The 54,253-nt window shown below is 65.1% G+C and carries 60 protein-coding genes and 1 riboswitch (2 of these 61 running past the window's edge); of the genes, 39 read left to right on the top strand and 21 right to left on the bottom strand.

Annotation, left to right across the window (positions count from 1 at the left end):
- On the bottom strand, positions 1-495 hold the 5' portion of the coding sequence (locus tag DCM79_RS23290; RefSeq protein WP_257176530.1) for a sulfite exporter TauE/SafE family protein. The gene continues 285 nt to the left of window position 1, outside the view; 495 of the gene's 780 nt are visible here — the first part of the coding sequence; the start codon lies at positions 493-495; its stop codon lies beyond the left edge, outside the window.
- 206 nt (positions 496-701) lie between these two features.
- Here DCM79_RS23290 and DCM79_RS23285 point away from each other — a divergent pair, with 206 nt between their 5' ends.
- From DCM79_RS23285 to DCM79_RS23265, 5 genes are all read left to right on the top strand, one after another.
- On the top strand, positions 702-1,619 hold the full coding sequence (locus DCM79_RS23285; protein ID WP_257180827.1) for a LysR substrate-binding domain-containing protein: 918 nt from the start codon (positions 702-704) through the stop codon (positions 1,617-1,619).
- Positions 1,620-1,746: 127 nt separating this feature from the next.
- A complete protein-coding gene (locus DCM79_RS23280; protein WP_257176529.1) occupies positions 1,747-1,971 on the top strand; it encodes a hypothetical protein in 225 nt (74 codons plus the stop codon).
- Between the two features lie 56 nt (positions 1,972-2,027).
- Entirely contained in the window at positions 2,028-2,258 is a 231-nt protein-coding gene (locus DCM79_RS23275; RefSeq protein WP_257176528.1) for a hypothetical protein, read from the top strand.
- Between the two features lie 93 nt (positions 2,259-2,351).
- Positions 2,352-5,315, top strand: a complete 2,964-nt coding sequence (uvrB, locus tag DCM79_RS23270; RefSeq protein WP_257176527.1) for an excinuclease ABC subunit UvrB — start codon at positions 2,352-2,354, stop codon at positions 5,313-5,315.
- An 87-nt stretch (positions 5,316-5,402) separates the two neighbouring features.
- Positions 5,403-6,692 carry an HNH endonuclease gene (locus DCM79_RS23265; RefSeq protein WP_257176526.1) on the top strand — a complete coding sequence of 430 codons (1,290 nt, stop codon included), beginning with the start codon at positions 5,403-5,405 and terminating at the stop codon, positions 6,690-6,692.
- Positions 6,693-6,759: 67 nt separating this feature from the next.
- Here DCM79_RS23265 and DCM79_RS23260 read toward each other — a convergent pair whose 3' ends face one another.
- Positions 6,760-7,395, bottom strand: a complete 636-nt coding sequence (locus tag DCM79_RS23260; RefSeq protein WP_257176525.1) for an MT-A70 family methyltransferase — start codon at positions 7,393-7,395, stop codon at positions 6,760-6,762.
- Between the two features lie 134 nt (positions 7,396-7,529).
- On the opposite strand from DCM79_RS23260, the gene DCM79_RS23255 reads away from it, so the two are divergent.
- Positions 7,530-8,318, top strand: coding sequence for a BglII/BstYI family type II restriction endonuclease (locus DCM79_RS23255; RefSeq protein WP_257176524.1), 789 nt, complete (start codon positions 7,530-7,532; stop codon positions 8,316-8,318).
- Between the two features lie 787 nt (positions 8,319-9,105).
- Here the strand turns inward: DCM79_RS23255 and DCM79_RS23250 are convergent.
- Positions 9,106-9,492, bottom strand: coding sequence for a hypothetical protein (locus DCM79_RS23250; RefSeq protein ID WP_257176523.1), 387 nt, complete (start codon positions 9,490-9,492; stop codon positions 9,106-9,108).
- A gap of 377 nt (positions 9,493-9,869) precedes the next feature.
- Here DCM79_RS23250 and DCM79_RS23245 point away from each other — a divergent pair, with 377 nt between their 5' ends.
- From DCM79_RS23245 to DCM79_RS23225, 5 genes are all read left to right on the top strand, one after another.
- Positions 9,870-10,316 carry a nuclear transport factor 2 family protein gene (locus tag DCM79_RS23245; RefSeq protein WP_257176522.1) on the top strand — a complete coding sequence of 149 codons (447 nt, stop codon included), beginning with the start codon at positions 9,870-9,872 and terminating at the stop codon, positions 10,314-10,316.
- Between the two features lie 218 nt (positions 10,317-10,534).
- Positions 10,535-10,975 (top strand): nuclear transport factor 2 family protein, encoded by a 441-nt coding sequence (locus tag DCM79_RS23240; RefSeq protein ID WP_257176521.1) that lies wholly within the window; start codon positions 10,535-10,537, stop codon positions 10,973-10,975.
- A gap of 372 nt (positions 10,976-11,347) precedes the next feature.
- Positions 11,348-12,271, top strand: coding sequence for a hypothetical protein (locus DCM79_RS23235; RefSeq protein WP_257176520.1), 924 nt, complete (start codon positions 11,348-11,350; stop codon positions 12,269-12,271).
- Positions 12,272-12,614: 343 nt separating this feature from the next.
- On the top strand, positions 12,615-13,037 hold the full coding sequence (locus tag DCM79_RS23230; RefSeq protein ID WP_257176519.1) for a hypothetical protein: 423 nt from the start codon (positions 12,615-12,617) through the stop codon (positions 13,035-13,037).
- Positions 13,038-13,327: 290 nt separating this feature from the next.
- Positions 13,328-13,465, top strand: a complete 138-nt coding sequence (locus tag DCM79_RS23225; protein WP_007614812.1) for a hypothetical protein — start codon at positions 13,328-13,330, stop codon at positions 13,463-13,465.
- Between the two features lie 39 nt (positions 13,466-13,504).
- Here DCM79_RS23225 and DCM79_RS23220 read toward each other — a convergent pair whose 3' ends face one another.
- The 3 genes from DCM79_RS23220 to DCM79_RS23210 all read right to left on the bottom strand — a co-directional run bounded on the left by DCM79_RS23220 (position 13,505) and on the right by DCM79_RS23210 (position 14,779).
- On the bottom strand, positions 13,505-13,651 hold the full coding sequence (locus tag DCM79_RS23220; protein ID WP_257176518.1) for a hypothetical protein: 147 nt from the start codon (positions 13,649-13,651) through the stop codon (positions 13,505-13,507).
- 196 nt (positions 13,652-13,847) lie between these two features.
- Positions 13,848-14,327 (bottom strand): MaoC family dehydratase, encoded by a 480-nt coding sequence (locus DCM79_RS23215; RefSeq protein WP_257176517.1) that lies wholly within the window; start codon positions 14,325-14,327, stop codon positions 13,848-13,850.
- Positions 14,327-14,779, bottom strand: coding sequence for a MaoC family dehydratase (locus DCM79_RS23210; RefSeq protein WP_028134404.1), 453 nt, complete (start codon positions 14,777-14,779; stop codon positions 14,327-14,329). Before DCM79_RS23210 ends, DCM79_RS23215 begins: the two co-directional genes overlap by 1 nt.
- A 166-nt stretch (positions 14,780-14,945) precedes the next feature.
- Between DCM79_RS23210 and DCM79_RS23205 the strand changes: the two genes are divergently transcribed.
- Positions 14,946-15,242, top strand: coding sequence for a DUF4282 domain-containing protein (locus tag DCM79_RS23205; protein ID WP_126259079.1), 297 nt, complete (start codon positions 14,946-14,948; stop codon positions 15,240-15,242).
- A 127-nt stretch (positions 15,243-15,369) separates the two neighbouring features.
- Here the strand turns inward: DCM79_RS23205 and ychF are convergent, their stop codons facing one another.
- The 4 genes from ychF to DCM79_RS23185 form a co-directional block, all read right to left on the bottom strand.
- On the bottom strand, positions 15,370-16,467 hold the full coding sequence (gene ychF, locus DCM79_RS23200; protein ID WP_257176516.1) for a redox-regulated ATPase YchF: 1,098 nt from the start codon (positions 16,465-16,467) through the stop codon (positions 15,370-15,372).
- 142 nt (positions 16,468-16,609) lie between these two features.
- Complete coding sequence (gene pth / locus DCM79_RS23195) at positions 16,610-17,215, bottom strand: aminoacyl-tRNA hydrolase (RefSeq protein WP_257176515.1); 606 nt, start codon at positions 17,213-17,215, stop codon at positions 16,610-16,612.
- A 61-nt stretch (positions 17,216-17,276) separates the two neighbouring features.
- On the bottom strand, positions 17,277-17,993 hold the full coding sequence (locus DCM79_RS23190; protein ID WP_257176514.1) for a 50S ribosomal protein L25/general stress protein Ctc: 717 nt from the start codon (positions 17,991-17,993) through the stop codon (positions 17,277-17,279).
- Between the two features lie 256 nt (positions 17,994-18,249).
- On the bottom strand, positions 18,250-18,501 hold the full coding sequence (locus DCM79_RS23185) for an accessory factor UbiK family protein (protein ID WP_007596812.1): 252 nt from the start codon (positions 18,499-18,501) through the stop codon (positions 18,250-18,252).
- A 198-nt stretch (positions 18,502-18,699) separates the two neighbouring features.
- On the opposite strand from DCM79_RS23185, the gene lgt reads away from it, so the two are divergent.
- The 5 genes from lgt to DCM79_RS23160 all read left to right on the top strand — a co-directional run bounded on the left by lgt (position 18,700) and on the right by DCM79_RS23160 (position 23,399).
- Positions 18,700-19,545: a prolipoprotein diacylglyceryl transferase gene (gene lgt / locus DCM79_RS23180; RefSeq protein WP_257176513.1), complete on the top strand. Its 846-nt coding sequence runs from the start codon at positions 18,700-18,702 to the stop codon at positions 19,543-19,545.
- Positions 19,546-19,566: 21 nt separating this feature from the next.
- Complete coding sequence (locus DCM79_RS23175) at positions 19,567-20,682, top strand: class I SAM-dependent methyltransferase (protein WP_257176512.1); 1,116 nt, start codon at positions 19,567-19,569, stop codon at positions 20,680-20,682.
- Positions 20,682-21,449, top strand: coding sequence for a peptidoglycan editing factor PgeF (gene pgeF, locus DCM79_RS23170; RefSeq protein ID WP_257176511.1), 768 nt, complete (start codon positions 20,682-20,684; stop codon positions 21,447-21,449). The genes DCM79_RS23175 and pgeF overlap by 1 nt, the downstream gene beginning before the upstream one ends.
- A 189-nt stretch (positions 21,450-21,638) precedes the next feature.
- Positions 21,639-22,253, top strand: a complete 615-nt coding sequence (locus tag DCM79_RS23165) for a hypothetical protein (protein WP_257176510.1) — start codon at positions 21,639-21,641, stop codon at positions 22,251-22,253.
- Positions 22,254-22,445: 192 nt separating this feature from the next.
- On the top strand, positions 22,446-23,399 hold the full coding sequence (locus DCM79_RS23160; RefSeq protein WP_257176509.1) for a ribose-phosphate pyrophosphokinase: 954 nt from the start codon (positions 22,446-22,448) through the stop codon (positions 23,397-23,399).
- A gap of 119 nt (positions 23,400-23,518) precedes the next feature.
- On the opposite strand, the gene DCM79_RS23155 is transcribed toward DCM79_RS23160, so the two are convergent.
- Positions 23,519-24,079: a 6,7-dimethyl-8-ribityllumazine synthase gene (locus tag DCM79_RS23155; RefSeq protein ID WP_257176508.1), complete on the bottom strand. Its 561-nt coding sequence runs from the start codon at positions 24,077-24,079 to the stop codon at positions 23,519-23,521.
- Between the two features lie 77 nt (positions 24,080-24,156).
- Positions 24,157-24,315, bottom strand: a riboswitch (FMN riboswitch).
- Between the two features lie 461 nt (positions 24,316-24,776).
- Between DCM79_RS23155 and DCM79_RS23150 the strand changes: the two genes are divergently transcribed.
- Both DCM79_RS23150 and proC read left to right on the top strand, forming a co-directional pair.
- Positions 24,777-25,277 carry a YbjN domain-containing protein gene (locus DCM79_RS23150; RefSeq protein WP_257176507.1) on the top strand — a complete coding sequence of 167 codons (501 nt, stop codon included), beginning with the start codon at positions 24,777-24,779 and terminating at the stop codon, positions 25,275-25,277.
- Between the two features lie 187 nt (positions 25,278-25,464).
- Complete coding sequence (gene proC / locus DCM79_RS23145) at positions 25,465-26,289, top strand: pyrroline-5-carboxylate reductase (protein WP_257176506.1); 825 nt, start codon at positions 25,465-25,467, stop codon at positions 26,287-26,289.
- Positions 26,290-26,386: 97 nt separating this feature from the next.
- Here proC and DCM79_RS23140 read toward each other — a convergent pair whose 3' ends face one another.
- The 5 genes from DCM79_RS23140 to DCM79_RS23120 all read right to left on the bottom strand — a co-directional run bounded on the left by DCM79_RS23140 (position 26,387) and on the right by DCM79_RS23120 (position 30,603).
- Complete coding sequence (locus DCM79_RS23140) at positions 26,387-26,791, bottom strand: thioesterase family protein (protein WP_257176505.1); 405 nt, start codon at positions 26,789-26,791, stop codon at positions 26,387-26,389.
- An 87-nt stretch (positions 26,792-26,878) separates the two neighbouring features.
- Positions 26,879-27,127: a 4-oxalocrotonate tautomerase family protein gene (locus tag DCM79_RS23135; protein WP_257176504.1), complete on the bottom strand. Its 249-nt coding sequence runs from the start codon at positions 27,125-27,127 to the stop codon at positions 26,879-26,881.
- Positions 27,128-27,182: 55 nt separating this feature from the next.
- Positions 27,183-28,703, bottom strand: a complete 1,521-nt coding sequence (gene hisS / locus DCM79_RS23130; protein WP_257176503.1) for a histidine--tRNA ligase — start codon at positions 28,701-28,703, stop codon at positions 27,183-27,185.
- A 40-nt stretch (positions 28,704-28,743) separates the two neighbouring features.
- Positions 28,744-29,268, bottom strand: a complete 525-nt coding sequence (locus DCM79_RS23125; protein ID WP_257176502.1) for a YegJ family protein — start codon at positions 29,266-29,268, stop codon at positions 28,744-28,746.
- A 252-nt stretch (positions 29,269-29,520) separates the two neighbouring features.
- Entirely contained in the window at positions 29,521-30,603 is a 1,083-nt protein-coding gene (locus tag DCM79_RS23120) for a branched-chain amino acid aminotransferase (protein ID WP_257176500.1), read from the bottom strand.
- Between the two features lie 339 nt (positions 30,604-30,942).
- On the opposite strand from DCM79_RS23120, the gene DCM79_RS23115 reads away from it, so the two are divergent.
- From DCM79_RS23115 to DCM79_RS23105, 3 genes are read left to right on the top strand one after another with little or no spacing between them, the layout of a single operon-like run.
- Entirely contained in the window at positions 30,943-31,485 is a 543-nt protein-coding gene (locus tag DCM79_RS23115) for a MarR family winged helix-turn-helix transcriptional regulator (protein ID WP_028134385.1), read from the top strand.
- Positions 31,482-32,213, top strand: a complete 732-nt coding sequence (locus DCM79_RS23110; protein ID WP_257176499.1) for a response regulator — start codon at positions 31,482-31,484, stop codon at positions 32,211-32,213. The genes DCM79_RS23115 and DCM79_RS23110 overlap by 4 nt, the downstream gene beginning before the upstream one ends.
- A gap of 19 nt (positions 32,214-32,232) precedes the next feature.
- Positions 32,233-33,621: an ATP-binding protein gene (locus DCM79_RS23105; protein ID WP_257176498.1), complete on the top strand. Its 1,389-nt coding sequence runs from the start codon at positions 32,233-32,235 to the stop codon at positions 33,619-33,621.
- Between the two features lie 172 nt (positions 33,622-33,793).
- Here the strand turns inward: DCM79_RS23105 and DCM79_RS23100 are convergent, their stop codons facing one another.
- Both DCM79_RS23100 and DCM79_RS23095 read right to left on the bottom strand, forming a co-directional pair.
- A complete protein-coding gene (locus DCM79_RS23100; RefSeq protein ID WP_257176497.1) occupies positions 33,794-34,324 on the bottom strand; it encodes a DUF3617 family protein in 531 nt (176 codons plus the stop codon).
- A 41-nt stretch (positions 34,325-34,365) separates the two neighbouring features.
- Positions 34,366-34,665: a hypothetical protein gene (locus tag DCM79_RS23095; protein ID WP_257176496.1), complete on the bottom strand. Its 300-nt coding sequence runs from the start codon at positions 34,663-34,665 to the stop codon at positions 34,366-34,368.
- A gap of 185 nt (positions 34,666-34,850) precedes the next feature.
- Here DCM79_RS23095 and DCM79_RS23090 point away from each other — a divergent pair, with 185 nt between their 5' ends.
- The 4 genes from DCM79_RS23090 to DCM79_RS23075 all read left to right on the top strand — a co-directional run bounded on the left by DCM79_RS23090 (position 34,851) and on the right by DCM79_RS23075 (position 37,686).
- Complete coding sequence (locus DCM79_RS23090) at positions 34,851-35,312, top strand: hypothetical protein (protein WP_028134380.1); 462 nt, start codon at positions 34,851-34,853, stop codon at positions 35,310-35,312.
- A 118-nt stretch (positions 35,313-35,430) separates the two neighbouring features.
- Complete coding sequence (locus tag DCM79_RS23085; protein WP_028134379.1) at positions 35,431-36,135, top strand: ribonuclease T2; 705 nt, start codon at positions 35,431-35,433, stop codon at positions 36,133-36,135.
- 208 nt (positions 36,136-36,343) lie between these two features.
- Positions 36,344-37,204, top strand: a complete 861-nt coding sequence (locus DCM79_RS23080; RefSeq protein ID WP_257176495.1) for a 23S rRNA (adenine(2030)-N(6))-methyltransferase RlmJ — start codon at positions 36,344-36,346, stop codon at positions 37,202-37,204.
- A gap of 266 nt (positions 37,205-37,470) precedes the next feature.
- A complete protein-coding gene (locus DCM79_RS23075; protein ID WP_008544396.1) occupies positions 37,471-37,686 on the top strand; it encodes a cold-shock protein in 216 nt (71 codons plus the stop codon).
- Positions 37,687-37,784: 98 nt separating this feature from the next.
- Here DCM79_RS23075 and DCM79_RS23070 read toward each other — a convergent pair whose 3' ends face one another.
- Entirely contained in the window at positions 37,785-38,408 is a 624-nt protein-coding gene (locus DCM79_RS23070; protein ID WP_028134377.1) for an outer membrane protein, read from the bottom strand.
- A gap of 241 nt (positions 38,409-38,649) precedes the next feature.
- Here DCM79_RS23070 and uvrC point away from each other — a divergent pair, with 241 nt between their 5' ends.
- The 7 genes from uvrC (at position 38,650) to DCM79_RS23035 (ending at position 44,940) form a co-directional block, all read left to right on the top strand.
- Entirely contained in the window at positions 38,650-40,710 is a 2,061-nt protein-coding gene (uvrC, locus tag DCM79_RS23065; RefSeq protein WP_257176494.1) for an excinuclease ABC subunit UvrC, read from the top strand.
- A 108-nt stretch (positions 40,711-40,818) separates the two neighbouring features.
- Complete coding sequence (gene pgsA / locus DCM79_RS23060) at positions 40,819-41,436, top strand: CDP-diacylglycerol--glycerol-3-phosphate 3-phosphatidyltransferase (RefSeq protein WP_028134375.1); 618 nt, start codon at positions 40,819-40,821, stop codon at positions 41,434-41,436.
- Positions 41,433-41,684 (top strand): molybdopterin converting factor subunit 1, encoded by a 252-nt coding sequence (gene moaD / locus DCM79_RS23055; protein WP_257176493.1) that lies wholly within the window; start codon positions 41,433-41,435, stop codon positions 41,682-41,684. The genes pgsA and moaD overlap by 4 nt, the downstream gene beginning before the upstream one ends.
- Positions 41,685-41,688: 4 nt before the next feature.
- A complete protein-coding gene (locus DCM79_RS23050; protein ID WP_257176492.1) occupies positions 41,689-42,171 on the top strand; it encodes a molybdenum cofactor biosynthesis protein MoaE in 483 nt (160 codons plus the stop codon).
- Entirely contained in the window at positions 42,171-43,130 is a 960-nt protein-coding gene (prmB, locus tag DCM79_RS23045) for a 50S ribosomal protein L3 N(5)-glutamine methyltransferase (RefSeq protein ID WP_257176491.1), read from the top strand. The genes DCM79_RS23050 and prmB overlap by 1 nt, the downstream gene beginning before the upstream one ends.
- 92 nt (positions 43,131-43,222) lie before the next feature.
- Positions 43,223-43,810 carry a phage holin family protein gene (locus DCM79_RS23040; protein WP_257176490.1) on the top strand — a complete coding sequence of 196 codons (588 nt, stop codon included), beginning with the start codon at positions 43,223-43,225 and terminating at the stop codon, positions 43,808-43,810.
- A complete protein-coding gene (locus DCM79_RS23035) occupies positions 43,810-44,940 on the top strand; it encodes a YihY/virulence factor BrkB family protein (protein ID WP_257176489.1) in 1,131 nt (376 codons plus the stop codon). The genes DCM79_RS23040 and DCM79_RS23035 overlap by 1 nt, the downstream gene beginning before the upstream one ends.
- Before the next feature lie 66 nt (positions 44,941-45,006).
- On the opposite strand, the gene DCM79_RS23030 is transcribed toward DCM79_RS23035, so the two are convergent.
- Positions 45,007-45,846: a class I SAM-dependent methyltransferase gene (locus DCM79_RS23030; RefSeq protein ID WP_257176488.1), complete on the bottom strand. Its 840-nt coding sequence runs from the start codon at positions 45,844-45,846 to the stop codon at positions 45,007-45,009.
- A gap of 272 nt (positions 45,847-46,118) precedes the next feature.
- On the opposite strand from DCM79_RS23030, the gene DCM79_RS23025 reads away from it, so the two are divergent.
- Together DCM79_RS23025 and DCM79_RS23020 are read left to right on the top strand one after the other, a co-directional pair.
- Positions 46,119-47,648 (top strand): EAL domain-containing protein, encoded by a 1,530-nt coding sequence (locus tag DCM79_RS23025; RefSeq protein WP_257176487.1) that lies wholly within the window; start codon positions 46,119-46,121, stop codon positions 47,646-47,648.
- A gap of 15 nt (positions 47,649-47,663) precedes the next feature.
- Positions 47,664-48,518, top strand: coding sequence for a TIGR01459 family HAD-type hydrolase (locus tag DCM79_RS23020; protein WP_257176486.1), 855 nt, complete (start codon positions 47,664-47,666; stop codon positions 48,516-48,518).
- Between the two features lie 177 nt (positions 48,519-48,695).
- Here the strand turns inward: DCM79_RS23020 and DCM79_RS23015 are convergent, their stop codons facing one another.
- Positions 48,696-49,091 (bottom strand): response regulator, encoded by a 396-nt coding sequence (locus DCM79_RS23015; protein WP_008567674.1) that lies wholly within the window; start codon positions 49,089-49,091, stop codon positions 48,696-48,698.
- Positions 49,092-49,321: 230 nt separating this feature from the next.
- On the opposite strand from DCM79_RS23015, the gene DCM79_RS23010 reads away from it, so the two are divergent.
- The 4 genes from DCM79_RS23010 to DCM79_RS22995 all read left to right on the top strand — a co-directional run.
- Positions 49,322-50,293, top strand: a complete 972-nt coding sequence (locus tag DCM79_RS23010; protein WP_257176485.1) for a bifunctional riboflavin kinase/FAD synthetase — start codon at positions 49,322-49,324, stop codon at positions 50,291-50,293.
- 219 nt (positions 50,294-50,512) lie between these two features.
- Entirely contained in the window at positions 50,513-53,521 is a 3,009-nt protein-coding gene (gene ileS / locus DCM79_RS23005) for an isoleucine--tRNA ligase (RefSeq protein ID WP_257176484.1), read from the top strand.
- Positions 53,522-53,528: 7 nt separating this feature from the next.
- Entirely contained in the window at positions 53,529-54,023 is a 495-nt protein-coding gene (gene lspA / locus DCM79_RS23000; protein WP_257176483.1) for a signal peptidase II, read from the top strand.
- 95 nt (positions 54,024-54,118) lie between these two features.
- A protein-coding gene (locus DCM79_RS22995) for a hypothetical protein (protein ID WP_257176482.1) crosses the window boundary here: on the top strand, positions 54,119-54,253 show its 5' end (the start). The gene runs 594 nt beyond the window's last position; only the first 135 of its 729 coding nucleotides appear in the window; its start codon is at positions 54,119-54,121; its stop codon lies beyond the right edge, outside the window.

The raw sequence follows: 54,253 nt of genomic DNA, 5'->3' as shown, positions 1-54,253 counted from the left end.
TTTGGTCGCCACCTTCTCGCGCCGGCCGAAATCGCCGCCGAGGAAGAAAGTGTCGAGCAGCGGGCCGGAGACGCCGGTCATCAGCATCAGGCCCATGCAGATCGTGCCGTAGACCGTGCCCTGCCAGAGACGATCAGGGTCCGGCTTGATGTTCGCAGGCAGGAGCCGCGCCATGAACGGGGTGATGCCGAGCAGCAGCAGCGCCATCGGCTTGTCCGGCACGTAGCGGGTGAGCGACCACGCCGCGAGCGCGAGCGCGGCGCCGACCATGTAGTTCGCGACCGGCCGCCAGCGGATATGCGCCCGCCACAGCAACGCGCGCCAGCCGTTCGAGGCCATCTGCGTGATCGCGTGCAGCACCATCGCGGTCGGCAGCGGCATCAAGGCCAACAGCACGCCGATCAGGATCAGCCCGCCCGCCATGCCGAACAGCCCCGACAGGAACGCGGTGGCGACCATCAGCAATCCGAGGGCAGCGATCATCAGGGGCGTCACGTAGGGGGACTCCTGTGAGAACCGTAAGGGACGCATCCCGCGTGCACTCCCTCGCCCCGCAGGCGGGGAGAGGCGAAGAACCGCGCCCTTCAACAAATCAGCACAAATCTACACTCCGAACGTGCCTCGCTTGCTCCCTCCCCGCAAACTGAGTTATCTTGCCCTGGCCTCAGCTTTCCTGAGGGTCGTGCATAAGGGTCTTGCATTTGCGGCGGCTGCTGTTTCTCAACGGCATCAAGGCATTCGAGGCGGCGGCGCGGACCGGCAGCTTTGCCGCGGCCGGGCTCGAGCTGAGCGTGTCCGCAGCCGCGGTCAGCCGCATGGTGCATCTGCTGGAAGAGCGGCTCGGCGTCGCGCTGTTCGAGCGCAAGGCCAACCGCCTGGTGCTGACGCAGGCCGGCCGCGCCTATCAGAGCGGGCTGACGCCGATCTTCGATGCGCTGGCCAGCCTCACCGCGCAGGTGACGGCTCCGGCGAGCGTCCGGGTGCTCACCATCGGCGTCGGCCACACCTTTGCGATGCGCTGGCTGATCCCGCGCCTGTCCGAGTTTCGCAGCGAGGAGCCGGATATCGAGGTGCGCTTCACCACCGGCGGCGCGTCGGTGCCGTTCGGGGAGGATTGGAGCTGCGGCATCAAGCTCGGCACCGGCGACTGGCCCGGCCTCGTCGCCGAACCGCTGTTCGCAGGCGACCTCACGCCGGTCTGCGTGCCGCGTCTTGCGAGCGGGCTGAGGCGCCCGGCCGATTTGAAGGGACCGAGCCTGATCCGCGTCGCGCACTCGCCTGAGGACTGGCCGATCTGGCTGAAGGCCGCCGGCGCGACCCGGATCAACGCGCGTGGGCCCGAGTTCCAGTTCTACGGCCAGGCGCTGCAGGCGGCCGCCGACGGGCTCGGCATCGCCATGGGCATCCGCCCCTATATCGACGACGACCTCGCCGCCGGCCGGCTGGTGGCGCCGTTCGACCTCTCGGTGCCCAAGGGCATGCGCTGGTATCTGCTCTATCGCAGCTTCCAGACCGAGCAGCGCGACTTCGCCGCGTTCCGCCGCTGGATCATGCGGGCGGCGGCGGAACCCGCGGCCCGGCCGGGCAAGCGGAGCGGCCGCACGGCGGCGCGGAACTGACGCCCCCAAAACTGCCGTCCAGCGGCAAAAAAGCCGCCCACTTGTGAACGGCTTCACATCCCGAACATCGCAATCGTGGTCCCCTGACCCTCCAACAAGACACGTACGGAACACTTCGGGGACGACCATGACGACGCTCTACGACGGCTTTGACATCGAATCCTTCGAGGCTGGCAAAGGCCTCTGGCACGCCCGCATCCGCCGCGCCGATCTCAGCCCCCTCGCCATCGACGGCGTGCTGTTTCCGGCCATGGAAGTTGGCTTCGCCTGGCCCGATCAGAACGCCGCGATCGCCGACGCCAAGCACCACATCGACCGCTTCCGCCGGCGGACCGACAGCGACAACGAATGAGCGGGCCGGACGGCGGGCAACCAGGGACAACGCAGGTCAAGAAGGGGCAAATGGTCATGTCAGTCATCGAATTCGAAGACCCGTCGCGGCCGCGGATCTACGCCCGCGCCGTGCTGTCCAAATGCCCGGAATGCGACGGCGATCTCACCGTGCTCCGGGTCATCGGCGGGCGGGCCGGATGCGAGTACTGGGCCATGCGCTGCACCGATTGCGGCGGCCTCCATCTCGACATCCTCGAACCCTATCAGGCGAGCGAGGACGGCGAAGGTCCGCTGCCGGCGGCGTAAGGTTCCTTCCTGCTGCCAACCTGCTGTCAGCAGCCTGCATGGCGACGGCCATTCGCCCTTTATCGGGAGGCGGACTCGTCCCATATTCGCCCCATGGCGAAGAAACCTGCATCCTCCGAAAAATCCGGCAAATCCCCCAAGACTCCGAACTCGAAGGCGCATCGGCCCGACGTGCAGCCGATCGGGCCGGCGTTGGCCGAATTGCTCAATCCCGCGATCAATCGCGGCGACGCCGGGCTGGGATCGGGCACCGGATTGCAGCCGCCGCCGGACAATTCGCGCGACCGTCGCTCAGGCGGCGAGGCCGCCGCACATCGCGCGCGCGCCTCGACACCGAAGGAGTTTCCGCAAGATACCGCACGCCCGATGCCGCTGCGCCCAAATCCGCAGCCAGCGGGCGCCCGCGCGTCGGCCGGAGGCTTCGACGAGGCACCGCAGGCCAATTACGGCACGGCGGCCACCATCCCGACGCTCGATCCGGAACTGGCGCGGCAGCTCGGGCTTCCCACCGAGGAGGACGATGCCGAGGCGCTGGCGCGGCCGCCTCGCAGCAAGATGGAAGCGCTCGGCGTCAAGGCCACCGCCGATGCCCTGGAATCGCTGATCCGCGAGGGCCGGCCGGAATTCCGCAAGGACGACGGCTCCACCAAGGTGTGGACGCCGCACCGGCCGCCGCGCCCGGAAAAGTCCGAGGGCGGCGTGCGCTTCGAGATCAAGTCGTCCTACGAGCCGCGCGGCGACCAGCCGACCGCGATCGCCGAGCTGGTCGAGGGCATCAATCGCAACGACCGCACCCAGGTGCTGCTCGGCGTCACCGGCTCGGGCAAGACCTACACCATGGCGCAGGTCATCGAGAAGACGCAGCGCCCGGCCCTGATCCTGGCGCCGAACAAGACGCTCGCCGCCCAGCTCTACGGCGAGTTCAAGAACTTCTTCCCTGATAACGCGGTCGAGTATTTCGTCTCGTATTACGACTACTACCAGCCCGAAGCCTACGTCCCGCGCACCGACACCTATATCGAGAAGGATTCCTCGATCAACGAGCAGATCGACCGCATGCGCCACTCGGCGACGCGCGCGCTGCTCGAACGCGACGACGTCATCATCGTCGCCTCGGTGTCCTGCATCTACGGTATCGGCTCGGTCGAGACCTACACCGCGATGACCTTCGCGCTGAAGAAGGGCGAGCGCATCGACCAGCGCCAGCTGATCGCCGACCTCGTCGCGCTGCAGTACAAGCGCACCCAGGCCGACTTCACCCGCGGCACCTTCCGCGTGCGCGGCGACGTCATCGACATCTTCCCGGCGCACTATGAGGACCGCGCCTGGCGCGTCAACCTGTTCGGCGACACCATCGAGTCCATCGAGGAGTTCGATCCGCTCACCGGCCACAAGCAGGACGAGCTCGAATTCATCAAGATGTACGCCAATTCGCATTATGTGACGCCGCGGCCGACGCTGGTGCAGGCGATCAAGTCGATCAAGTTCGAGCTGAAGCAGCGGCTCGACCAGCTCCACAACCAGGGCCGCCTGCTGGAGGCACAGCGGCTGGAGCAGCGCACCACCTTCGACCTCGAGATGATGGAGGCGACGGGAAGCTGCGCCGGTATCGAGAACTATTCGCGCTACCTCACCGGGCGCCGCCCCGGCGAGCCGCCGCCGACGCTGTTCGAATACGTGCCCGACAACGCGCTGATCTTCGCCGACGAAAGCCACGTCACCATCCCGCAGATCGGCGCCATGTTCCGCGGCGACTTCCGCCGCAAGGCGACGCTGGCCGAATACGGCTTCCGCCTGCCCTCCTGCATGGACAACCGCCCGCTCCGCTTCGAGGAATGGGACATGATGCGGCCGCAGACCATCGCGGTGTCGGCAACGCCGAGCGGCTGGGAGCTGAACGAGAGCGGTGGCGTGTTCGTCGAGCAGGTCATTCGCCCGACCGGGCTGATCGATCCTCCCGTCGACATCCGCCCGGCCCGTACCCAGGTCGACGATCTCGTCGGCGAGGTGCGTGCGACCGCGCAGGCCGGCTATCGCTCGCTGATCACGGTGCTGACCAAGCGCATGGCGGAGGACCTCACCGAGTTCTTGCACGAGCAGGGCATCCGCGTCCGCTACATGCACAGCGACATCGACACCATCGAGCGCATCGAGATCATCAGGGATTTGCGCCTCGGCGCCTTCGACGCGCTGGTCGGCATCAACCTGCTGCGCGAAGGCCTCGACATCCCCGAATGCGCGCTGGTCGCCATCCTCGATGCCGACAAGGAAGGTTTTCTGCGCAGCGAGACCTCGCTGATCCAGACCATCGGCCGCGCCGCGCGCAACGTCGACGGCAAGGTGATCCTCTACGCCGACCAGATGACCGGCTCGATGGAGCGCGCCATCGCCGAGACCAACCGCCGCCGCGAGAAGCAGGTCGAGTACAACAACGCCAACGGCATCACGCCGGAGAGCGTGAAGAAGCAGATCGGCGATATCCTCAACTCGGTCTACGAGCGCGACCACGTGCTGGTCGAGGTCGGCGGCCACGACATGACCGACGACGTCATCTCGATCGGCCACAACTTTGAGGCCGTGCTCGCCGATCTGGAAACCCGCATGCGCGAGGCCGCCGCCGATTTGAACTTCGAGGAAGCCGCGCGCCTGCGCGACGAGGTCAAGCGCCTGCGCGCCACCGAGCTCGCGGTGGTCGACGATCCCACCGCCAAGCAGCGCACCGTCGCCGGCAAGGCAGGCGCCTATGCGGGCACGAGGAAATACGGCGACGCGGCCAACCTGCCCGTCAGCGCGATGAAGAAGAAGACGGTCGGCTCCGCGTTGAAGGCCAGCGGCGGCAGCAGCGGCTCGAAGGTGCACAAGCCGCATCTCGACGAGATGCACGGCCCGGAATCCCTGCCCTATCGCGAGAAGCCGAGCCTGCCGGCGAAGCCGTTCGGCAGCACCAGCCGGATCATCCAGCCGACGGACTCAAGGCAGTCCGGACCGGAATTCGGGCCGGCGCCGAAGTCGACGGGCGGGATGCCGGGGCGACGGGGCGGGTGGAAGAAGAGGTAGGCTGATCTTCAGCGCTATTGCAGGAGACAGCCGACTTTACGACTTTGGGTCGTTCTCCCATTATTTGTCTATCTGAAATGATTCGCGATGGCGTCCGCTGCCATGGTTCTCTTGCCCAAGCATAAGCCAGGCAGTTTCACTAAGAATTTTGCTTGGGGAGGAAAGGGATTCAAAAATCTCTACGACGCGATTCGGCTAGGTTACAGATCAACACTGAAGGCGGTCCCACGAGATATTTGGCGCAAGCAATCCGGCATTGACGACTCGTCGCTGGATTTGATTCCTATAAATTTCTTTCTCCACAATTTCCAAGGGAAGATGGCGGTAGATGAGCTTGTATTCCAAGCTATTCGACGGCCCCACACGAGCGATTTTGACCGCTTGGCGCTTTTTGCATTTCATCTCAACAGGGTTGGGACGCCTCCTTATAAAGGCCCATCACGACCAGCACTCTGGGCAAACGAGTTTGTTAGGCAGGTTCTGTGGCGAGATGGCGCTTGGCAAACAGCTGCGCTTGCTCAAGAGAGACTAGACAGGTTTCTTGCTGCAAACTTGATCGGCCAAGGTCAGGTCAGGGTTAAGTCGCGGAATAACTATCGTCACTTTTTTGAGCTTGCCGGATATTTGCCCACGGCAGCCGGGACCATCAACACAGGCGCCGACAGTTGGATGGCATCAGCGCTTTTCCTTGCGTGGGACCGATACAGTTTAGACACCGGTCACACCCGAGAGAGCGAACTTCTCGCCGTGGTGAGAAATGAACAACTTTACAAGTTATTGGGCGCCTCGGAAGCTACTGTGCAGAGCAATGCAAGAAGCCTCGTAAAGGCATATTTGGCTGCTGGCGGACTTCTTCGTTTCGAGAAAACTTCCAAAGTGTCGACATCTAAAGTCGCGCGCTCAACTCCAGCATCAGCTCCGACCCGCGCGGAATTGACACCGCCATCGGGTGCCGAGTGGCTCGATCAAGACGGATCGGACAAGAGCGTCGAACGCTCTATGATTTCGCGATTGGCTCAAAAACGCAATCGCAAGATTGCCGTGCAGTTGCGCCTACACTACAATCATAAATGCATGTTTTGCGGCATACAGTTAGGCGTTGGAGAAAATCGGTTCTATTCAGAGGCAGCGCACATTAAGCCGCTAGGAAAGCCGCATAACGGCCCTGACAAGATGGCTAACTTGCTCGTGCTCTGCCCGAACCATCACTTGCAGTTTGATCGAGGGGTTCTTCGGGTCAAAGTTGAAGGATCGAAGTTGCGGCTATACTCGTCCGTGCCATCCGATCCCCTGAACAATAAACTTCTCACACCATCTCACACTCTCGACAGTTCGTGCGTCGTTTGGCATTACGATTGGTTTTCAGACAAACGATGAATGCTGTCGGCTAGGAATTCTTTGCTGATCCTTGCAAATTATGAAATCAGAATTTGGAGAGCATAGGTCACTCTGCCGCCACCAATCTCGACTGCGAATGATTTGCATACGTCTTCCACGTCGGCTTGTAATCATCCGCTTGGTCGCCCCAGGTAGACCATCCTTTTCTTGACCCTCGACCAAACAGTTCCACGAATGGTCCAGGCGAACATGCTTCGATGATGTCATACTGCTCATCGGGCTTACGCGAATGCTCTCGCTTGCGGGTACCTAACAAGTTCACTTGTCGACGTCCCGGCGCGAGGGTCCGAGCGTTTTTTCCTCGGACACCGAACAGAATCAGTTCGGTTACGTTCCGAAAATAGAAGCCCACTCCTCGTCCGTCCGAACCACCATCCTTTCGGATTTTGTGCCAGACGATATTGGACTTGTAATTAAATCCCCAAGCCTTCATCACCGCCAACCCTTCGGGGAGCAGCGCGTTGGGACACCAAAGATACAGATGTGAGGTTGCGGCCGCGATATCCGCGACCGGAAGGGCGCTTATCTCGTCCAGTTTCATCGTCCCGTAGCGCGATAGCCGCTTGTGCTCTGGAGCGACTTTGCCGGTTTTGTTGGTGAACTGCCACGGAGGGTCTGCCAGGATCGTCGAGAAGCGCCGACCGTCCGCAAAGCGCAGCAAATCCTGTCCGGCGGAAAGCATCGGCGACTCCAAGACGTTAGCTATGCTTAGCGGTATAAGGGTTACGCAAACTGCATAATAGCATGTTCATGTTACGTTCTCAAGATGGGTAGTGGATAATTATTCGAACGCTCAGATAGGGACCGCAGCAGAACATGTTTGACCGCCTAAGACGGCGCGGCTTCGAAGTGGAATTCCGATCGCACGCGGAAGCCATCCTCAGCGTCGACTTTCCGGAAGTGGCAGAGCAACTCGAAGAAGTGCTGGAAGCTTCGACCATCCCGATCGAGGAAATTATTGGCTCGGGCGGCGGCGAGACAAAGGGCACACAACGCCTGCGACGCGCGCTGGCGGCCCATGATTGGCGCAAGCACAATTTTGTGGTTCAGCGCATCATTGACGGCGTCGAGCGTGAGGCGCAGTCGCACGAGATCGATCACGTGCGTACCTTCGCCGCGGGAACGATTGCGCTCGAAATCGAATGGAACAACAAGGATCCCTTCTTCGATCGCGACCTCGAAAACTTCAAGCGTCTCCACGCCGATGGAGGCATTTCACTGGGAATCATCGTGACGCGAGGCGCGACGCTCCAAGAGTCGATGCGCGATCTTGTCCGGCGCTTCGCGGACGATAACGACGTAAATTCGCACGACGACATGAAACGCATTGGACTCAATCCGACTGCTCGTCAAATCAGAGAGGTCATGAAACGCGTAACTCGGAACCAAAATCCGATCCCTTTCCGGGATGCATGGACGGATCAATTCGTGTCGGACAAATTCGGCATGGCAACGACCCATTGGAGCAAGCTGCAAGATCGCGTGCAGCGTGGCGTCGGAAACCCGTGTCCTCTGGTTCTCGTCGGTCTCCCTGCGTCCATCGTCACCTTTGGAGAAAATCAGAACGAAGTCCGGCAACTGATCGACGAGGGCGGAGATTCCTGAGCCGTTCCCCAACGGCACCGGCATGACGGCGCGGCTGGCACCGCTCCATGCACCGTTTGCTGTTTTGCCCGACGCGTCACACTTCCACGCAAAAATATTCCACTTTACCGAAATTCGGAATTATCGTATGTCTCGCTCACTCCGGCCCACGGAGAGGGCGTATCGCGATCGTCACGACATGGGGCCGGACGGCGGTGGACACGGGTCCCATTGGCGCGAGAGGTTTTGCAGGGCGGGCAACCGTGAGCAGGACGGCGCGCTTTCGACAGGTGGGATGCGTGTACGGCAAAATCGTGTGGTCCTGGCGCCCGGGGTTCTGGCGCCAAGCCTTGCGGTGACACGAGCGGCCCAACCGGGCCGGCGTGTCGGGTGATCGCGAGGTGACGGGGGCAATAGTGCAACGCTCCCCGGGGAGAGCGCGACATAAGCCGTTCCAACCATCGCGCAGGGAAGGCCGGGATGTTCCGGTTGCCCTGTGGTCTTTCCGCCTGTGCTTGCACACGCAGACTACCATCTGCACAGGCGGCCACGGGAGCCAATCGGCTCCCGGCCTTCCCTGCGCCCTCTCTTCCAATAGGGCGCGCGACCAAGGCAAAGCTCGGGCGAAACGCGCCGCGGGAACGCGGAGGTGCGCCTGTTATGAAAGATTGCAAGGGATCGAGCGATGTCCTCACGACACATTTGTCATTGCGAGCGCAGCGAAGCGATCCAGGAATGTCTCCGCGGCAGGATTCAGGATTGTTTTCACTGCGCTCGCAATGACGAGATCGAGACAGCAAACGCACCCTCACCCCAAGCTCGCCGTCACCACCGCCATCACCGACAGCAGCAGCACGATGGTGACGAGTTGCAGCGAGGCGACCGGCTGGGTGCGCCATGCCGTGATCTTGTCGGACAGCGACAGGTGGGCCTCGAAGAATTTCGGCTCGTAGACGGTCTTGAACAGGTGCGGGAGGCTCGGGCCAAACGTCACGGCCAGTAGCGCGTGGGCCAGCGAGGCGATGGCGACGAAGATGGCGACGCCGGGGTCGCCGGCGAGGTCGCGGTCGCCGCAGAGCTTGAGCAGGAAGGCGGCCAGGGCGAAAGTCGGAAAACTCTGCAGGATCGCGGTCAGCGCGAGGCCTTCGAGCGCGTTGTGCAGGCGGGACTTTCGGACTCTGGCGATGGTAGCCATGGCACGTCTCCCTGGTGACATGCGGATGACGCTACCCCTGCCGGCCTTGGGGTGATGTGAGGCGGGTCACGCCCCATAGCCGCCTGTCGCGCGATGGATTCCGGGCGCCGCTCCGGAATGACAGACGACAACTTGCGGTTCCGGGCGGCTGCGCGGAGCCGAGTTGCGCATTGCGCACTGGGCCGTGGCGAACCGCGCAGCTGATCCGGCACGAATTCGTGCAGCCGGCCCGTCACGCAACTTTCAATTGCACGCCATGAACCTGGCATTGCGCCGGCGCGTCATAAGGTCTGGAACATCCCTGTGATTTCGCGGATTGCCGGTGCGCGGGACCACGCGCTAGCGTTGCAAGGCGGCCAAGAAAAAGGATGGGCGGAATGTCGATCGAGAAGCTCAATCGCCAGCGGGTCGTGCATCTGCTCGACGCCTTCGCCCGCGGGGACATCGAGACGGCGCTGGCATGCTGCACCGACGACGTCGACTTCCTCACCCACGCGCCGATCGACGTGCTGCCGCACATGGTGCCGCGCCGCGGCAAGGGCGAATTGCGCGAGCTGTGGGAGACGATCTGGTCGCGCTATTCCGAAATCCGCTACAAGGCGCCGCACATCGTCGCCGAAGGCGAGACGGTCGCGACCTACATGCAGACCTATTTCAGGAAGCGCAGCAACGACCGCATCGTGCAGTTCGACATGGCGGTGTTCTATACCTTCCGCGGCGGGCTGGTGGCCGAGATCCGGGAGATCATCGATTCCTACGATCTGGTGCAGCAGGTGCTGGAGCGCGAGATCGGACCGCTGATCACGGGCGTGCAGGCGGATTGATCCCCCTGGCCTGGAACCCGGAACCGAACCCGGAAGATTACGGGGTTCTATTGTAAATTTCACAAAATCCGTTCAATGGTGCATTGCAAAAACGTGAATTGCGTTTTGGCCGAAGCCCGCTACATTGTTCGTATACAAATGAGTTGATCCCCGGCGCCTGGCTGCGCGTGGGGATGTTTTTCGTTTCCTTTCGCAAGCCAGCTTCAGGACTGCCCAAAATGACAGAGCACAGCCTCTGGCGTTTCTCGCGCGCGTTGCACCGCGCGATCAACGACCGGCATTTCGAGGATATCGAGGCCCTGATCGACGAGGACGTCGAGTGGGCGCTCTACGGCCCGATCGACATGTTTCCGTTCCTCGGCGCACGCCGGGGCAAGGCGGCCGTGCTCGAGGTCATCCACCAGCTCGCCGACAATTTCCAAGTGCACCGCTTCGACCGCGAGAGCATCATGCTCGGCGTCGATTCCGCCGCCTCGATGGTGCGCTATTCGCTCACGGCCCTGGATTCCAACAAGCCGATCAGCCTGCGGGTCGCGCAGTTCGCCCAGTTCAGGGCAGGCAAGCTCGTCAGCATGCGCGTCCTGATCGACACGTTCGACCTGGTCGAGCAGGCCCTCGGCCGCGCCATTCATCTGCCGAAGATGACCCGCGTCGGCTGACGCATGATCCGGTCCCGAAGGGCCGCGTTAGCGCAAAGTGCGCAGCGGTTCTTCATCATGCGCAGACGACAACCTGAAGCGCGATGACGATCATCGCGCTTCAGGGGGGACACCAACGGGCCCCGCCGTTCGGGACCGATGACGATGCCGGCCGCGACGTCCTGGCCTCCAGCCCCGCCGGATGCCGTCGCGCCAGAAGCTCGTCATCGGGCGCGCGCCTTCCGCGCGGCCCGTTGGTTCGCCGCTTGAATTTCACCGCCACAATTTCGCAACGATGGATCAGCATTTTCCGCGCGGAATGGCGCATGGTCTTTGCCGACGGCCGATATATATATTGTCGGGCAGCATGCGTTGGGGCTCGCGGGCAGGACGATGGAATTCTCGACAGGGTTTGGCTGGACCAAGCTGCCGATGCTGGCGGCCGCATTCATTTTGGGCTCGGTCCTGACGTTACAGGCGCAGATCATCCCGCCCTTCTCCCCTCCAGCGGCCGCAGCTGACGACGAGGCCGAGCCGGAGGCCGTGGCGGAGGCCCCCGACGTCAGCGACCCCGACGTGATGAAGGACATCGACGTCGACAAGCTCGACTGGAGCCAGCTCGCGGTCGACGCCGGCACCGGCATCGATCCCATGGCCGCCAAGAAGCGCGCCCAGGCCGCCGCCAGGGACGGGCTGGACTGGTCGTCCAATGCCAACGCGAACGGCTCCTCGGCGGTGACGGTGAAGCAGTCCGTGTCCCCGTTCTGGGACACGCGGATCGGCGCCGACATGACGGTGGCGAGCGAGCCGCGGACGATGTCCGAGTTGCTGGCGCAAAAGGCCGGCAACGGCGGCAACCTGCCGCAATCCTCCGGCAGCGCCTGGGCGACGGCAACCGCGCCCGGCGCCGGCGCGATCTGGGACAAGACCGCCGTGGAAGCCCGCGTCGATCCCGGCGCCGAGCAGAGCAGGATCGGGGCCTCGCTGACCAAAGCGGTGCCGCTGTCGGGCGACACCTCGCTGACGCTCCAGAATGGCTACAGCGTCAACCAGCAGGGCAGCGCTGCCGTGCCCGGCATCGGCGGCCACATCATCCGCAATTACGAAACCGACCAGTCCGCCAGGGTCACCCTCAGCGACACTGGCACCAGCATCACCGCCGGCCAGACGCTGTCGACCACCGACGACAAATGGCTGCGCAAGGTCGGCGCCGAGCAGAAGCTGTTCGACAACGTCACCGTCTCCGGCTCGGTCGGCGAGACCTCGCAAGGCGCGGTCAACAAGAGCGTGACGGCCGGCTTCAAGAAGAGCTGGTGACTTTCGCCTCTCCCCACCTGCGGGGAGAGGCCGGAATTTGCGCAAGCAAGGTCCGGGTGAGGGGGACTCTCCGCGAACTCCTTTGCCACCGTTCCTGCGGAGACACCCCTCCCACCGCAAGCGGGGCGAGGGAGCAGACCGCCGACCCGGCTAGAGCTTCGCATCCCCGCACCGGCGTTCACACTCTCCTAACCATACGCCACGGCAAAACCCCCGAATGGTCCGCCCTTGCCGCATCTCGGCCCATTTGCGGTCAAAATCGGACGCCCTGATAAGGAAGCCTCACAGACGTCGTCGTGCGGGGGACACTCGCGCTGCGCTCAACGCGAACAGGGGAACAACGATGAACGCCATGCGTCCGGAAAAGATCGAAACCACCGAGACCGAGACGGTCGACACCAACCTCGCCGCCGTGACCGAGGTCGAGGCCGGCATCCGCGACTTCGTCCGCAACGATATCGCCTATCTGCGCCGCCCGGCGGCGACCACCACCGACGCGCCGCCGCTCGACCCGAGCGCGGAGGCCACCGTCAACAACGTCAACTCGCTGATCCAGCGCGTCGCCGGCACCTCGCTCGCCGAGATCGAGAACCTGATTTCCGAGCTCGAGAGCCTGCGCGACCTGCTCCATGCCGAAGGCCAGCGCGTCCAGCGCGAGATTTCCGGCTATGCCCAGCTCAGCCAGGCCGCGATGAAGTCGACCCGCATGATCGCCGACAACGTCGCGCAGTGGAAGCGCGCCGCCGACGGCCTGCGCAACAGCTGATCGCCAAGCCCCGCATCACCGGCCGCCGCGTTCTCGGAAGAGAGCGCGGCGGTTTTGATTCCGGGAGGTTTCGTGCCCCGGACGCGGTGCCGCACGCAGTGACGCGCCGCAGAGCCGGGGCCTATGCCTCAAATTGAAGTGGCCTCGCGATGGCGCCCGGCTCTGCGCAGCAGCGCAAGAGCGCTGTAGCGCGTCCGGGACACGAGAGTATGGCTTGAACCCTACGCTCATCCCCAACGACTAATGCCAGCGTCGGCAGCCTTGCGGCCGGGCCTTGGGGGACATTTCAGATGGAAAGCATTCGGCCCGACACCACGGACCCGATACCGTTGCGGCCCGCGCCGAATCAATTCGGCACGATCATGCTGCGCTTTGTCGGGCTGCTGGCGGTTGCGATCGCCATCCTGGCGTTCGTCTATAGCCGCTAAGGCGCGGCCGGATGCCGGCCGCGAAAGATGAACGAAGTGTTACCGGCTCGCTTCGGTGACCGAGGCTTCCAGGGTGTAGGCGCCATCGGCATAGCCCTTCACCACCATGCCGGCGACCAGCATCACTGCGAGCGTCGCGGTCGCGAAGATAAATCCTACGAACTTGAGTGCGCCGCGATCTGCCATGGTCCTCGTCCCCTGTCTCTGCCAATTCGTTTCAAATAGACAGCGACAGGTTCATAATTAGTTAGCAACTCACAGGTTCCGCAGAAACCCTTCGCGGTAACCATGTTGCGCAGGCTTATGGCAGCCGCCCCGAATCGCGTCCATAGCGCGCGGGCAACACTCGCGCATCATTTGGACCGTTCATCTTGGAACAGATCTAACCGCCCTTCCGCTTGGGCACAAAGGCTGAAGCGGTGATGGAATAGACGTCTTCGCCGCGCTGGTTGGTGCCGGTGGTGCGAGCGGTCAGGATGCCCCAGCCGGGGCGCGAGGCCGAGCTGCGCTTGTCGGTGACGACGTTGACATACGCGACGGTGTCGCCGGCGAGCACCGGTCTGATCCAGCGCAGGTCGCGAAAGCCCGGCGACGGGCCCCATAGCGCGACCTCCTCGCCGCGCGAGGCGGCCTCGCGCGCCAGACGCTGGCCGTCGGCGACGAGCAGGCTCATGCAGGCCGAGCCGACATGCCAGCCCGACGCGGCAAGCCCGCCGAACAGCGAGTTCTTGCCCTCCTCCTCGTCGAGATGGAAACGCTGCGGATCGAACTTGGCGGCGAATGTCTTGATGGCCTCGGCCGTGAAGGTATAGCTGCCGATCTCGCGGCGCTGGCCGATTTCGATGTCGTCGAAGAACCGCATCAGACCGCTCCCTCGCGCCGCTTGATCAGAATCGGCGACGTCATCTCCGCGAGCGCCTCACCCCTGGCATTGCGCACGGTGCATTTGAACTTGACGATGCCGAGCTCGGGCCGGCTCTTCGAGGTGCGCGCCTCCAGCACATCGACCTCGAGCATGAGGTCGTCGCCGGGCCGCAGTGGCGAGAGCCAGCGCACTTCGTCGACGCCGGGCGATCCCAGCGATGCGGCGCGGGTGATGAAGCCGTCGGCCATCATCCGCATCATCAGCGAGCAGAGATGCCAGCCCGAGCCGGACAGGCCGCGCAGCATGCTCTTGCTGGCAGCCTCCTCGTCCAGGTGCATCGGCTGCGGATCGAACTCGGCGGCAAAGGCCAAAATCTCGTCGCGGGTGACATGGCGCGGGCCGAACGTGCCGAACCGGCCGGGCGGGAAATCTTCGAAGGTCAGGGTCATCTGGGGAAAGCTTTGCGGGAATGACAGATTGTGGCCGCACTTTGCGGCAATCTCAACCCGCCGGCCCGCATGGCTCGTGCTACATACCGGGTGGCGGCGTTGATCCGAGTCGGATCGACCGAGGGCCGCGATCGGTTTATCAAGGCCCAGTGCCCTGGGGAGAGCAATGTTTTCATTCAGCGACCTTTTCCAATGGGACCGCTTCATCACGCCGACGATCATCAAGACCTTCTATTGGCTGGTGATCGCGCTGATCTGCCTGTTCGGTCTCTCCGGCATCTTCTCCGGGCTCGCCGCGATGGCGATCAGCCCGTTCGGCGGCTTCCTGGTGCTGCTGTCCTCGATCGCCAGCGTCGTCGTCGGAATCGTGTTCTCGCGCATCCTCGCGGAGCTGATCCTGATCGTCTTCCGCATCAACGAGCATCTCGGCGCGATCCGCGACCAGGGCGGCGGGATGCGGTGACGACGGTCTCGTAGGGTGGGCAAAGCGAAGCGTGCCCACGATCTTCCACAATGACAGCAGGTGGTGGGCACGGCGCGATGCGCCTTTGCCCACCCTACGGCACTACGGCACCGGTGTTGCCGGCTTACTACGTATTGAACCTGAAATGCATCACGTCGCCGTCGGCGACGACGTAGTCCTTGCCTTCGAGGCGGAGCTTGCCGGCATCGCGTGCGCCGGCTTCGCCGCCGAGCGCGACATAGTCCTCATACGCGATGGTCTCGGCGCGGATGAAACCCTTCTCGAAGTCGGTGTGGATCACGCCGGCCGCCGCGGGCGCCTTGGTGCCGCGATGGATGGTCCAGGCGCGCGCTTCCTTCGGGCCCACGGTGAAATAGGTGATGAGGTCGAGCAGCGTGTAGCCGGCGCGGATCAGGCGATCGAGGCCGGCCTCTTCGAGGCCCAACGTCTCCAGGAACTCGGCGCGCTCCTCGCGCGAGATGGTGGCGATCTCGGATTCGATCTTGGCGGAGATGACGACGGCGACCGCGCCTTCCTTGGCCGCCTGCTCCTCGACCGCCTTGGAGAAGGCGTTGCCTGATGCAGCCGAGCCTTCCTCGACGTTGCAGACGTAAAGCACGGGCTTGGAGGACAGCAGGCCGAGCATGGCGAAGGCGCGCTCCTCCTCCGGCTTGCGCTCGACGAGACGCGCGGGCTTGCCCTCGCGCAGCAGCACCAGGGTGCGGTTGACCAGGTCGAGCTGCTCCTTGGCGTCCTTGTCGTTGCCCTTGGCCTTCTTGGTGAGGTTGTCGACGCGCTTCTCGAGGCTGTCGAGGTCGGCGAGCATCAGCTCGGTCTCGATGGTCTCGATGTCGGCGAGCGGGGCGATCTTGCCCTCGACATGGGTGATGTCGGAGTCTTCAAAGCAGCGCACTACATGCGCGATGGCGTCGACCTCGCGGATGTTGGCGAGGAACTGGTTGCCGAGGCCTTCGCCCTTGGAGGCGCCGCGGACCAGGCCCGCGATGTCGACGAAGGTCAGCCGGGTCGGGATGATCTGGCCGGACTTGGCGATGGCGGCGAGCTTCTCCAGCCGCGGATCCGGCACCGCGACCTCGCCGACATTCGGCTCGATTGTGCAGAACGGATAGTTCGCGGCCTGCGCCGCGGCCGTCTCGGTCAGCGCGTTGAACAAGGTCGACTTGCCGACATTGGGCAATCCGACGATCCCGCATTTGAATCCCATGGTATCCTCTATCCGTATTCGTCATGGCCGGGCTTCGTCCCGGCCATCCACGCCTTGACGCGCGGAATGAAGAACGTGGATGCCCGGAACATCTAGCGCGAAGACGCGCTTCTGTCCGGGCATGACGGAGAAAACGGCGACCCTATTCCTTGCCGTTGTCGTCCTTGGTCAAAAAACCCTTGGCCTGCATGGCCAGATGCACCCTGTTGGCGAAGGTCGCGTCCGTGCCCTTGGCAAGCAGTGCGGCGTGCTCGGCGACGGCGTCGCACAGCGTCGCCACCCATTCGTTGTCGGCCTTGGCGAAGTCCGACAGCACGTGGCCGTGCACCAGCTCCTTGACGCCGGGATGACCAATGCCGAGGCGCACGCGGCGATAGTCGTTGCCGATATGCGCCGAGATCGACCGCAGGCCGTTGTGGCCGGCGATGCCGCCGCCGATCTTCACCCGCACCTTGCCCGGCGGCAGCTCGAGCTCGTCATGGAACACCGTGACGTCGCCGGGCGCGATCTTGAAGAAGCTCGCCGCCTCCTGAACGCTGCGGCCGGACTCGTTCATGTAGGTCGTCGGCTTGAGCAGGATCACGCGCTCAGGTCCGAGCGTGCCTTCCGACGTCTCGCCCTGAAACCTGCGGCGCCAGGGCGCAAAGCCATGACGCCGCGCGATCTCGTCGACGGCCATGAAGCCGATATTGTGCCGGTTACGTGCGTATTTCGCGCCGGGATTGCCGAGCCCAACAAAGAGTCGCATGACGCGGCGCGCCCCTCAGCCAGCGCGCGATCAGGGACCGCGCGCCAGCTCATCTGAGAGATTACTTCTTCTTGTCGCCGCCGGCGGGAGCCTTGGCAGCGGCGGCAGGTGCAGCAGCGCCCGCAGCCGGAGCCGCGGCGCCAGCGGCCGGAGCCGCCGCAGCAGCGCCCGGAGCCGCAGCCGCAGCCGCGGCCTTCTGCTCTTCGGCGTAGCCGGACGGCGGCACGATGGTGACGAGGGTCGCGTCCTCGCGGGTCAGCGCCTTCACGCCGGCCGGCAGCTTGACGTCGGACAGATGCAGCGAGTGACCGATTTCGAGCGCGCCGACGTCGGCCTCGATGTACTGCGGAATGCTCTCGACGCCGCATTCGAGCTCGATCGCGTGGGCGACGATGTTGACGGTGCCGCCGCGCTTCACGCCCGGGGAGCTTTCCGCCTTCACCACGTGCAAGGGCACGCTGATGCGGATGGTGGCGCCTTCGCCGAGCCGCATGAAGTCGACATGGATCGGGAAGTCCTTGACCGGGTCTAGGTGATAGTCGCGCGGGATCACGCGGTGCTTCTTGCCCTCGAGATCGATGTCAACCAGCGTGGTCAGGAACCGGCCGGCGAGGATGCGCTGGCGCAGTTCGCGATCTTCGATCGAGATCGTCACCGGGGGCTGGTTGTTGCCATAGATCACTCCGGGCACGCGCCCGGCGCGACGCTCAGCCCGGGCGGCCCCCTTGCCGCTCTTCGGACGTGCGGTCGCCTTCAATTCCTTGACGGTCGTCGCCATGTCGTTAAGTCCTTGTTTTGGCAAAAGTTAATGGGCCGCAGCGCGGCCCATGGCATAGCTCGCAGCAAGCCTCCAGGGGTGCGGGGGCCACGAACGTGGCGGGCTTTTACCCGGAAGCTGCGGAAATGACAAGGAGAATGGGCTGCCGGCCCGCACGGAGTAGCCCGGATGGAGCGCAGCGCAATCCGGGGCTCTCACCTTGCGGGACGACCCTCCCGGATTTCGCTACCGCTCCATCCGGGCTACGGGACCGTCGTCACCCGCCGAGCTTGGCTTCCAGCGCCGCGATGCGCGCTTTCAGCGCCTCGTTCTCCTCGCGCGCCAGGCGCGCCATGTCCTTGACCGCCTCGAACTCCTCGCGCTTGACCAGATCCATGTCGCGCAGGAATTTCTCCGCCTGGGTCCGCATCACCGTGTCGAACTCGCGCTTGACGCCCTGAGCGGCCCCGGCGGCGTCGTTCATCAGGCGGCCGATCTCGTCGAAAAACCGGTTGTTGGTCTGGGTCATGGCGGGCCTCCGATAAACTTTGCGCGAACTCTCCGAAACACAATGGCAATCCGAACGGAACGGTTCAAGAGCCGCGGGGTGGTAACCTTGTCATGACCCGGTGTCCTTGCAATCGTCCTCGACGTCCCTGCATAAGAAGAATCACAGGGCGTCTGAAGGCGCCGACCGCCGCGATTTCGCTTGGACATTGAAGGCGCGATGCAGCTTCTTCTGATCGACTTCCCCGCCTTCACGCCGATCGCGCTCGAGATCGGCCCGTTCGCGATCCGCTGGTATGCGCTGGCCTATATCTGCGGCATCGTGTTCGGCTGGCTCTATGCGCGCTCGCTGCTGAAGAACGAGCGCCTGTGGGGCGGCCCGGCGCCGATCTCGCTGGTGCAGATCGACGACTTCATCCTCTGGGTGACGCTCGGCATCATCCTCGGCGGCCGCACCGGCTACGTGCTGTTCTACAACCTGCCCTTCTTCATCGATCATCCCGCCGCGATCTTCAGGCTATGGGAGGGCGGCATGTCCTTCCATGGTGGCTTCCTCGGCTGCGTCGTCGCGGTGATGTGGTTTGCCCATCGCAACAAGATCCCGATCCTGTCGCTCGGCGACATCACCACAGCGGTCGCGCCGGTCGGGCTGCTGCTCGGGCGGATCGCCAATTTCATCAATGGCGAATTGTGGGGCCGCGTCACCGATGCGAGCCTGCCCTGGGCCATGATCTTCCCGAACGATCCGACGCAGCTGCCGCGCCATCCGAGCCAGCTCTACCAGGCCGGCATGGAAGGCATCCTGCTGTTCACCGTGCTCGCGGTCATGATCCGCTTCGGTGCCCTGAAGCGGCCCGGCATGATCCTCGGCGCCTTCATCCTGATCTACGGCCTGGCCCGCATCGCCGGCGAGCATTTCCGCGAACCGGACGCACAGCTTGGTTTCCTCTGGGGCGGGTTAACCATGGGCATGCTGCTGTCGATCCCGATGCTTATCGTTGGCCTCATACTTATTGTATTGGCAGTCAGGCGCGGTGCGCCGCAGCCCGCCCAGGCCATTCGTTAATTCATTTCGAGAAAGTACGCCGTGACCGACCAGCCGCTACTCGACGAGATCAAGGCGCTGATCAAGGCGTCGGGCCCGATGCCGGTCTGGCGCTACATGGAACTGTGCCTGATGCATCCGCGCCATGGCTATTACGTCTCGCGCGATCCGCTCGGCCGTGAAGGCGACTTCACCACCGCGCCCGAGGTCAGCCAGATGTTCGGCGAGCTCTTGGGGTTGTGGACCGCCTCGGTGTGGAAGCAGATGGGCTCGCCGCAATTCCTGCGGCTGATCGAGCTCGGCCCCGGCCGCGGCACCATGATGGCCGACGCCCTGCGCGCGCTCCGCGTGCTGCCGCCGCTGTACCAGGCGCTCCATATCCACATGGTCGAGGTCAATCCGGTCCTGCGCGAGCGGCAGGGCGCGACGCTGTCCGCCGTGCGCAACATCTCCTGGCACGACAGCATCGACGACGTGCCTGATGGCCCGAGCATCATCCTCGCCAACGAATATTTCGACGTGCTGCCGATTCACCAGATGGTCCGCCTCGAGAACGGCTGGCACGAGCGCGTGATCGAGATCGACGGCAACGGCAGGCTTCAGTTCGGCGCAGCGCCGGAGCCGACCCCGCGCTTCGACGTGCTGCTGCCGCCCCTGGTGCGCGCCGCACCTATCGGCGCCGTGTTCGAATGGCGGCCCGACGGCGAGATCATGAAGCTCGCCACCCGCGTGCGCGACCAGGACGGCGCCGCCCTGATCATCGACTACGGCCATCTGCGCAGCGACGCCGGCGACACCTTCCAGGCGATTGCCCGCCACACCTTCGTCGATCCCCTGAAGGCGCCGGGCCAGGCCGACGTCACCGCCCATGTCGACTTCCAGGCGCTGGCGCGCGCGGCCGAGGACGTCGGCGCGCGCGTGCACGGGCCGGTGACGCAAGGCGACTTCCTCAAGCGCATCGGCATCGATACGAGGGCCGCCGCCTTGATGCAGAAGGCCACGCCGGAAGTCGCCACCGACATTTCGATCGCGCTCAAGCGCCTGACCGACACCGGGCGCAGCGGCATGGGCTCGATGTTCAAGGTGCTCGGCATCTCCGAGCCGCGGCTGACGGGCATTGCCGGCCTCAGCGATTTCGAACAGGCCGGAGGCAATTGATGACGCTCACCTCCTCGCTGCTGGCAGCTGTGCCCGGCCTGCGCCATGCCTTCTTCACGCGCGAAGGCGGCGTCTCCGGCGGCATCTATGCCGCGCTGAACGGCGGGCTCGGCTCCAACGACGATCAGGGCCTCGTCGCGGAGAACCGCCGCCGCATGGCCGAGCATGTCGGTGTCGGCGCGGACCGCTTCCTCAGCCTGCACCAGATCCACTCGCCCGACGTGCTGGTTGCCGAGACACCATGGCCGAGCGGGCCGCGGCCGAAGGGCGATGCGCTGGTGACGAAAACGCCCGGCATCGCGCTCGGCGTCTCCACCGCCGATTGCGGACCGGTGCTGTTCGTCGATCCCCATGCACGCGTGATCGGCGGTGCACATGCCGGCTGGAAAGGCGCGCTCACCGGCGTGCTGGAGGCGACGATTTCGGCGATGGAGGATCTCGGCGCCACGCGCGGCGGCATCATCGCGGCGATCGGGCCGCTGATCCGCCAGGACAGCTACGAGGTCGGCAACGAGTTCGTGGCGCGCTTCATCGAGGCGGATGCGGACAACGCCATGTTCTTCATCCCGTCGGTGCGCGAGGGACACGCGATGTTCGATCTCGCCGGCTTCATCCGCCAGCGGCTCGAGGCCGCCGGCATCCTGATGATCGACGATCTCGGCCTCGACACCTATGCCGACGAGCGCTTCTTCAGCTATCGCCGCTCGGTGCATCGCAAGGAGCCGGATTACGGCCGCCACGTGCATGCGATCGCGCTCGAAGCGTGAACACAAGGGCAACGCACTGTGTCATTCCGGGGCTCGCGAAGCGAGAACCCGGAATCCATCGGGCGGCAATTCACGCGGAGAAATGGATTCCTGGCTCGCGCCAAGCGGCGCGCCCCGGAATGACACTGTGTGTCCGTGCGCCGCCGCCCTAGACCTTAATCGATTTTAACGATATCGCTGCCCTCCATAATGAGGGACGCGTCATTCATCCTGGGCCGTGCGGGTTCGCGCGTGCTGGCGGCCATGCTGCTGGCGGCTGCGACCGCGCTTGGCGGCTGTGCCGGCGGTGGCGGCGCCGCGAATTCCTATGCGATGGCGCCGAGCACCGGCTCGGGCGCGACGGTGGCGTTCGAATCGATCGACGGGCCGCCGCCGCAGGTGTTCGACCGCATGGTCGGCGTGCTCGACAGCGAATCCAAGCTGCGCAGCCTGTCCGTGGTCTCCCGCGAGGGCTCGGCCGCCTACCGCGTGCGCAGCTACCTCTCCGCCCAGATCGTCCGCGGCAAGACCGTGATCGCCTGGGTCTGGGACGTCTACGACGCCAATCAGCAGCGCGCGCTGCGCCTGTCCGGCGAGGAACCGACCTCGGTCAAGGCCGGCCGCGACGCGTGGGCGGCCGCCGACGATCTGGTGCTGCGGAAGATCGCCCAGGCCGGATTCAGTGGACTTTCCAACATGATCAACGGCACGCCGGACTCACCTGGCGCAGCGCCTGGCTTGCGGGGACCGGCGGTGGCGAGCGTGATTCCCGAGGCGCCGACGTCGGACATGCCGTCCTCCGCGCTCGGCTATGCCGAGCGATAACCCCCGCTAAACCACGGCCTCAAGTTGCGGCCAAACCGTTGGCCCGACTCAGGATTTTCGAAGGGAAAACGTAGCCTTCCGGGTTGCCATTGCAGCCTCCCGCCTGATATTTCCTCGCCCGTCGTAACCGTGCTTCCAGTGGGATCTGAGATGTTGAACGTCGTATCCAGCAAAGCGCGGGAGGAAGCGTCTATGTCGGCCAAAAACGGCTCCATCAAGCTCGTCGCCGGCAACTCCAATCCGGCCCTCGCGCAGGCGATCGCGCAAGGCCTCGACCTGCCGCTGACCAAGGCGGTGGTCCGGCGCTTCGCCGACATGGAAATCTTCGTCGAGATCCAGGAGAACGTCCGCGGCTCGGATGCCTTCGTCATCCAGTCGACCTCGTTTCCCGCGAACGACCATCTGATGGAGCTCCTGATCATCACCGACGCGCTGCGCCGCTCCTCGGCGCGCCGCATCACCGCGGTGCTGCCCTATTTCGGCTACGCCCGGCAGGACCGCAAATCGGGCTCGCGCACGCCGATCTCGGCCAAGCTCGTCGCCAATCTGATCACGCAGGCCGGTGTCGACCGCGTCATGACGCTCGACCTGCATGCCGGCCAGATCCAGGGCTTCTTCGACATCCCGACCGACAATCTCTATGCGGCGCCGCTGATGGTGCGCGACATCAAGGACAAGTTCGACCTCTCCAAGGTGATGGTGATCTCGCCCGACGTCGGCGGCGTGGCCCGCGCGCGCGGCCTCGCCAAGCGCATCAACACCCCGCTCGCGATCGTCGACAAGCGCCGTGAGCGCCCGGGCGAATCCGAGGTCATGAACGTGATCGGCGATGTCGCCGGCTACACCTGTATCCTCGTCGACGACATCGTCGATTCCGGCGGCACGCTGGTGAATGCGGCCGACGCACTGCTCGCCAAGGGCGCCAAGGACGTCTACGCCTACATCACGCACGGCGTGCTCTCCGGCGGCGCGGCCGCCCGCATCTCCGGCTCCAAGCTGAAGGAGCTGGTGATCACCGACTCGATCCTGCCGACGGAGGCGGTGACCAAGGCGCCGAACATCCGCACGCTGCCGATCGGCAGCCTGATCTCGGATGCGATCGCGCGCACGGCCGCAGAAGAATCGGTGTCGAGCCTGTTCGACTGATTTTTTCGATCCGAGAAGTCTCGTAGGGTGGGCAAAGGCGCAAAGCGCCGTGCCCACCTTTTTTCATTTGCGAGAGAAGGTGGGCACGTTTGCGCTTTGCCCACCCTACGGCAGCCTGCCTACCCCACGATCCCCGCGGCGACCTGACCGCGCAGGCGCTCCAGGCCGAGCAAGGTCTCGGCACAGGCTGCCGCGACTTCCACGCCCTTGATGGCAAAGTGCTTGCGGAAGAAGTCGTAGTGCACCTCGGTCTCGTGGAATTGCTGCGGCGTCAGCACCGCCGAGAACACCGGCACCTCGGTGCGCAGCTGCACGTCCATCAAGGCCTTGATCACGGTGTCGGCGACGAATTCGTGGCGATAGATGCCGCCGTCGACGACGAGGCCGGCCGCAACGATCGCGGTGTAGCGACGCGTCTTGGCGAGGACCTGCGCGTGCAGCGGGATCTCGAACGAGCCCGGCACCTCGAACACGTCGACATGGGTGAGGTGCCTTGCCTCCGCCTCCTTCAGGAAGGCGATGCGGGCCTCCTCGACCACGTCGCGATGCCAGCAGGCCTGTACGAAGGCCACCCGCTGCGGCTTGGCAAAGCGCGGATGCCCGGTCGCGGGTCCTTGCGGAACCGGCGGCGGTTGGACGTCTGAGTTTTGGACTTGGGGGTCTTGCAACATCTGATTCATGGCTTTCCTCAGTTTAAGGACCAGAATCAGGGCACACGGAACGACAAGCAGCCGCACCTTGCGATGCGTCTGCTACCGACCGTTCTCTTTCATCCGGACTTTGACCGTCGGCTTCGGAGTTGCACCGAATCTGCTGACCCTTCCCTTCGGGTTACCCCTTGGGGAAGGCGCTCGCGGGCTTGGGCCTTTCGACCCTTACCGCCGGTGGGGACTTTCACCCCGCCCTGAGAACATCGGCCGCTCGGGATGAACGGCCTGGGCGGAAATATGCCGCCGGCGCGCCGGCGCGGCAAGCGCGTTCCGCATGGGCAAATCGCATGGTCCCATGCCGGCGTAGAGGTCCTGTTGGCGGTCCGGCCCTCGTGGGACGGAATTAACGATTGGCGCCCCCGAATCCGATTCCGGTTTGTTCTCCTCGATCGGGATCCGAGGCTTTCGACGTTAAGAATTGTGGCGGAGATGAGCTGTGGACGAACGAGTCCTGGCTTGTGGACGGACTCCGGACCCCGTTGCGCAGATTCCGCAAATCACATCACTTGATCCGCGACAGGCCCGCGCTGATCCGAGGGGATCGTAACAGCGACCTGGGGATCGCATGAGCGACCCTGAGGGATCGCAGCAGCGACGTTGAGGGAGAGCGTGCCGGGCCGACCGCGTGCGTATCAAGGACAACAAGAAGGCAAGAGGTCGAGACGGCATGTCCCTGCTCGAAGGCACTATCGATTCCAGAAGCCATCCGCTCGCGGTGGTCGAGGATATCGCTGCCAGCAACAACTGGCCGTTCGAACGCTCCGGCGAAGACGAACTCACGATTGTCTCGAAGGGACAATGGACCGACTACCAGCTCTCCTTCACCTGGATGGGCGAGATCGAGGCGCTGCATCTGGCCTGCGCCTTCGACATGAAGATTCCGCACGCGCGCCGCGGCGAGGTGCAGCGGCTCGTCGCCGCCGTCAACGAGCAGCTGTGGGTCGGTCATTTCGATCTGTGGACCAACACCGGCATGGTGATGCACCGCCAGGCCCTGGTGCTGCCGGGCGGCCTCACCGCCTCGACCGCGCAATGCGAGGCCATGCTTGCCGGCGCCATCCATGCCTGCGAGCGCTATTTCCCGGCGTTCCAGTTCGTGGTATGGGCGGGCAAGACCACCACCGAGGCCATGGACGCCGCGATGTTCGACACGGTCGGAGAGGCGTAGGGCTCGCCTCGCCCTCCGCTGTCGTCCCGGACAAGCGCGCCCTAAGCGCGCGCCGATCCGGGATCCATACCGCGTGATGGCCACCTGTGGCACGCGGCTTGTTGCCAACACCTCGATCCACTAGAACCGCCCGTGGTTATGGATCCCCGCCTTCGCGGGGATGACGCCTGAGTGTGTGGCAACGGCGATGGCAAACAACCCCCTTCAAAACATCACCGGCACCATCCTGCTCGCCGGCGCCGGCAAGATGGGCGGCGCGATGCTGACCGGATGGCTGGCGGGCGGGCTCGACCCGCGCCGTGTCGCCGTGATCGATCCGCATCTGTCGCCCGAGATCACCGCGCTCGCCGCCAGGGGCGTCGCGCTCAATCCCGATGCGACGACGGCAGGCCCCGTCGAGACGCTGGTCGTCGCGGTGAAACCGCAGATGTTCCGCGAGGCCGGCACCAGGTTGAAAGCGTTCGTCTCGGACAAGACCTCGGTGGTCTCGATCATGGCGGGAACCACGATCGCCTCACTCCAGGAGGTCTGCGGCGGCGCCGTGGTGCGCGCGATGCCGAACACGCCGGCCGCGATCGGCCGCGGCATCACCGTCGCCGTCGCGGCCAACGACGTCAGCACCGCGCAGCGCGCACTGGCCGACGCGCTGCTACGCGCCACCGGCGCGGTCGAATGGGTCGAGGACGAAGGCCTGATGGACGCGGTGACCGCCGTCTCCGGCTCCGGGCCGGCCTATGTGTTCCTGCTCGCCGAGGAGCTGGCACGCGCCGGCGTCGAAGCGGGTCTGCCCGAGGCGCTGGCAATGAGGCTCGCACGCCAAACCGTCTCCGGCTCCGGCGAGTTGCTGCACCAGTCCGAGCTGCCCGCCGGCACACTGCGCCAGAACGTCACCTCGCCCGGCGGCACCACCGCCGCAGCGCTCGGCGTGCTGATGGGAGAGCCGGGCCTGCGCGATCTCATGATCCGCGCGATCGCCGCCGCGACGAAGCGATCGAAAGAATTGGCGAAGTAAGACGGTGCTGTAGGGTGGGCAAAGGAGCGTAAGCGACGTGCCCACCGTCTCTCAACAATTGCAGATGGTGGGCACGGCGAAGGCGCCTTTGCCCACCCTACGGCGCCGTGCCGGCTCCCAGCCGCTTGTTGAACGTCTCGACATTGACGAGCCCGCGCGCGTGGCGACCTTCGCCGAGCTTGCGCGTGCCCTCGTAGGCTTCGACCTCGAAGCGGATGACGCGGCGCTCGACCGCGACCACCTTCGCGGTGGTCCGCACCGTCGCGCCGACGAGGGCGGCCGCGAGATGGCGGATGTCGACCTCGGTGCCGACAGTGACCCAGCCCGGCTGCAGCGCTGAGCGGATCGCATCGCCCGAGGTCATCTCCATCTCCAGGATCATCATCGGCGTGGCATAAACAAAGGGCATGCCGGGCACGAAATGCCCGACCGTGCGCTCGGCCGGCACCACCAGCGTGCGCTCGGCACTCATGCCGATCGTGATGTAATCCCGTGCGTCCATGGGTCTTGCTCGATGTCGTCCCGGACAAGCGCGCCTTAAGCGCGCGCCGATCCGGGACAACAGTGGTGATTGACGCTTGAGAAGCGGCTACTTCTTCGCGGCCGCCGCGCGTTCCACGAAGGTCTTGCCGCCCTTCATCTTGTGGCGGAGCGGGGCTTCGTTGATCTGGATGACGACGGCATCGGCATCGACGCCGAGATTCTTCACCAGCGCCTGCGTGATGTCGCGCATCATGCCGGCCTTCTGCTCGTCGGTGCGGCCTTCGGCCATGCTGATGGTGATCTCAGGCATTGTTCTCTCCCTTGCGGCCGGACGCCGGCCATTGACGGTCGCCATCAAACAAGACGTGGATGCCCGGGACAAGCCCGGGCATGACGGCGCGCCGGAATGGCTATCCCCACTTTACGTCATGGCGGGCCAGGACCTCGCGCACTTTCGCGACGAGATCGGCTTCGCTGCACGAGAACTGCGCCGGGCGGCTCTCGCGCCATTCCTGGTTGGAGGCGATCGCGGCGGCCGCCTTGGCGCCTTCGATCAGGTCCTTGATCTGCAGCTCGCCGCGCGCCTTCTCGTCGGAGCCCTGGATGATGACGCAGGGCGAGTTGCGGCGATCGGCATATTTGAGCTGGTTGCCCATGTTCTTGGGGTTGCCGAGATACAGCTCGGCCCGGATGCCGGCATTGCGCAACGACGCCACCATCTTCTGATAGTCGGCGACGCGGTCGCGGTCGAACACGGTGACCACGACGGGACCGAAGTCCGGCTTGGTGTCGAGCTTGCCGAGCAGCATCAGCGCGGCCTGCAGGCGCGACACGCCGATCGAAAAACCGGTCGCCGGCACCGGCTCGCCGCGAAAGCGCGAGACGAGGCCGTCATAGCGTCCGCCGCCGCCGACCGAGCCGAAGCGCACCGGGCGACCCTTCTCGTCCTTGGTCTCGAGCAGCAGTTCGACCTCGTAGACGGGGCCGGTGTAATATTCGAGACCGCGCACGACGGAGGGATCGATCTTGATGCGGTCTGCACCGTAACCCGACGCAGTGACCAGCTTGGCAATCTCTTCCAGCTCGCTCACGCCGGCCTGACCGACCGGGCTCTTGGCGAGGTAGGCTTCCGCAGCGGCAACGGCCTCTTTCCAATCCTCGCGCGGCTTGGTGATGGCGAGAACGACGTCGGCTTCGGCTTCGCTCAGATTGGCGCCCTTGGTGAAGTCGCCCTTGCCTTCTTCGCCGCCGTCCCAGCGTCCGGGACCGAGCAGCTTGCGCACCTCGTCGGCGGGAAACTTGTCGAGCTTGTCGATCGCGCGCAACACCGTCAGCCGGCGCGCCGCGTTCTCCTCACCCGCGAGCCCAATGGCTTCCAGCACGCCATCGAGCACTTTTCGGTTGTTCACCTTCACGACATACTGGCCGCGCGCGATGCCGAGCGCCTCCATCGTGTCCGCCGCCATCATGCAGATCTCGGCGTCCGCCGCCGGAGTCGCCGAACCCACCGTGTCGGCGTCGAACTGCATGAACTGACGGAAGCGGCCGGGGCCCGGCTTTTCGTTGCGGAAGACGTAGCCGACGCGGTAGCTGCGATAGGGCAGGACCAGCGCGTCGGTGCCGTAGCGCTCGCCGACATAGCGCGCCAGCGGCGCGGTCAAATCGTAGCGCAAGCTGATCCACTGCTCGTCGTCGTCCTGGAACGAGAACACGCCCTCGTTCGGGCGGTCCAGGTCGGGCAGGAACTTGCCGAGCGCGTCGGTATATTCCATCGCCGGCGTCTCCACCGGCTCGAAGCCGTAGAGCTCGTAGACGGCACGGATCTTCTCGACCATCTCGCGCGTCGCCCGGATCGCTGAGGGATCGCGATCCTCGAGCCCGCGCGGCAGACGCGCCTTCAGTTTCTGGGGTTTTTTGGGTTTCTCGGCCATGCGCGGCGTTTACCAGCCGGGGCGCGAGGCGGCAACTGCTCTACGGCTGCTCCATCCGCGCCCGCAGCGCATCGGCGTCCGCCTTCGGCAGCGATTTCAGCGTCGGCTTGATGGTTTCGCCACCGACGATCTTGCCGTTGCGCATGAACATCCAGTCCGAGATGTCGGCCTCGGTGAACGAAACCTTGTCGCCGGCGTGCTTGCCCGGCAGATCGCGGGGTTGGTTGGCAAACAGGCCGGTAAAGGTCCCGCCGGGCTGCTTCTTCACCTCGCCGATCCAGATGTGCTCGCCACCCTTGCGGGTCGCAAAACGCACCTTCAGGGCGTGCCCGGTTTCGGACGGCTTCTGCGCCTCATAGGAGGCCCAGAAGGCCGGCAGCGTGCCGCGGGCCCGCGCCATCGCCGCATTCATCTCGGGATCGCCGGTGCGCACGTCGACGATCGGCGAGCGGTCTTGCGCGACGACCTCGTGCGTCGGGCCGATCGTCAGGATGCCGAACACCGAGATGCCGGTGATTGCGGCGAGAACGACCCATTTCACGGGTTGGGAGAGCCTTGCTGCCATGATCGCGATACCCAGGATGCCTTGATGCGTCCTGGCTTTGTCGCGAGATCGTGGCAGGGCGTTCAGTGCACGAAACGCACAAACGATGCGCGTTTCCCCTCTCCCCTTGTGGGAGAGGGTGGCTCGCCGCGCTAGCGGCGAGACGGGTGAGGGGTTCTTTCCGCGACCGCAGATTTAACGATGCGGACAGAGACCCCTCATCCGGCGCTTCGCGCCACCTTCTCCCACAAGGGGAGAAGGAAGAAGAAGCAATCAAAACACCTTGCGGATCCAGTTGTGCGGATCGTTGGTGCGGCCGTACTGGATGTCGACGAGCTGCTTGCGCAGGCCCATGGCGACGGGGCCGGCGGCGCCGCCCGATATCTCGAAATCGCCGCTGACCGAACGCACCTTGCCGATCGGCGAGATCACGGCGGCGGTGCCGCAGGCAAAGGCTTCCTTCAGCCTGCCGCTGGCGGCATCCTTGCGCCACTGGTCGAGCGAATACGGCTCCTCGCGCACGGTCTTGCCGGCATCGCGGGCGAGCGTGATGATGGAATCGCGGGTGATGCCGGGCAGGATGGTGCCGAGCGGCGGCGTCGAGAGCGAGCCGTCGTCGAACACGAAGAACACGTTCATGCCGCCGAGCTCCTCGACGTAGCGACGCTCGATCGCATCGAGAAAGACGACCTGGTCGCAGCCGTGCTGCATCGCCTCCGCCTGTGCGCGCAGGCTGGCGGCGTAATTGCCGCCGCATTTGACCGCGCCGGTGCCGCCGACCGCGGCGCGCGTGTAGTTTTCCGACACCCAGATCGAGACCGGCGCAGGGCCGCCCTTGAAATAGGAGCCGACCGGCGAGGCGATGACCGAGAAGATGTATTCGGACGACGGCTTGACGCCGAGGAAGGTCTCGCTCGCGATCATGAAGGGGCGCAGATAGAGACTGCCCTCGCCGCCCGGCATCCAGGCGCGGTCGATGCGCACGACCTGCTCGACCGCCTCGATGAAGACGTCCTCGGGCAGCTGCGCCATCGCCATGCGGTCGGCGGAATCCCTGAAGCGGCGCGCATTGGCATCGGGCCGGAACAGGTTCACGCCGCCATCGTCGCGCTTGTAAGCCTTCAGGCCTTCGAAGATCTCCTGGGCGTAGTGCAGGACGGCGCCGGCCGGATCGAGCTGGAAGTTGGCGCGCGCTTCGATCTTCGCCTCGTACCAGCCGCCCTTGAGCTGGTTGTAGCGGACGATCGCCATGTGATCGGTGAAGACCCGCCCGAAGCCGGGGTCGACCAGCTTGGCCACGCGGTCCTTCTCGGGCGTCGGATGGGTTGCGGGCTGGATGTCGAATGTCATGCTCATGTCCTTGGCTCCCGCTGCCGGTAACGGCGCTGTTTCTCACGCCCGCCCGCCCCGTCGGGGCCGGCCGGCTTGATTGGTTTCTGGCCGGACCCCGTCGCCAGCCTTGTTACGGCCGGTTTCCCGTGGCCAGCATGTCGCTGAGGACATGCTTTTGCGGGAGGCGGAAGTCCAGTATGTTTTGCCGAAATGCCGCTCGACAATCGCACGGTAGATCTGATCCGGCCGTCGTCGCCTGTCCGGCTCTTTCCACCGTCCCGCTTCGATGCCGCCCGCCGCGAAACGACCTAAAATTTCGTGCGGGCTGATCGTTTTGTAACATTGAACCCAAGATACGTCAATATGCCTGACATAAATTTCGCGAGTCCCGCTGAAGACGCCGCCGAGCCCCGGCCGGCGGCAGGCGATGGAGGCAATTTGCGCTGGGATATCATCGAGCTGCTGTTCTTCGCCTATCGCGATTTCGTCGGCGATCCCGACCAGGAGCTGGAGGCTTTCGGCTTCGGCCGGGCTCATCACCGGGTCATGCACTTCGTCTACCGTTATCCCGGCCTCAAAGTCGCCGACCTGCTCGACGTCCTGCGCATCACCAAGCAATCGCTCGGCCGCGTGCTCAAGCAGCTCCTGGACGAGGGCTACATCGTGCAGAAGACCGGTGACAACGACCGCCGCCAGCGCCTGCTCTATGCGACGCCGAAAGGCGAGGCGCTGGTGCAGAAGCTCGCCGGACTGCAGACCACGCGCATCACCAAGGCGCTCGCCGAGATCGGTCCGCAGGACGCCGAGACGGTCAAGCGCTTCCTGCGCGCGATGATCGATCGTGACGATCCGGACAAGGTGCTCGAGACCATCTTCGCTTCCGTCAATCAAACCACCAAGGAGTGACCGTGTCGCTCGCTGCCACTCTCGCCCGCCCGCCGGCGCGCCCTGCCGACGACGCGCCGCATCTGCTGCTGGTCGACGACGACCGCCGCATCCGCGATCTGCTCTCGCGCTTCCTTGCCGGCGAAGGCTACCGCGTCACCACCGCCGCGAGCGCCGGCGATGCACGATCGAAATTGCTGGGTCTGCATTTCGACCTCTTGATCCTCGACGTGATGATGCCCGGCGAGACCGGCTTCGACCTCGCCCGCTTCATCCGCACCTCCTCCTCGGTGCCGATCGTGATGCTTACGGCGCGGCACGAGGCGGAGGCCCGCATCGAGGGCTTGCAGATCGGCGCCGACGACTACGTGGCAAAACCGTTCGAGCCGCGCGAGCTGGCGCTGCGCATCAACAACATCCTCAAGCGCGCCGCTCCGCCGCCGCAGGCCACGACGATCGAGAAGATCGCCTTCGGTCCGTACATCTACCACCTCGAGCGCGGCGAGCTGCGCCAGGGCGAGGAGGTCATTCACCTCACCGACCGCGAGCGCGAGATGCTGCGAATTCTCTCGGAGACGCCGGGCGAGACCGTGCCGCGCAGCGCGCTGACCGGCAATGGCAGCGTCAACGAGCGCGCCGTCGACGTGCAGATCAACCGCCTCCGGCGCAAGATCGAGACCGACCCCGCCAATCCGCTGTTCCTCCAGGCGGTGCGCGGCATCGGCTACCGGCTGGTGGCCTCGCCATAAATCAAGTGAAGCGCGCCAAATGAGCACGATCGATACCGGCCTGACGCTTCTGAAGAGCGCCGCCGGCCGCGTCTCCGCCGCCAACGGCTGGATGGGCAACGCGTTCAAGGGCTGGATGCCGACCGGCCTCTACGCCCGCGCGCTCCTCATCATGATCGTGCCGATGGTGGTGCTGCAATCGGTCGTCGCCTTCGTGTTCATGGAGCGACACTGGAACACTGTGACGCGCCGCCTCTCGGCCGCGGTGGTGCAGGACATCGCCGCGCTGATCGACGTCTACAAGGGTTATCCGCAGGACAAGGATCGCGACCAGATCCGCCGCATCGCCCAGCAGCGGCTCGGCCTCGTGGTCGATTTCCTGCCCGCCGGCGACATGCCGCCGCCGGGACCGAAGCCGTTCTTCTCGCTACTCGACCAGACCCTGTCGGTGCAGCTCGGCCGCCAGATCGGGCGCTCGTTCTGGATCGACACGGTCGGCCGATCCAATCTGGTCGAGATCCGCATCCAGCTCGACGATGCCGTGATGCGCGTGTTCGCGCAGCGCAGCGCCGCCTATGCCTCCAACTCGGAGATCTTCCTGTTCTGGATGGTCGGCACGTCCTCGATCCTGCTGATCGTCGCGGTGCTGTTCCTGCGCAATCAGATCAAGCCGATCCTGCGGCTGGCCGACGCCGCCGAGAGTTTCGGCAAGGGCCGCGAAGCCCCGAACTTCCGCCCGCGCGGCGCGCGCGAGGTGCGGCGCGCCTCCGTGGCCTTTCTCGAGATGAAATCGCGCATCGAGCGCACCATGGAGCAGCGCACCGCGATGCTCGCCGGCGTCAGCCACGATCTGCGCACCATCCTGACCCGCTTCAAGCTCGAGCTGGCGCTGATCGGCGACAGCCCCGAGCTCGAAGGCATGCGCAAGGACGTCGACGAGATGTCGATGATGCTGGAGGATTACCTCGCCTTCGCCCGCGGGGATTCCGGCGAGCAGTCGCAGCCGACCGACATGGCGCAGGCGCTCGAGGAACTGCGCAGCGATGCCGAACGCCATGGCCATACCGCGACCGTCGCCTTCCACGGCCTGCCGGTAGTGACGGTGAAGCCGGCCTCGTTCAAGCGCTGCCTCGCCAACCTCATCACCAACGCGGCGCGCTACGGCAAGAACATCGCCATCACCGGCCAGCGCGATCACCGTTATTTGACCGTGACGATCGACGACGACGGCCCGGGCATTCCCGCGCATTTGCGCGAAGAAGTGTTCAAGCCGTTCCTGCGGCTGGACAACGCCCGCAACCAGGACGAAGGCGGCACCGGTCTTGGCCTTGCCATCGCCCGCGACATCGCCCGCTCCCATGGCGGCGACATCACGCTCGGCGACAGCCCGATGGGCGGATTGCGGGCGAGCGTGCGGATCCCGGTGTAGGTGCGGTCTTCCCTTCTCCCCTTGTGGGAGAAGGTGGCGCGAAGCGCCGGATGAGGGGTATCTCTCCGCGCGTGCAAGTCTCATTTGAATTCGCGGCGAGAAACCCCTCACCCGTCTCGCCGCTAACGCGGCGAGCCACCCTCTCCCACAAGGGGAGAGGGAAAGAGCACACCTACTTCGGTAGCAGCGCCTTCAGCTTGTCCATGTCGCGCACGTTCATCTTGAAGCCGCCGGGCATCACGATGTCGCCGGGCTTCTGATCCGACTTGCACGACCCCAGCCATTTTGCTTGCAGCGTCATGGTCGTATCGCGTCCCGCAACGCCGGCGACGCCGCCTTTCGCATGCGAGGTGGTCTTCACCGTGTAGGCCGAGTTGAAATCGCCCGTGATCTCGGCGTGCGAGGTGGTGTTGACGCCGGCAACGCTGCACTCGGAATCGCTGACATAGCCGGTGGCGGTCTTCTTGATCTCCTGCTTGGCGCAGATCTGCTTGGCCATCGGGGAGACGTTGTTGCTCATCTCCTTGTCGACGGTCTCGTCGGTGCAGTGCTGCATGGTCATCTCAGGCACGGGCGAGCCTGATGTGGCCAGCTTCATTTCCCAGAGGCCGGCCTTGCGCACCGGCAGATCGTCGGCGCTGGCGCTGCCCGCCGACACCGCGAGGCAAAGCACCGAGCCGAGCAAAGCGAGTTTGCGCGTCATGGGGTCTCCGAACTGAGAGATTGCGGCGTTACGACAACGCCTCAATAGAGCGTGCGGATCGGCTGCTCGGCGGCGCCGTAGGGCACCCAGCGGCAGGAGAACGAGATGTAGCCGCCCTCATAAGCCTGCACGCCCAGGAATTTGACCACCTTGCCGTAGCGCGCGCAGTGATCGACCGCGACCCGCCGGGCATCGACCTGGGTGGCCATCGAATAGGCGATGATGCCGCCGGTGTCGTTGCCCTTGAACGGCGGCACATAGTCGGCACGCGCCGACTGGCTCGCCGTCATACCAGAGGCAACCAGGCTGGCGAGAAGACCCGCGGCCGCAATGATTCGCATTCCCGTCACTCCAATTGGCTGGCCTCCAGTTTACGGTGCCGAGATGGAAGTGGAAAGAACCGAAGCCGTGCCGACGGCGACCTTGTGGTCAAGTCCTGGCGAAGTGTTGCCGCGCTGCACTTGACCTCCCCTGGCCTTCGCGGCACCGTCCGACCTTCGCAAGAGCTTAGCTGTCCGGATTGTCCATGCGCGCGCCCTCCCTGAAATCATTCCGCTATGCCGCCGTGCTCGGCCTCATGCTCGGGGCGGTGTCGCTCGGCGAGGCCAGGGCCGCCAATCCGCTGGAGATGAATTTCTGGCTCAGCGGACCGCGCTATGACGGCGCCGTCGCCGGTTGCGACCGGGCGCTGCCGACGATCGCGACCCAGTTCTGGGAAAAGGAAAGCACGTTCTGGAATTCCTCGTTGAAGATCACCGGCTTCTCAGCCGTTCACGAGACCGCGTTCCGGCCCTGGCAGTCCGACAACATCCCGCGCCGCTATTGCAGCGCTGATGCCATGCTCACCGACGGCAAGGTGCGCAAGGTGCACTACTCGCTCATCGAGGATGGCGGCTTCGCCGGCTACGGCAGCGGCGTCGAATGGTGCGTGGTCGGGCTCGACCGCAATTGGGCTTACAATCCGGCCTGCCGCGCCGCCAGGCCTTGAGTCCGGGGCACCCGGCGTCGGCCATCAGCGGTCAAACGGCGGTCGCCGGAATTTTGTTCTTGAAATGTTCTTGTCGCCTGCTAGGCTCCCGCGCACAGTCTAGTTGAGGGGCGTTGCCATGTTTCATCCCGGATTGCATTCCTTCTCTCGCCTGGTGATCTCGCTGGCCCTTTCCCTGATCCTGGCCGCCGGCCTGGCCTCGTTCGCCGGTGACGCCATGGCCCAGGACAAGCGGCAGAACGCACCGGGCGAGTTCGATTTCTATGTGCTGGCGCTGTCGTGGTCGCCCTCGTTCTGCGAGGAAGCGGCCGAGCGCGGCGGCCGTTCCCAGATGCAGTGCGGCGGACGGCCCTATGCGTTTGTGGTGCATGGTCTGTGGCCGCAATATGAAGCCGGCTTCCCCGAATATTGTCAGCGCCCGGCACCACGGCTGAACCGCAACATCGTCTCCTCGATGCTCGACCTGATGCCGGCGACCGGCCTGATCTTCAACGAATGGGACAAGCACGGCACCTGCTCGGGGCTCGAGGGCCGCAGCTATTTCGAGACGATCCGCAAAGCGCGCGCCGCGATCAAGATCCCGGCCGAATATCTCGATCTGTCGCAGGCCAAGACCGTGGCGCCGGCGGAGGTCGAGGAGGCCTTCATCAAGGCCAACCCCGGTCTCAGCAATGCCGCCGTCTCCGTCACCTGCAACCGGACCAGGCTCTCCGAGGTGCGCATCTGCCTGAGCAAGGACCTGCAATTCCGCGCCTGCGAGGAAACCGACCGCCGCGCCTGCCGCCGCGAGCAGGTGACGATGCCGCCGATCAGGGGCGGTTGATCCATTATTGCGTGCAGCGCCCTTCTCTCGTGCCCGGACGCAGCGCAGCGCCTCTTCGGCGGTGCGCTGCAGAGCCGGGGCCTATGCTGCATTAGCCTCCGTGGCCCCTGGGTCCCGGCTCAGCGTCGCAGCGCTGCACGCTGCGACGCGTCCGGGACACATGATTGCGCCTCTTTGCTCAAGCGCTCGCGTGGCGTAGTGCTGTTGCATGAACTACCGCCACGCCTTCCACGCCGGCAACTTCGCCGATGTCATCAAGCACATCGTGCTGGCTCGAATCATCACCTATCTGCAGGACAAGCCGGGTCCGTTCCGCGTCATCGATACCCATGCCGGAGCCGGCCTCTACGATCTCGACAGTGACGAGGCGCGCCGGAGCGGCGAATGGCTGACCGGCATCGCGCGGCTGATGCAGGCCCGTTTGTCGAACGAAAGCGCGGCGCTGACCAAGCCCTATCTCGACATCGTGCGCGCCTACAATCCGAAGGGGGAGCTCAAGGCCTATCCGGGCTCGCCGCTGATCGCGCGCGGCCTGCTCAGGCCGCAGGACCGGCTGGTGGCCTGCGAGCTCGAGCCGAAGGCGCGGAAGGCGCTGATCGGCGTGCTGCGCCGCGACGAACAGGCCCGCGTGGTCGACCTCGACGGCTGGGTGGCGCTGCCGGCCTTCGTGCCGCCGAAGGAGCGGCGCGGCCTCGTGCTGATCGATCCGCCGTTCGAAGCCAAGGACGAGTTCGAGCGGTTGGGCGAAGCCTTCTCCACCGCCTTCGCGAAATGGCCGACCGGTATCTATGTCATCTGGTATCCGGCCAAGAGCCGGCGTGCCACCGACACGCTGGCCCAGACGGTGGCACGGCTCGCAGCCGCAGCAAAACCACCCGGAAAATGCCTGCGCCTCGAATTCAGCGTCGCGCCCCAGCTCGATGGCGGGGCTCTTTCCTCTGCCGGGCTGCTGATCGTCAACCCGCCCTACACGCTGCAGGGCGAGCTCAAGACCATCCTGCCCGAGCTGGAAATGCCGCTCGGCCAAGGCGGCGCTGCCAGATTCCGATTGGAGGTACCCAAGCCCTAAAGCAAAGCCGTAACACTCCGGCATTCTTGGGAAAAATATGCAGGAGCGGTAGTCAATCCGCAGAGAACCGTATTATGCTGTTTCTGTGACTGGCTTTACGTTCCGCTTCCGCGAATGGTTGCGGCGGAGTGAAGGCCTAAGAAAGATCCGGCCGGACCGTCAGGGTCCGCCCAAGGATGGCCAGCTCTCCCGGGCTTCGTAAGGCCCGGTCATGTCGCGACGTGAGTCTGCGTCGCGACGGAGGAGCAATGAGGGGGAGTTTCCCGATGGCCATGACGGGAACGGTCAAGTTTTTCAACGGCGAACGCGGCTACGGTTTCATCAAGCCTGACGACGGCGGCCGCGACGTCTTCGTGCACATTACTGCTGTGGAGCGGGCCGGACTGAAGGACCTTGCGGAAGGACAGCGCATTACTTTCGAAGTCGAGCCGGACAAGAAGGGGAAGGGGCCGAAGGCGGTCAACCTGGTCATCCTCTCCTAGCGGGCCTGACGCAAAGCACGCGGCGCAATATTTCGCGCAAAAAAATCCCGGCCGCGAGCGGCCGGGAAGGTGTTGTCCGGTATTTTCTTCTTCAGCTATCAGAAGCGATAGTTCACGCCTGCGCGAACGACGCTGGCGCTATAGCCGTTTGACACCCCTGTAATTGCGAACTGGCTGGTCGACAGGTCGATGTAGAGATATTCGAGCTTGGCGCTCCAGTTCGAAGTGAGGCCGACTTCCGCGCCGCCGCCGATGGTCCAGCCGGCGGTGGTGTGCGATTCCGCCCAGCCGAAGGTCTGTCCACGCAGCTCGCCGAACGCAAGGCCCGCGGTGCCGTAGAACAGCACGTTGTTGAAGGCGTAGCCGGCGCGGCCGCGCAGGGTGCCGAACCACGGATTGGAGAACTTCCACGGCGCGAAAGTATCGTCGGCACCGCTGGCCTGGATATCGCCCTCGACACCGAACACCCAAGGACCGTTCTGAAAATTGTAGCCGGCCTGCACGCCGCCGACGAAGCCCGACGGCTTCGAGGGATTGTTGTCGACCGAGCCCCATTCGTAGCCGATGTTGCCGCCGAGATAGGGACCGGCCCAGCTATAGGCATTGAGCGGCTGGTTGACGGTATAGGGGGCGCGCTGCCCGTAATTGAGATCCGCGGCCTCTGCCGAAGCTGTCCAGCCGGCTGCAACCAACGTGGCCGCGCCCACAACGAGCCTCTTCATCACACACTCCAACGCAACTGCCGTCGCCGCTGCGGCGCCTGCGCTTGCCGCGCGAGGCAAACCGCATGGTTACGGAACCACCACTTTTTCGCGTAGGATTTATCGAGAGTTTTAGCTTAAAGGGCTGTTAAGCCGGGTTACCGCGCTATTAACAGACTTAAGGAAGCGTTACCGCCGCCGTCCTGTGCGTGCCGCGCGGCCGGAACTTCAAATCGGCACCCCGAGCGCCTAAATTCGCCCCATGGTTCACGATTCCACCGACAATCCGGACGATCGCGCGCGCAAATTGCCCCGCGCTGCCGCGAGCGACGTGCCGCCGGAGGCGTTGACGGCGCCGGACGTCGATCCCGCCGCCCCGGCCGGCGACGACGAGGATGATTCGCGGCTGCCTGATATCCTGGAGGAGAGCGGCGCGGTCGGCGAGGAGCCGCTGGCGACCGGCCATGAGGCGATCGAGCGCGCGGTCCGCCTCGCCCCGACCTCGCCCGGCGTCTATCGCATGCTCAACGCGAATGCCGACGTGCTCTATGTCGGCAAGGCCAAGAACGTCAAGAAACGCCTGTCGAGCTATGCGCGCCAGAGCGCGCCACAGCCGGCGCGCATCCTGCGCATGATCGCCGCCACCGTGACGGTGGAGATCGTCTCGACCAACACCGAGACCGAAGCGCTGCTGCTGGAAGCCAACCTCATCAAGCAGCTGCGGCCACGTTTCAACGTGCAGCTGCGCGACGACAAGTCGTTTCCCTATATCCTGATCACCGGCGACCATTGGGCGCCGCAGATCCTGAAACATCGGGGCGCGCAGAGCCGGCCCGGCCGCTATTTCGGGCCGTTCGCTTCCGCCGGGGCGGTCAACCGCACCATCACGGCGCTGCAGCGCGCGTTCCTGATCCGCTCCTGCACCGATTCCTTCTTCGAGAGCCGAACCCGGCCCTGCCTGCTCTACCAGATCCGCCGCTGCGCCGGCCCCTGCACCCGCGAGATCGACTTCGGCGGCTACACCACGCTGGTGCGCGAGGCGAGCGACTTCCTGTCTGGCAAGAGCCACGCGGTGAAGCAGGAGCTCGCCGGCGAGATGGAGAAGGCGGCGGGTGAGCTCGAGTTCGAGCGCGCCGCGCTCTACCGCGACCGCCTCGCGGCGCTGTCGGCGATCCAGTCGCAGCAGGGCATCAATCCGCGCACGGTCGAGGAAGCCGACGTGTTCGCCATCCACCAGGAGGGCGGGTTCTCCTGCGTCGAGGTGTTCTTCTTCCGCACCGGCCAGAACTGGGGCAACCGCGCCTATTTTCCGCGCGCGGAGAAGTCGTTCACCCCCGAAGAGGTGCTCGGCTCCTTCCTCGCACAGTTCTACGACGACAAGCCGCCGCCCAGGAACATCCTGCTCTCGCACGAGATCGAGGAGAGCGAGCTGCTCGCCAATGCGCTGGCGATCAAGGCCGGCCACAAGGTCGAGGTCACCGCGCCCAAGCGCGGCGAGAAGAAGGAGCTGGTCATCCACGCCCTGACCAATGCGCGCGAGGCGCTCGGCCGCAAGCTCGCCGACACAGCCACGCAAAGCCGGCTGCTGGAGGCCATGGCCGCGACGCTGAGCCTGCCGCATGTCCCGAAGCGCATCGAGGTCTACGACAACAGCCACATCCAGGGCACCAATGCGGTCGGCGGCATGATCGTCGCCGGGCCCGACGGCTTCGTGAAGAACCAGTACCGCAAGTTCAACATCAGGTCGGAAGGGATCACGCCCGGCGACGACTTCGCCATGATGCGCGAGGTGCTGGAGCGGCGCTTCAAGCGCCTGATCAATCCGCCGGAGGATGCCGGCACCAAGGCCAAGGACGACGATTTTCCGCAATGGCCCGACCTCGTCATCATCGACGGCGGCCGCGGCCAGCTCAACGCCGTCCGCGAGATCTTCGCCAATCTCGGCCTGAGCCAGGTGTCGCTGATGTCGGTCGCCAAGGGACCGGACCGGGATGCCGGCCGCGAGACCCTGTTCATGCCGGAACGCGAGGCCATCAAGCTGGAGCCGCGCGACCCCGTGCTCTATTTCATCCAGCGGCTGCGCGACGAGGCCCACCGCTTCGTCATCGGCTCGCACCGCAAGCTGCGCAAGAAGGACATCCGCGAGGCCGGTTTGCAGGAGATTCCGGGCATCGGCCCGTCACGCAAACGTGCCTTGCTGCATCATTTCGGGACCCTGAAGGAGATTGAGCGCGCGTCGATCGCCGATCTCGGCAAGGTTCCAGGGGTGAGCGCCGAGAGCGCGCGCAGGATTTTCGAGTATTTCCATCCCCAGCCGGGATGAACTAAAGGGGACCCAAAGGTAGCCTCGGTCATATCGTCGTCGCATCCCGCACCCCATCTGGGGAGCGGAACGGTTGACCTTCAGGCTGCAGCGGTATTGGTAGGACGGATGAACATCGCCACGACACGAGGGACCACCAGCCGCGCGATGTCCCTCCCCAATCTCCTGACCTATGGCCGGATCGCCGCGATCCCGGTCGTGGTCGGGTGCATCTATGCGCAGTCGATTTTGGATCAGCCGCTGTGGCTGCGCTGGGTCGCGGTCGCCCTCTTCATCGCGGCCGCGGTCACCGATTACCTCGACGGCTATTATGCGCGAATCTGGAATCAGCAATCGGCCTTCGGCCGGATGCTGGATCCGATCGCCGACAAGCTGCTGGTCGCCTCCTGCCTCTTGATGCTGGCCGCCGACGGCATCATACATGGCTGGTCGCTGTGGGCCGCCATCGTGATCCTGTGCCGCGAGATCCTGGTCTCGGGCCTGCGCGAATATCTCGCCGCGCTCCGCGTCAGCGTGCCCGTGACCAAGCTCGCGAAATGGAAGACCACGGTCCAGCTCGTCGCGATCGGCTTCCTGCTCGCCGGACCTGCCGGTGACGAGGTGGTGCCCGTGGTCTCGATGATCGGCTTGGCGCTGCTGTGGGCCTCCGCGATCGTGACCATCTACACCGGCTACGATTATTTCCGCGCCGGCATCCATCACCTCATCAAGGAGGACGAGGGATGAAGGTGAAGTATTTTGCCTGGGTGCGCGAACGCGTCGGCAAGGCGGAGGAGACCATCGAGCCGCCGCCGACCGTGCGTACCGTCGAGGAGCTGATCGTCTGGCTGTCCGGCCAGAGCGAGGCCTATGCCTACGCATTCGAGAAGCCGAAGGTGATCCGCGCCGCCATCGACCACGCCCACGTCAAGTCGGACGCCGCGATCGCCGGCGCCCGCGAGATCGCGTTCTTCCCGCCGATGACCGGCGGCTAGGCCCATGACCTCCGCTGTCGCCACCTGCCCCGTCACCATCCGGATTCAGGAAGACGATTTCGACATCGCTCGCGAGATCGCGGTGCTGACCCGGAGCCGCACCGATATCGGCGCGGTCGTGAGCTTTTCCGGCATCTGCCGCGCCGACGACGACAGCGCCAAGGTCGCGGCGCTGACGCTCGAGCATTATCCCGGCATGGCCGAGGAAGAGATCAGGCGTCATGCCGACGAAGCCGTTTCGCGCTGGCCGCTCAACGGCGTCACGGTGATCCACCGTGTCGGCCGCTTCATGCCGGGCCAGAACATCGTGCTGGTGCTGACCGCCTCGCAGCATCGCCAGGCCGCATTCCAGGCGGCCGAGTTCCTGATGGATTACCTCAAGACCAACGCGCCGTTCTGGAAGAAGGAAGAGAGCGCCACCGGCACCGGCTGGGTCGAAGCCCAGGCCCGTGACGACGAAGCCGCTGCACGCTGGACCAAATCCTGATGGCAAGAGCATCCAAGAAGACCGCGCGCGGGCGCGCCGCGCCAAAGCTTGCGAAAGTGGGGCGCGGCGAGCTGCTCACGCTGCTCGATTTCGTCCGCTATGCGGTGAGCCGCTTCAACGAGGCCAAGCTCGCTTTTGCCCACGGCACGACGGATCCGGTCGCCGAAGCCGCCTTTCTGGTCTGCGAGGCGCTGCATCTGCATCCCGAACAGCTCGAGAGCTTTGCCGGCGCGCGCGTCACGGCCGCGGAAGCCAGGACCGTCCTCGATCTGATCCACCAGCGCGTGACCACGCGCAAACCGGCCGCCTATCTCGTCAACAAGATCTACATGCGCGGCCTGCCCTTCTATGTCGACGAGCGCGTCATCGTTCCGCGCTCTTTCATCGGCGAGCTCCTGGATTCGCATTTCGGCGGCGACGGCGAGGCTGGATCGCTGATCGACGATCCCACCGCCGTCGGGCGCGTGCTCGATCTCTGCACGGGGTCGGGCTGCCTCGCCATCCTCGCCGCGCATCATTTCCCCAACGCCGTTGTCGATGCCGTCGACATCTCCAAGGGCGCGCTCGAAGTCGCTGCCCGCAATGTCGGCGACTACGGGCTCGAGGACCGGATCAGCCTCTATCGCGGCGACCTGTTCGCTCCCCTCGGTGACAGCAGGTACGATCTGATCATCACCAACCCGCCTTACGTCGATGCCGAAGGCATGGCCGCGCTGCCGCCGGAATGCCGGGCCGAGCCCAAGCTCGCCTTCGATGGCGGCGCCGACGGCCTCGACGTGGTGCGCCGCATCCTGCGCGACGCGCCGGATCACCTGACGCCGGGCGGCGGGCTGATCTGCGAGATCGGCCGCGGCCGGGACCTGGTCGACGAGGCCTTCCCGGACCTGCCGCTGCTCTGGCTCGACACCGAGGAGTCCGAGGGCGAGGTATTCTGGATCGCGGCCGCCGATCTCGGCTGATTCATCAGGACGGACGGAGCGCCGTCGGAACAAGTCAAATTCGGCCACGTTCATCCCCCGAACGAATTTTGCCGCTCTCGGAGGATGTCCAGATGCTCGCGCCATCAGGCGAATTGCTGCGCGCCGGCATGGCGCTGAAGCTCAATCACGTCAAACGCGCCGCGCAATCCTATCTGCGCGACCAGACCAGCCAGGCCACCGGCAAGGTGACGTCTTACGCCGTGGCCGGCGGGCTGTTCGCGGCCGCAGGCCTGTTCGTCATGGCGACATTTTTCGTCGGCCTGATCGCCTTGTACCGCTGGATTGCCATCAGCTACGGGCAGTTCTGGGGTTTCGGTGCTGTCGCGGGCGTGCTGCTGGTGCTGGCGGCGGTCTGCGCCGCGGTGGCAATGGCGCAGATGAAGCGCAAAGCCAAGCCGATCGTGCCGCTTGCAAGCCGGTTGCGCGTTGCCATTGCGACCCCGCGGATTCCCCGCGGAACGGTCAAGGAGGCCGTGAAGGACGTCGCGACCACGATTCCCCTTGCGCCGCTGGCGCCGGGCGAGCGCCGCCATGGCGCGAGAGCCTGGCCGGTTCGCACCAACCGACCCGTGCAGCTCGGCCTGATGCTCGCGGCGATTGGACTGGCGGGGTATACGGCGGTGCGCCGCAGGCGGCACGGTCACCGATTGGACGCTTGATGCTGGTACGGCGCTCCGAACAGATCGATTCCTGGCTGCTGGTGGCGGCGACAGCCGTGTTCGTGCTGACGGCGGAGCGTTACTTTCAGGGCTCCGGCCTCGTCGGGTCGGGCCCTCCGCCAGACCACCGCAAAGGCGAGGCGAATTCGCCGGAAACACACCCGGCGCGCGCGGCCGTGCAGCCCGGCCACGGCCGCCATGCGAAGAGCCCGTTCTCGATCCCGTGGGCCGGCTGGAAGGATATCTTCTGGCGGACCTATCAGCGCATCGACGAGGACCGTCTGCTCGCGACCGCAGGCGGCGTCGTCTTCTTCGGGCTGCTCGCGATCTTTCCGGCGGTCACGGCGCTGGTTTCCTCTTACGGCCTGTTCGCCGATCCCGCCACGATCAGCGCCAATCTGCAGACGCTGGCGACCATGCTGCCGGAGGGCTCATTCCAGATCGTCGAGGACCAGGTGGCGCGCGTGGTGTCGAACGGCAATACCACGCTGGGCGCCACTTTCCTGTTCGGCCTCCTGCTGGCGATCTGGAGCGCCAATGCCGGGGTCAAGGCGATCTTCGATGCCCTCAACGTGGCCTATGAGGAGCGTGAGAAGCGCAGCTTCATCAAGCTCAACATGGTATCGCTCGCCTTCACGATCGGCGGCATCGTGGCGCTGCTGGTGATGGTAGGGGTTGTCGTCGCCTTCCCGCTCGCGCTCAATCATCTCGGCATGGCGCCTGAAAGCAAGCTGATCGTGGCGCTGGCACGATGGCCGCTCATGTTCCTCGTCCTGCTGGTGGCGCTCGCGATCCTCTACCGTTTCGCGCCCAGCCGCGACGCACCGCGCTGGCAATGGCTGAGCCTCGGCGCGGTGACCGCCGCCCTGCTCTGGATCGCCGGCTCGGCGCTGCTGTCCTGGTATCTCTCCGAGTTCGCCAATTACAACGCGACCTATGGCTCTCTCGGCGCCGCGATCGGCCTGATGACGTGGATGTGGATGTCGGCGATCGTCATCATGTTCGGCGCCGAGCTGAATTCGGAGATCGAGCGGCAGACGCTGAGGGACACGACCGAGGGGCAGCCCAAGCCGCTCGGGACCCGCAATGCGGTCTCGGCCGACACCGTCGGCGCCGCCGCGCCGGCCTGACGCCGCGCCATTTTAGCCAATGACGACGATCGGGCCGGAACTCACCCGGCCCGATCGAGCGGCATGTCAGCGCTTGGTGATGACGGCTTCCAGATATTCGCTGTGCACAACAATGGTGCCGTCATCGGCATGGTTGAACTCGCCGAGCAGCGCCAGGAGATCGCGTCTCAGCGCAGCCTGCCCGCTCTCGTCGAGCGCGGCAAATGCCTTCAGCGTCGGCCCGTAGAAGGTCTTGAAGACGTCGAGCCAGTGCTCGGGCGAGCGATAGCGGAACACGAACATGCGCGGCTCGGCCGAAATATCCGAGGCCTGGCTTTTGAACATCTCCTCGAGCCGCGCCGGCGTGCCCCAGAGGGCCGGAGACTTCACGCCGGCTGGCGGCGGCAGATGCTTGCCGATGGTCTTGAACAGCTGGCCGATGAAACCCTGCGGGGTCCAGTTCGCAAGGCCGATCTTGCCGCCGGATTTGCAGACGCGTGCAAGCTCGGAGGCCGCCTTCTCCTGGTCAGGTGTGAACATCACGCCGAAGGTCGAGAGCACGACGTCGTAGCTCGCGTCCGCAAACGGCAGCGCTTCGGCGTCAGCCTCGCGAAATTCGACCCTCAGATGGTCCGCCGCCGCACGCTCCTGCCCGCGCTTGAGCAGCGCCGGCACATAGTCGGTGGATGTGACGTCACACCAGCGCCGCGCCGCGGCCAGCGTCGCATTGCCGTTGCCGGCGGCGACGTCCAGCACCTTGCTGCCGGCGCGCAAGTCGATGGCCTCACAGAGCTGTTCGCCGACGATCTGCAAGGTGGTGCCGACAACGGCATAGTCGCCCGACGACCAGGCACCGTGCTGGCGCTGCTTGACGGCGGCAAGATCGGGCTGGGATGTGGGCTGTTTGAGGGCTGCGGATGTCGACATGGGCAAATCTCCTGGGGTTGAAAACGCCGGGACGATAGGACGCATGCGGTCCGCTGGCCTTGAGAGCAGCGTTATTTTGCGCTGAGAACGCCTTGATTTGCTGATGGGAGCCGCGACGAGCCTGATGCAGGCCGCCAGACAGTCACTATCCCCTCGAATCAACAATGATGTTAGGGTCATGCATTGCTTGGGGGAGCATGAGCCGCGACGGGTTCGAACGCGACCCGTGTTTTCCCGGGGAGGAAGTCAGCTCTTGAGGCGTAACGCGCGGCATGATTCGCATTTCGACGATTTTCATCGCCATCTGCATGGTTCTGGTCGCGGCCTCGCTCGGGCTTGTGCTCTACGCCGTCGCCGGCATCAGCGGAACCGAGTCCGCGATCGTGGCGCTCACCGCGCTGACCTTCCTGATCCTCTACAACGCCGTGTCGATGCGGCTGCGTGACCGCAGCGACGTCGGCGGCCAGATCACGGATCTGTCGCGCGGCACCGCCGACCTCGCCCGCCAGGTGGCCGAGTTCGGCCGCCGACTGGCCGCGATCGAGGCACGCATCGCCTCGTCCAATTCGACCAACTCCGACCGCGTCCAATCGGTGGTCGGCGAGATCAACGAGCTCGGCGGATTGGTCAGACAGCTCGCCACCACCGTGTCGGCCCATGAGGACATGCTGGCCGGCGCCGCGGCGGCGCCCGCCCCGGTCGCCAGGTCCGAGCTGAAGTCCGAGCCGGAGGCGCCGATCGAGCTGGCTGCGCCGTTCGAGGAGCGGCCGGCCGCCCCTCCCCCGCTCGCCGCGGCCCCTTCACCTCCGCCTCCACCGGCGCAGCCGCGGCCGGCGCCCGCGGTCCAGCCCCCGACCTCTAACCCGGTTCAGACGGCCACCGGGCGCAACCAGACTCAATTGCTGGCGACGCTGCGCAATGCCATCGACGAGAACCGCATCGACATCTTCCTGCAGCCGATGGTGACGCTGCCGCAGCGCAAGGTGCGGTTCTACGAGGCGGTGACGCGCCTGCGCGACGAACGCGACCAGCTGATCGCAGCCGAGGAGTTCATCAGCATCGCGGAGGCTTCCGGGCTGATCGGGCGCATCGACAACATGGTGATGCTGCGCTGTGTGCAGGTGCTGCGGCGCCTGATGGTGCGCAACAAGGACGTCGGCGTGTTCTGCAACGTCGCGGCGTCCACGCTCGGCAATTCCACCACCTTCGCACAATGCCTCGACTTCCTCGAAGCCAACCGGGCGCTGGCGCCCTCGCTGGTGCTTGAGTTCAAGCAATCGACGTTCCGCAATCTCGGCGCGGCCGAAACCGAGAATCTCGCCGCACTCGCCCAGCGCGGCTTCCGCTTCTCGATGGACCACGTCACGGATCTCCGCATCGAGCCGCGCGAGCTGGCCGACCGCGGGGTGCGCTTCATCAAGGTGCCGGCCGCTCTGCTGCTCGACCCCAGGCAGGCGTCGACCTCGGACATCCATCCCTCCGACCTCTCCGACCTGCTCGGCCGCTTCGGCATCGACCTGATCGCCGAAAGGATCGAGGGCGAGCGCGCGGTCGTGGACCTGCTCGACTATGACGTGCGGTTCGGCCAGGGCTTCCTGTTCGCGCCGCCCCGACCATTGCGGCCGGAAGGGGCATCTGCTACCGGCGGGGCCGCGCCGCACCAGGCGCAGGACACGCAAGGATCCAATGGCTCCGCTCCCCCCAGCCAAGGTACGACAACTGGCGCGACATCTGGCGCGGCGTCAGCCGCTGCTCCAGCACAACGCATCACCGGCAACGCTGCGCTGGCGCGCCGCATCTGATCGGCCGCACCTGTCATGACCACGCTGCATTTCGCCGAAAGCCTGCGCGAGCTCGTGGGCGGTGTGGACGTCGTTCTCAGCGACATCTGGGGCGTCGTCCATAACGGCCTCGAATCCTTCCCTGAAGCCTGCGAGGCGTTGCACACCTATCGCAGCCACGGCGGTACGGTGATCCTGATCACCAACGCGCCGCGGCCGGCAGATTCCGTGCAGCGACAATTGCGCAAGCTCGGCGTCGCCGACGAGACCTACGACGCGATCGTCTCGTCGGGCGACCTGACCCGGCTCTATGTCGCCGAGCATCCCGGCCGCAAGATGTTCTGGCTCGGGCCCGAGCGCGACAATTCGATTTACCGCGGCCTCGATGCGAAGACCGCGCCGCTGGAGGAGGCCGACTACATCGTCTGCACCGGCCTCTATGACGACGAGACCGAGACGGCGGAAGACTATCGCGGCATGATGCTGAAGGCGCGCGAGCGCAAGCTGACGCTGGTCTGCGCCAATCCCGACATCGTGGTGGAACGCGGCGACCGGCTGATCTACTGCGCCGGCGCGATCGCGGAGCTCTATCGCGAGCTCGGCGGCGAGGTGATCTTCTACGGCAAGCCGCACCGGCCGATCTACGAGCGCGCCATGGCGCTCGCCGGGGAACGCCAGGGCCACCAGATCGACCGGAAGAAGGTGCTGGCGATCGGCGATTCCGTCCGCACCGACTTAACCGGCGCGCGCGAATTCGGCATCGACTGCCTGTTCGTGACCCGCGGCATCCATGCCGAGGAGTTCGAGGGCCTCGACCAGCTCGACCCGGCATCGGTGCTGGAATTGTTCGGCCACCCGCCGAAGGCGCTGATGCGCGAATTGAAGTGGTGACGGCGAAGTCCGCGCAGGTGGTGCGGGCTTAGACCAATTGCTGAGCCCTGGACGCGTCATGGCCGGGCTTGACCCGGCCATCCACGACTTGCTTTGCAGATTCAAAAACGTGGATGCCCGGGACAAGCCCGGGCATTACGATCTCAATGGATAGTTGCTTTACGGTCGGGCGGCGCCTTACGCGCTTGCCATGTCCGGGAACACTGCCTCGATCTTGGTCTTCAGCGTCGCCGCGTTGAACGGCTTGACGATGTAATTGTTCACGCCGGCCTTCTTGGCCGCGATCACGTTCTCGGTCTTGGATTCCGCCGTGATCATGATGAACGGCGTGGTGGCGAGGTTCGGATCCGCGCGCACTTCGCGCAAGAGGTCGTACCCCGTCATCGGCTCCATGTTCCAGTCGGAGATCACGAGCCCGTACTTCTTGCCGCGCATCTTGTTCAGCGCTGCCGAACCGTCGCTGGCATCATCGATGTTCTCGAAGCCAAGCTGCTTCAGCAGATTCCTGATGATGCGGATCATGGTGCTGTAGTCATCCACCACCAGAACCGGCATCGACAAATCAACCGCCATCTCGACTCCCCCAACGCATACCCAGGAATATTTACGATCGGAGCTGCCGGGCCGGGGCCCGCCTGCTCCAGATGCAAGGACTAGCACCAAGGCGTTAAACAGCGCGTTAATTGGGGACCCCCCGAAAGAACTGAAATCGCGTGGGATTCGGCGCTCCCCCTTCCGCTTGACTTCATCGGGCCGGTCGCGCCACGGTCCCGGCCGGTCCCGCCGGTTCGAGAATTCCCCTGATGGCCCCGCATTTTAACGTTATCCGCGACAGCACGCCCGTTTCCGCGATTCCGAGGGGCGCCGTGGTCGCCATGGGCAATTTCGACGGGGTTCATCTCGGTCACCGCGCCGTGATTGCCGCCGCCCTGGAAATGGGCCGGACCCATGGCCGCCCCGCTTTGGCGCTGACCTTCGAGCCGCATCCGCGGCGGTTCTTCAGCCCCAACACCCCGCAATTCCGCCTGACGGACGAACCGGCCAAGCTGCGGCTTCTGGCCGGCACCGGGCTTGCCGGCGCCGTGGTCATGACCTTCGACAAGGCACGCGCCGGAACCAGCGCGCAAGATTTCATTCACCAAGACCTGATCGGACGGCTCGGCGTCAGCGGCATCGCGGTGGGTTACGACTTCCATTTCGGCAAGGGACGGGTCGGCTCGCCGAGCCTGCTGGTCAACGAGGCGCCCCGGCTCGGCATCGAGGTCGACGTGCAGCCGCATGTCGATATCGACGAGCGGCCGGTGTCCTCCAGCGCGATCCGCATCGCCCTCGCCGAGGGCCAGCTCGACGAGGCCACCACCATGCTGGGCGCGCCCTGGTTCATCACGGGCGAGGTGATCCACGGCGAGAAGCGCGGCCGCGATCTCGGCTATCCCACCGCCAACATCCGCCTCGATGCCAATTGCGGCCTGAAGCACGGCATCTATGCGGTCCGGGTCGGCCGCGGCACCGAGCGGCTGGACGGGGTGGCAAGCTTCGGGCGCCGCCCGACCTTCGACAACGGTGCCCCGCTGCTGGAGATCTTCCTGTTCGACTTCAAGGGCGATCTCTACGGGCAGGCGCTGGATTGCGCCTTCATCGGCTTCATCCGCGAGGAGCTGAAGTTCGAGGGCATCGAGGCCCTGATCCGGCAGATGGACGACGATTCCGCCCGCGCCCGCGCCATCCTGGCCGCCGCCCCGGACGCGTTTCCACGGCTCGGCGCCGTCGATTGAGCCCGGAATCCGGCCTTTCCCGAACCTTTGCGCTTCCTTTTGCGCTTCTCTTGGCCCCCTGCTATGGAGAGCCCATGTTTGCGCGGCGCATCATAGGGATTAGCGGCCCGGCTTCCGCCTGAGCCCACGGGCTCGGCGCAAGACCGGGATTTGGTCGTTTCACCCCCGCGATTTCCGCATCGCCATCCGTTCCCGCGCCATTCCGAGCCAGTCAGCCTCATGTCCGAAAAGCCGCAAAAGTCCCAAAAGTCCGAAGCCAAAGACTATTCGAAGACCCTGTTCCTGCCGCAGACCGAATTCCCGATGCGCGCCGGCCTGCCGCAGCGCGAGCCGGAGATCCTCAAGCGCTGGTACGAGATCGGCCTCTACGAGAAGCTGCGCGAGAAGGCCCGTGGCCGCGCCAAGTTCGTGCTGCATGACGGCCCGCCCTACGCCAACGGCAACATCCATATCGGCACGGCGCTGAACAAGATCCTCAAGGATCTCGTCACCAAGAGCCAGCAGATGCTCGGCTTCGATTCCAACTACGTGCCGGGCTGGGACTGCCACGGCCTGCCGATCGAGTGGAAGGTCGAGGAGGAGCACTATCGCAAGAAGGGCAAGCAGAAGCCCGACTTCCGCGACTCCGCCGCGATGATCGACTTCCGCCGGGAGTGCCGCGCCTACGCCACGCATTGGCTCGGCGTGCAGCGCGAGGAGTTCAAGCGCCTCGGCGTCATCGGCGACTGGGATCATCCCTATGCCACCATGAGCTTCCCGGCCGAAGCCCAGATCGCGCGCGAGCTGATGAAGTTCGCCGCCAACGGCACCCTCTATCGCGGCTCCAAGCCGGTGATGTGGAGCGTGGTCGAGAAGACGGCGCTGGCCGAGGCCGAGGTCGAGTACGAGGACCACACCTCCGATACAGTATGGGTGAAATTCCCGGTGACCTCCCCCGCGCACGGTGCGCTCGCCTCCGCAAGCGTCGTGATCTGGACCACCACGCCGTGGACCCTGCCCGGCAACCGCGCCATCTCGTTCTCGCCGAAGATCGCCTACGGCCTTTACAAGGTGACGGATGCGCCCGCCGACAATTGGACCAAGACCGGCGATCTCCTGATCCTCGCCGACGCCTTGGCTGAAGAGGTCTTCAAGCAGGCGCGGGTGAGCGCTTACGAGAAGCTCCGCGACGTTCCCGGCGACACCATGGACGCGATCGAATGCGCCCATCCGCTGAAGGGCGTTGGCCGCGGCTACGACTTCATCGTGCCGCTATTGCCCGGCGACCACGTCACCGACGACACCGGCACCGGCTTCGTGCACACGGCGCCCGGCCATGGCCGCGAGGACTTCGATGTCTGGATGGCGCATGCACGCGATCTCGATGCGCGCGGCATCAACACCGCCATCCCTTACACCGTCGACGAGAACGGCGCCTACACCGATCATGCGCCCGGATTTACCGGCAAGCGCGTCATCACGGACAAGGGCGAGAAGGGCGACGCCAACGAGGCCGTGATCAAGGCGCTCGTCGAGAAAGGCATGCTGCTCGCGCGCGGCCGGCTGAAGCATCAATATCCGCACTCCTGGCGCTCCAAGAAGCCGGTGATCTTCCGCAACACGCCGCAATGGTTCATCGCGATGGACAAGGACGTGGCTCAGGGCGGCAAGGCGAAGAGCGGCGACACGCTGCGCGCCCGCGCGCTGCACGCGATCTCGGTGACGCAATGGGTGCCGCCCTCGGGCGAGAACCGCATCAACGGCATGATCGAGGCGCGGCCCGACTGGGTGATCTCGCGCCAGCGCGCCTGGGGCGTGCCGATCGCCGTGTTCGTGCGTGAGAAGGGCGACGGCTCAGCCGAGATCCTGCAGGACGAGACGGTCAACACCCGCATCGGCGAGGCGTTCGAGAAAGAAGGCGCCGACGCCTGGTATGCGACAGGCGCGCGCGAGCGCTTCCTCGGGGAGCGCGCGAGCGAGGATTGGCAGAAGGTCGACGACATTCTCGACGTCTGGTTCGATTCCGGCTCGACCCACGCTTTCGTGCTGGAAGACCCCGTTCAGTTTCCCGGGCTCGCCGGCATCAAGCGCAAGGTCGACGGCGGCGCCGACACGGTAATGTATCTGGAAGGCTCGGACCAGCATCGCGGCTGGTTCCACTCCTCGCTGCTGGAGAGTTGCGGCACGCGCGGCCGCGCGCCTTACGACATCGTGCTGACCCACGGCTTCACCCAGGCCGAGGACGGTCGCAAGATGTCGAAGTCGCTCGGCAACACCATCGAGCCGCAGGCCGTCATCAAGGAATCGGGCGCCGACATCCTCCGGCTCTGGGTCGCGTCGTGCGACTACACCGACGACCAGCGCATCGGTCCCGAGATCCTGAAGAACACGGTCGAGACCTATCGCAAGCTGCGCAACACGGTGCGCTGGATGCTCGGCACGCTGCATCATTACAAGCCGGCCGAGGCGGTCGCGCCGGCCGAGATGCCCGAGCTCGAGCGGCTGATGCTGCACGAGCTGGCGGTGCGCGCCGCCGCCATCGACAAGGCCTATCGGGAGTTCGACTACAAGACCGTGGTCGCGACCCTCTCCGCCTTCCTCAACAGCGAGCTCTCGGCGTTCTATTTCGATATCCGCAAGGACACGCTGTATTGCGATCCGCCGTCCTCCCTGACCCGCAAGGCGGCGCTGACCACGATCGACCTGTTGTGCACCTCGGTGCTGAAATGGCTGGCGCCGATCCTCAGCTTCACCGCGGAGGAAGCCTGGCGCATGTACCGCCCCGGCGCCGAGCCGTCGGTGCATCTGACGCTGTTCCCGACCGATCTCGAAGGCTTGCGCGACGACAGGCTCGCCGCGAAGTGGGAGACGATCCGCAACGTCCGCCGGGTCGTCACCGGCGCGCTCGAGCTCGAACGCGCCGCCAAGAACATCGGCTCCTCGCTCGAGGCCTCGCCGGTGATCTATGTTGCCGACCGCGGCATGCTGGCGACGTTGTTCGACATCGATCTGGCCGAAGTCTGCATCACCTCGAACTACGAGGTGCGTGAGGGCGAGGCGCCGGCCGCTGCGTTCCGCCTCGATGCGGTGCCCGGCGTCGCGGTCGTGGTGGAGAAGGCGGTGGGCACCAAATGCGCCCGCTCCTGGAAGATCTCGCAGTTTGTCGGAGACGATCCTGAGTACCCCGACGTCACCCCGCGCGACGCCAAGGCGCTGCGCGAATGGAAGGCGTTGGGAGTGGCGGTCTGATTCCCGCATGACCCCGCTTGGCGCCGGCATCCTCGCGGCAATTGTCACGCTCGTGGCCGACCAGGCCTCGAAGCTCTGGCTGCTGAACGTCTTCGACCTCGCCCGGCGCGGCGTTGTCAGGGTGACGCCGTTCTTTGACCTGGTGCTGGCCTGGAATATCGGCATCAGCTTCGGCTGGCTCCAGCACGACAGCCAGGCGGCGCAGCTCGCGCTGATGGCGGTCAAGGCCCTCGCCGTGATCGCCTTGGCGATCTGGATGGCCCGCTCGCACACCAGGCTTGCCACGGTGGCGCTGGGCCTGATCATCGGCGGCGCCATCGGCAACGGCATCGACCGCCTGATCCATGGCGCGGTGGTCGATTTCGCGCTGTTCCACATCGAGATCGGCGGAAATACCTATAATTGGTACGTGTTTAACCTCGCGGACGTGGCGATCGTTGCTGGGGTGGCGGCGCTATTGTATGATTCCTTCATGGGGGTACCCGCCGCAAAAGCGCCCTGATCCCGGCCGATACGGACCGGCAGGCGGAACCCGGTTTTGCGAGGGACTGGCCGCGTTTGAGCGGCGATCTGCCACAATATGGAACAGGTATCGTAATGCGCAGCTCGAAGACCAGCGCTTCAATGGCTCGAGGCCCTCAATCGGGGTTCTGGCAGGCTTTGAAATTGTCCGCTGTCGCGCTCGGCATTGGCCTCGTCATGTCGACCGGCGCCGCCCGCGCTGGTGATGAC

This window comes from Bradyrhizobium sp. WBOS07, assembly GCF_024585165.1.
Lineage (GTDB): Bacteria > Pseudomonadota > Alphaproteobacteria > Rhizobiales > Xanthobacteraceae > Bradyrhizobium > Bradyrhizobium japonicum_B.
Note: the sequence above shows the minus strand (reverse complement) of the source record. Positions and strands in the feature narration are given on the sequence as shown.

Coding starts and splice junctions, on each gene's coding strand:
- DCM79_RS23030 (WP_257176488.1), bottom strand. CDS start 45,846: ATGTCGACATCCGCAGCCCTCAAACAGCCCACATCCCAGCCCGATCTT.
- DCM79_RS23255 (WP_257176524.1), top strand. CDS start 7,530: ATGTTTGACCGCCTAAGACGGCGCGGCTTCGAAGTGGAATTCCGATCG.
- DCM79_RS23120 (WP_257176500.1), bottom strand. CDS start 30,603: ATGAGCATGACATTCGACATCCAGCCCGCAACCCATCCGACGCCCGAG.
- DCM79_RS23095 (WP_257176496.1), bottom strand. CDS start 34,665: ATGCGAATCATTGCGGCCGCGGGTCTTCTCGCCAGCCTGGTTGCCTCT.
- DCM79_RS23225 (WP_007614812.1), top strand. CDS start 13,328: ATGGAAAGCATTCGGCCCGACACCACGGACCCGATACCGTTGCGGCCC.
- moaD (WP_257176493.1), top strand. CDS start 41,433: ATGAAGGTGAAGTATTTTGCCTGGGTGCGCGAACGCGTCGGCAAGGCG.
- DCM79_RS23135 (WP_257176504.1), bottom strand. CDS start 27,127: ATGGCGACCGTCAATGGCCGGCGTCCGGCCGCAAGGGAGAGAACAATG.
- uvrC (WP_257176494.1), top strand. CDS start 38,650: ATGGTTCACGATTCCACCGACAATCCGGACGATCGCGCGCGCAAATTG.
- DCM79_RS23280 (WP_257176529.1), top strand. CDS start 1,747: ATGACGACGCTCTACGACGGCTTTGACATCGAATCCTTCGAGGCTGGC.
- DCM79_RS23230 (WP_257176519.1), top strand. CDS start 12,615: ATGAACGCCATGCGTCCGGAAAAGATCGAAACCACCGAGACCGAGACG.
- DCM79_RS23250 (WP_257176523.1), bottom strand. CDS start 9,492: ATGGCTACCATCGCCAGAGTCCGAAAGTCCCGCCTGCACAACGCGCTC.
- DCM79_RS23015 (WP_008567674.1), bottom strand. CDS start 49,091: ATGGCGGTTGATTTGTCGATGCCGGTTCTGGTGGTGGATGACTACAGC.
- DCM79_RS23220 (WP_257176518.1), bottom strand. CDS start 13,651: ATGGCAGATCGCGGCGCACTCAAGTTCGTAGGATTTATCTTCGCGACC.
- DCM79_RS23105 (WP_257176498.1), top strand. CDS start 32,233: ATGAGCACGATCGATACCGGCCTGACGCTTCTGAAGAGCGCCGCCGGC.
- DCM79_RS23075 (WP_008544396.1), top strand. CDS start 37,471: ATGGCCATGACGGGAACGGTCAAGTTTTTCAACGGCGAACGCGGCTAC.
- DCM79_RS23085 (WP_028134379.1), top strand. CDS start 35,431: ATGTTTCATCCCGGATTGCATTCCTTCTCTCGCCTGGTGATCTCGCTG.
- DCM79_RS23155 (WP_257176508.1), bottom strand. CDS start 24,079: ATGAATCAGATGTTGCAAGACCCCCAAGTCCAAAACTCAGACGTCCAA.
- lgt (WP_257176513.1), top strand. CDS start 18,700: ATGCAGCTTCTTCTGATCGACTTCCCCGCCTTCACGCCGATCGCGCTC.
- DCM79_RS23115 (WP_028134385.1), top strand. CDS start 30,943: ATGCCTGACATAAATTTCGCGAGTCCCGCTGAAGACGCCGCCGAGCCC.
- DCM79_RS23140 (WP_257176505.1), bottom strand. CDS start 26,791: ATGGACGCACGGGATTACATCACGATCGGCATGAGTGCCGAGCGCACG.
- ychF (WP_257176516.1), bottom strand. CDS start 16,467: ATGGGATTCAAATGCGGGATCGTCGGATTGCCCAATGTCGGCAAGTCG.
- DCM79_RS23205 (WP_126259079.1), top strand. CDS start 14,946: ATGTTTTCATTCAGCGACCTTTTCCAATGGGACCGCTTCATCACGCCG.
- DCM79_RS23245 (WP_257176522.1), top strand. CDS start 9,870: ATGTCGATCGAGAAGCTCAATCGCCAGCGGGTCGTGCATCTGCTCGAC.
- lspA (WP_257176483.1), top strand. CDS start 53,529: ATGACCCCGCTTGGCGCCGGCATCCTCGCGGCAATTGTCACGCTCGTG.
- DCM79_RS23160 (WP_257176509.1), top strand. CDS start 22,446: ATGTCGGCCAAAAACGGCTCCATCAAGCTCGTCGCCGGCAACTCCAAT.
- proC (WP_257176506.1), top strand. CDS start 25,465: ATGGCAAACAACCCCCTTCAAAACATCACCGGCACCATCCTGCTCGCC.
- DCM79_RS23260 (WP_257176525.1), bottom strand. CDS start 7,395: ATGCTTTCCGCCGGACAGGATTTGCTGCGCTTTGCGGACGGTCGGCGC.
- pgeF (WP_257176511.1), top strand. CDS start 20,682: ATGACGCTCACCTCCTCGCTGCTGGCAGCTGTGCCCGGCCTGCGCCAT.
- hisS (WP_257176503.1), bottom strand. CDS start 28,703: ATGGCCGAGAAACCCAAAAAACCCCAGAAACTGAAGGCGCGTCTGCCG.
- uvrB (WP_257176527.1), top strand. CDS start 2,352: ATGGCGAAGAAACCTGCATCCTCCGAAAAATCCGGCAAATCCCCCAAG.
- DCM79_RS23215 (WP_257176517.1), bottom strand. CDS start 14,327: ATGCGGTTCTTCGACGACATCGAAATCGGCCAGCGCCGCGAGATCGGC.
- ileS (WP_257176484.1), top strand. CDS start 50,513: ATGTCCGAAAAGCCGCAAAAGTCCCAAAAGTCCGAAGCCAAAGACTAT.
- DCM79_RS23265 (WP_257176526.1), top strand. CDS start 5,403: ATGGCGTCCGCTGCCATGGTTCTCTTGCCCAAGCATAAGCCAGGCAGT.
- DCM79_RS23035 (WP_257176489.1), top strand. CDS start 43,810: ATGCTGGTACGGCGCTCCGAACAGATCGATTCCTGGCTGCTGGTGGCG.
- DCM79_RS23125 (WP_257176502.1), bottom strand. CDS start 29,268: ATGGCAGCAAGGCTCTCCCAACCCGTGAAATGGGTCGTTCTCGCCGCA.
- DCM79_RS23275 (WP_257176528.1), top strand. CDS start 2,028: ATGTCAGTCATCGAATTCGAAGACCCGTCGCGGCCGCGGATCTACGCC.
- DCM79_RS23010 (WP_257176485.1), top strand. CDS start 49,322: ATGGCCCCGCATTTTAACGTTATCCGCGACAGCACGCCCGTTTCCGCG.
- DCM79_RS23240 (WP_257176521.1), top strand. CDS start 10,535: ATGACAGAGCACAGCCTCTGGCGTTTCTCGCGCGCGTTGCACCGCGCG.
- DCM79_RS23025 (WP_257176487.1), top strand. CDS start 46,119: ATGATTCGCATTTCGACGATTTTCATCGCCATCTGCATGGTTCTGGTC.
- DCM79_RS23100 (WP_257176497.1), bottom strand. CDS start 34,324: ATGACGCGCAAACTCGCTTTGCTCGGCTCGGTGCTTTGCCTCGCGGTG.
- DCM79_RS23185 (WP_007596812.1), bottom strand. CDS start 18,501: ATGACCCAGACCAACAACCGGTTTTTCGACGAGATCGGCCGCCTGATG.
- DCM79_RS23020 (WP_257176486.1), top strand. CDS start 47,664: ATGACCACGCTGCATTTCGCCGAAAGCCTGCGCGAGCTCGTGGGCGGT.
- DCM79_RS23070 (WP_028134377.1), bottom strand. CDS start 38,408: ATGAAGAGGCTCGTTGTGGGCGCGGCCACGTTGGTTGCAGCCGGCTGG.
- DCM79_RS23040 (WP_257176490.1), top strand. CDS start 43,223: ATGCTCGCGCCATCAGGCGAATTGCTGCGCGCCGGCATGGCGCTGAAG.
- DCM79_RS23150 (WP_257176507.1), top strand. CDS start 24,777: ATGTCCCTGCTCGAAGGCACTATCGATTCCAGAAGCCATCCGCTCGCG.
- DCM79_RS23190 (WP_257176514.1), bottom strand. CDS start 17,993: ATGGCGACGACCGTCAAGGAATTGAAGGCGACCGCACGTCCGAAGAGC.
- DCM79_RS23090 (WP_028134380.1), top strand. CDS start 34,851: ATGCGCGCGCCCTCCCTGAAATCATTCCGCTATGCCGCCGTGCTCGGC.
- pgsA (WP_028134375.1), top strand. CDS start 40,819: ATGAACATCGCCACGACACGAGGGACCACCAGCCGCGCGATGTCCCTC.
- pth (WP_257176515.1), bottom strand. CDS start 17,215: ATGCGACTCTTTGTTGGGCTCGGCAATCCCGGCGCGAAATACGCACGT.
- DCM79_RS23165 (WP_257176510.1), top strand. CDS start 21,639: ATGAGGGACGCGTCATTCATCCTGGGCCGTGCGGGTTCGCGCGTGCTG.
- DCM79_RS23210 (WP_028134404.1), bottom strand. CDS start 14,779: ATGACCCTGACCTTCGAAGATTTCCCGCCCGGCCGGTTCGGCACGTTC.
- DCM79_RS23235 (WP_257176520.1), top strand. CDS start 11,348: ATGGAATTCTCGACAGGGTTTGGCTGGACCAAGCTGCCGATGCTGGCG.
- prmB (WP_257176491.1), top strand. CDS start 42,171: ATGGCAAGAGCATCCAAGAAGACCGCGCGCGGGCGCGCCGCGCCAAAG.
- DCM79_RS23050 (WP_257176492.1), top strand. CDS start 41,689: ATGACCTCCGCTGTCGCCACCTGCCCCGTCACCATCCGGATTCAGGAA.
- DCM79_RS23080 (WP_257176495.1), top strand. CDS start 36,344: ATGAACTACCGCCACGCCTTCCACGCCGGCAACTTCGCCGATGTCATC.